The following is a 57,671-nucleotide window of genomic DNA, read 5'->3' on the forward strand; positions in this document are numbered from 1 at the left end:
TTATATACCAAATTCAACTACTATATTTTGTCGATACCTATGTAACTTGTATTTCACCGCGAAAAAACCGTCCCACTACTTATGAAACGGTTTTTTTCTGCTTATATTTAAGTTTTCCATTCAATTGTTGCACTGCGCTTTAAAATAATTTCTAATATATTCATCACATCAGCCATTCATTCTTTATACTCACTTCGTCTTCACAAAATAATATAAAAACCACACTGCATGATTTTGTTCATCGGCAGCTATTCTACGCAGTAACTCTTTCAAATGTGCATCTGATGCTTCATCTGAAATTTCCAAGTAAAAATCTACTGTCTTCTGTTCATCTTGTATTGCAAATTCTAATCCTTGTAAGTACGTATTCGGACATTCTTCTGTAATTTGTGGTTTTGGCTGCTGACCAGTTAAATTTGTATAGATCTGTACAAACTGATGAAAATGCTTTATTTCATCATTACGAATTTCAAGAATTTGATTTCTTTCCGCCACATTTGGAGCCATATTAGCTAATTTCGCATAGCAACTTATAGCACTAAACTCTCCATTAATTGCTTTCTCAATATCACGAATCAACTTATCATTTTGCCTATACCAATCATAATAATTCGAATTATACATCTTATCCCCTCCATTATTTCGCATTACATTTTATGCAATTTGAAATAGTAGGAGCATGTATACAAAAAGCACCGCAAATCCGAACTCTTCTATTCCCCTTAAAATATAGAAAAACCTATCTTGCTTGATTTCTCTATAGGTTAATAAAAATCAAAAAACGCTTCACTCCTAGTGAAACGTTTTTATCCTTTATGCGTGTAATTCTGTTTTATGTTCCTTTATTGCACTACGTTTGAAAGCAGTCGCTAAAATAATAGCCATACTTACCGCACCAATCCAAACGAGCACAGTAACAGGTGTACCCCAGCTTAACCCTTTTCCGAAGAAGAATATTTCTCGAAGTCCCTCAATCATAAATCGCATTGGCAACCATGCGTACACCCAGTCTTGGTAAAATGGTGACAACATTTCAGGTGCTAATGATAATAACGGTGCACCGAAGAATAGTAAGAGAGCGAATACACCGATTCCCTTTAATCCAACTAATGAAAGTACCGCTGATATCATTAAGAAGAAACTAAAGGACGTAATAGATAAAAATAGTGCCGTATCTGTAAAGTTCGAAATATTTAACCCTACCGCACCATCTGCGATCCATGTAAGACCAAACCCAATTACAATTGTCGCAACTGCTCCAGCTACTATTTGTTTTAGTTTTAATACAAAGTTCTCGTTTCTTGTACGAATCGGCATTTTACTTATTGCAATAAAGATAAGTGCTGCGCTCGCTAAACTTGCAATCCATAATGGCTGGAACAATGAAATTGGTGAGTTACCGTTCGCACTATTTTTTCCGACCTCATTCACATTTGTCACTTTCTTCGTAATAGGTGTTACTACATTTGAAACTTGATCTGCTGTTAATGTAGCTCCTTTTGCCTTCACTCCTTCTAATAGTTGTGTACGAGCAGTATTGTTCATATTATCAACTACAGCATTTAACATTTGCCCCGCCATAGTTGATGCCGCTGTATTCATTCCTTGATTTATGAATATTTCTACCTCTGACGAAGATGGCTGTGGTGTTTGTAGTGATGCCTGTTTTGTACTAAAATCTTTCGGAATGACTAATGCCGCGTAATACTCTTGATTATTTAAACCTTTTTGCACGGATTCCTTATTTTTTACTTCTACCCATTTTACCGCAGGTTCTTCGTCTGATTTTGATGTCTTTTTCATATTATCAACAATCGTTTGCCCCATATTCATCTTCGGTTGATTCGGAATTTCCACTCCTTGATCCTCATTTACAATTGCGATTGGCAAATTTTTCGGCTGTGGTTGAACGGTTGGAAATAACGTTAATGAAAAAAGAAAAACAACAAGTAGTGCAATAACCGGTGATAACAATAAAAGTTTATTTTTAAACATTTTCTTTTCTCCTCCTATAATTTGATTTATAATAACCAACAACGTGTTGTTTATTTATATTTTGAATTATATGTTCGAGTTGAACCTTATACAATAATCAAAAATCGTGAATGTGTCGGTTATCATACACATTCTTGAAAAGTGTTGGCTAAAATTAAGGAGGGACATACTTTGCGTGATAATAATTTAGATTTACGTGTTGTTCGTACGAAAACTGCCATACGAAATGCATTGGTGGAATTAATTGAAGAAAAAGGTTTTGACGCCCTTACAGTGAAAGATATTACAACGAAAGCGAACATAAATCGCGGTACTTTCTATGCGCACTATCAAGATAAATTTGATTTAATGACGAAATGTCAAGAACAGATTATGTATGAATTTTCTAGCATTGCAAAACGGAAGTTTCCAGAAGTTATTGCGGATCTTGGATCAAATCCTTCCCCAACAATGCCGTTTATACTTATCACTTCTATTCTTGAATTTCTAAATGAAAATAGTGATTTTATGAAAGCTGTGCTAAGCCCAAAAGGAGATTTATCTTTCCAAACAAAACTGAAAGATTTTATGTGGAAAACACTATTTGAAGATACGAATGGTGCTCTCATTAATAAAGAGAACTTACTTGTCCCAAGCCAATACTTAGCCTCTTACATGGCTTCTGCTCATATTGGTGTCATTCAGCAATGGTTAAATAATGGCCAAAAAGAAACACCTGAGGAAATTGCTCGTATTTTATCAACAATTGCAGTTCATGGCCCTTTTTATGCAGCTGGCTTAAAACAATAAGTCAGCTATATAATAAAGGATCATCCACTATAATAGCGGATGATCTTTTATTTCATTACAACACTTCAATATACCCTTCTGTTCCATGTACCCGAATTCGTTGCCCATCTTTGATTCGTTTCGTAGCATTCTCTACTCCGACGACTGCTGGCAATCCGTATTCACGTGCAATCACTGCCCCGTGCGTCATAAGTCCTCCAACTTCGGTGACTAACCCTTTTATAGACACAAACAATGGTGTCCAGCCAGGATCAGTAAAAGCAGTAATTAATATATCCCCTTCTTCTAAATTCGCTTCTTCCATGTTTAAAATAATGCGAGCTCTTCCCTCAACTACTCCAGAAGAAACAGGCAGACCAACAATCGCATCAGCCGGAAGATTTTCTCGTTTATATTTACCTGTAATGATTTCTCCATCAGACGTCATAACGCGGGGAGGCGTTAGTTTTTCATATAATTTGTACTCATTTTTTTGTTTATGAATAAGCTCGTAATCTAGTTTATTCGTGCGAACAACTTCGTGAAGTTCTTCAAAGGTTAGATAGTATATATCATCGATTTCATGAATGACACCGCTCTGTACAAGTTGCTCAGCTTCTTTCAATAATGCCTGCTTATATATGAAGTAACGATTAATCATGCCGTATTTTGGATATTCACGATAACCGATACAATTACGGATGTTACGAATCATTCGCTTCGTTTCTTCTACTTTTTGTGTACCATCCGGCAAATGTTGCAATCGCTCTAATAACTCTTCTTCTTTGTTCAAAGCTTCCTGCAGCCCTTTTTCAAACTTCCGCTTACTAGCACCAGCTTCAAAGTCTCTTATGTTATTTAAAATCATCGGGATAATGGTTGTTGGTTTTTCACTCCAGCGCGTTTTCGTAATGTCGATTTCTCCGCTGCATCTCATTCCGTATTTATTTAGAAAAGTTCGAATGGCATCTCGAGCTTTTTCTCCGCCTTTACACTGAACTAATTCATCTAAAAAGTTATCATTTTCTACATGTTGTAAATATGCAATAACTTCTGGATATGGTCGAATTACATCTGCAACATCCATTAATGCTAAACCCATTTCTGACGTAATATTGTTTTGTACTGATTGAGAAAGCGTGTCTGCTGCATTCTTTTCGCCTAACCATTGCCCCATCTTTTCATTGATCCATGTTGAAGCATCCATACCTGCCATAATGACAGCCATACTTTGCGGATGAAATAATATTTTCTTTAATTGCTGGATATCTTCCAAAATAAAATCAAGTACATCCACCCCTGATTTCGTTTGCATGTTTCGTTTTAACTCTTCAATTGATGCTTGATTCATTTCTATTAAATCCGTAACGATTGCTGGATTGTTTTCGACTTGTGGTTGCGAACTTGCAGGTGGTCCACTTTTACCAACACTCTTTTCTTTTTCATCATCTCGTAACAATGTAATAAAATCATCTCGCTCGACTACAGTCGTTAATGCATCTTTAATAAGCGGTTCCGAATTCCCTATCATATTTAATAAAAGTTCTCTACTAGTAGGCGAAGCCAATCTTTGTGCAACATCAACAAACAACCTTCCTCCAGCTTGAAACCGCTGTCCAAAGGATGTTAACTGGAATAAAGACATTCCTAATGGTTTCAAAGGATCAGTCATCATTTGCTGGTGACCAACCGATACATACACATGATTTTCCCCATCATTTACTTCTGGTATTGGATATAAAGTCGTGATCGGGCGACTTTGGACAATATAAAATGTATCATCCACTACACACCATTCAATATCTTGCGGACAACCAAAATAAGATTCAATCTGCCTTCCGATCTGTGCTAGTTGTAAAATTTGTTGTTCAGACAACGTTTGAAGCTTTTGCTGAGCCGGATCAATCTGTTTCGTCTCCGTTCCGCCCTCTTTTAAAGCATAAATAGCTAATTTTTTAGTTGCTATCATCTTTCCGGTAATTTTTCCTTCTTTTACTTTATAATTATCGGCAGAGACCAGTCCTGATACTAATGCCTCACCAAGTCCAAAACTGGCATCGATTGATACTACCTTTCGGTTAGAAGTAACCGGATCAGCAGTAAATAAAATGCCCGAAGCCTCAGGGAAAACCATTTTTTGAACGACAACACATATAGAAACTTGATTATGTTCAAAATCATTTTGCATGCGGTACATAACTGCTCGCTCTGTAAATAAAGAAGCCCAGCACCTTCTTACATGCTGCAAAATCGCTTCTTTACCGATAATATTTAAATACGTATCTTGTTGACCAGCGAACGAGGCATATGGTAAATCTTCAGCCGTAGCACTAGAACGCACGGCATACGCATGTTCATTTCCAAAACGTGAGAGATAATGAGCTACCGCTTCCACTACTTCAGAAGGGATTTCTACTGCCATAATGACTTCTCTAATCTTCTTACTAATTCCACCAATTTGAGTTCGGTCTTCACGTTTCAACTTTGTTAGCTGCTGCAACAAAGTTTGAAGCTCGTCATTTTGCTCGATGGCCTTTTCATATCCTACCGTTGTAACACAAAATCCTTCTGGCACTTGTATCCCTTGAACGCTTGATAACTCCCCTAAATTCAATCCTTTTCCACCAACGAGTGCAAGCTGCGTGTTTTCTATTTCCTGAAAATCGAGAACGAAAGAACTCATTTACCATCTCTCCTTACTATGCATGTGTTCTTGATTGTAGCAGTAGTAAATACGAATAAACAGTCTATTTCGAACGTGATTTACATGATATAATTAAGTTAGGAAGAGATAATTTTTTTATTTCTCCCCCTCTAATTCACTTCAATTATATCTCCAAACTTAAACATTCTTTGATTACAAATGACAAAATTTATCCGTTTTCCTTTTTGCCTACTTGCTAAATTCAGCAAGTAAAATGTTTTTAAAAAATTCCGGATTATTAATGTTTAAACTGTTCGAATTGATAGCAAATGTACGTTTGCCTCCAAGTGTTCCACCAGCAAAAGTAGAAAACCCTGGAACGGCACCCCTGTGTCCCCATATCGAGACACCGTTCGGAAGTTTAATTTCAAGAATTCCAAGACCATATCCAGTTCCCTCTCTTTCTGTAGGAACTGTAGTAAGCATTTGTTTTAGTTGCTGTTCCTTCAGTAATTTGCCACTGAGTAAGTAAGAGAAGAATTTGTTTAAGTCGTCAGCAGTAGAAATCATATCTCCATCCGAGCTACCTGGGTTAATATAAGTAACGTCTTTTAGCTCACTTGCTCCGTCTAGTTGCAAATAGCCACGAGCATGCTTGGTGCCTGGAATCACGCTTGAATTGCCAGGTAGGAATGTATTTGACAAATCAAGCGGTTCAATAATCCGATTTTCAACCTCTTCCGCATAGCTGTTTCCTGTTACTTTTTCGATAAGGATCCCTAGTATTACGTATCCTGTGTTTGAATAAGACCAACCCTTCCCTGGAGCAAAGTCTGGAGGAAGAGAAATCCCCATCTTTACAAATTCTTCAGCCGTATACGATTTTTTTATATCCGTAATATCAAAGTCTTTTGAATTTATATAGTCAGCAATACCACTTGTATGATTCAATATTTGCCGGATCGTAATCTGGTTACCATCATATCCGTTTCCTTGAATGACACCAGGCAACCATTTTTCAATGGAGTCATCTAGATTCAAACGGTTCTCTCCAGATAATTGAAGTAGAACTGTTGCAATGAACGTTTTCGTCACACTGCCAATACGAAAGCGAAAATCTGCTTTCATTGGTTTCTTAGTTCTCAGATCTGCTACCCCAGCGGTATAACTCCAAGTTTTACCACCCTTAGAAATTTGAGCGAGTATTCCCGGGTATCCAAGTTGCAGTGTATCCCGCATTGCTTTCTTAACGGAAGTACGATCGCTTTGAGTACTTGTTTGTAACGAACTAAATACATTTTGCGCGGGTTCTGCTTTTACAATTGAGCCTGGTGTTATGTATAACAGGGAACTTCCAGCTATTAAAAGTGCTAGACTTGCACATGTAATTTTACTGCGTGTTTTCATAAAGAATTCCTCTCTTCTATTAAAATTGTATAGATAGTTGATAGCAGTGTCATATACGAACCACACAGCTATCAATTCTCCCAATGATGAAAAGGCAACAATGCATTTGCAATCATTGTACTCATTATTTTCACAAAACACTCTTGTTACTGATTGTTTTATATGTAGGCCGTACTTATTCCCCCCTTTCACGCCTCCTCATATTTTTATCCTACATATTGAAAATCTCTTTTTCCTTACCTATCCCTTACAAATTTCTTACATTCGAAATCGCTTCTATAATAATAGGATTGAAGTAGCATCTGTGCCCGAAAGCGCAAAAAAATAGATTACCTGCACACTAAAAAGTATAGCGCACAGGTAATCTATTTGTTTTTGAGATTAATAAAAAACTAATTTATTCTTTGAATTCTTCCATCAATAACAGACTGAATTGGTTCTTTTGATTTTTTTATATAATCTACTAATGCTTCAAAATCAGTTGGTCCTGTTTCAGCATCTTTACCGTTTTTAAAGGATACAAATCCATCTCCAGCTGAAGCTAGAAATGCGTTAGCAACGACGCTGTAAGTTTTAGAAGGAATGATTTCTTCTCCATTTGTTAAGCGAATACTTGTTACTTTTTCTCCATTAGACTTGTTCGCATCCCAAGTGTATTGGATCCCTGAAATTTGAAGCATTCTTGTTATGTCTTTTTGCCATTGTTGATTTAAAATATCACGAATGTCTTGGCCTGTTAAATTTACTTTTATTAATTGATTTCCGAATGGTTGAATACCATATATCTCTCCCCATGTAATATCACCAGCATCTAAGTCATTACGAATACCACCAGGATTCATAAGTGCAATTTGGGATTGCATTGTTGTACGCTGGGCATCAGCAACTAAATTTCCAAGAGTAGATTCACCAGCCGTATTGAGTTTGCGATCTAGTGGAGCAATAGACTTACCTACAACTTCATTAACAAGAGGTGCGATTTTTGCTTGATATTTCTCCATCTTCTTCTTTATTTTTTTATCAGGCTCCATGCCTTCATGGTAAGTTGTAACAATTTCTGCTTTTTTCTCAACAATATCTTTTGTTTTACGATCAATCTTTACATCAACATCAGCAAAAGCCATACCATAAGAATTTGCTTGTACGACAAGTTTATTATTAACAGTTCCATTTACATAGGTGTGGCTATGCCCACCAAAAATAACATCGACTTCTGGATCAGTCTCATTTGCTAATCGGACGATATCACCATTTGTTACGCCGTTCCCATCTGTTGTACCTCCGTTATGCGCAAGAACAACGATAGATTTAACGCCTAGTTTTTTTAATTGCTTTACTGATTTGTTAATAGCTTCAACTTCATCTGTAATTTCTACATTCTTTAGCATAGTAGGCATAACAAGGTTAGGAACATCCGTTGTTACGACTCCGATAAATCCAACAGGAACTCCTTGTACCTTTTTTATAGTAAATGGTGGTAAAAATAAACGACCGGTGGATTTATTATAGAAATTTGCAGCAACATATGGGAATTTTGCTCCTTTAAAATCCCCTGTTTTCTCATGGTATCCACCATAAATAAGGCGGTTCATTTCCGCAACACCTTCATCAAATTCATGATTTCCTATAGTTCCAACATCGAATTTCAAATCATTTAGAAATTCAATCGTAGGTTCGTCTTGTAATAATGCTGAAACAGGAGTACTTGCTCCAACAACATCGCCAGCATGTACCTTTAATGTATTCGGATTTTGTTTTTCACGATCACGTAAATAAGCCCCTAAGTACTCAATTCCCCCTGCATCTTTATTGTTAATTTTTTTTACAGTGTCTAGTTGCCCATGAAAATCGTTAATACCGAGCATTTGCACATCTATGTAGCGGTTTGGTTCTGTACTTGCTTGGGCTGAAGGCGCAGCAAATACACTAGTAAAAGTAACTGTACTTATTGCTAAAGCAACTGGAATAATTTTTTTCAACATAAAATTTCTCTCCCCTAATTAAAATCAGACATAATACGATGTTATTTTAATATATTAAGAGGATTATTTCTATAAAAATTCAACTAATTATAAAAATTAATAAGATTTTATTTTTTTCTGACAAAACTTTTCTTTGTTTTGAGGATTATTCAAAATATTATCTTGATAGTAATATAACAATCCACCTAAGAGACCTAAAAAAAGCTAATCCATACATTTTAGCTGGTAAGAAGAATATTCAATTCGAAACTAATAGAGGTTTATCAACCTAACATCTCAATATCACCATTTAAAAATGAATAAAAATTTCGTTATGGAAGATTTCGATTCTTTAAATTGATTACAGTGGTGCACTACTCCGCATTTAAAAAGATGCTCCTGGATTTATCCAAGAGCATCTTTTTAAATGCGGGGACATCAAAACTTTAACTTGATGGGGATATGGCACTACCCCCATTAATAAATATTACTAACCTTATATCTAGGTTAATATTTATCATATTTTTTATAAACAGGATTAATTAGATTTAAAAAAAGATTTCTTTTTCTTTACTCGTAATAAATCACCTGTCCATCCTTTAAATCGCATATACATATACATACCTCCCGTTGTAAAAATAATAAATAAGAGAGCAATTAAATAGCTATATTTCCATTCTAGTTCAGGCATGTATTTAAAATTCATCCCCCACAATGCTCCTAAGGCTGTCAAAGGCGTACTCACAGCGGTTAATACAGTAAGAGCTTTCATAATTTCATTCCCACGATGAGAAGAAACAACTTCTTGTAAATGAATCATCGTGTCTAATTCTTCTTGGTACTCTTTAACAAGTTGTAATCCACGCTCTAATTTCAAGTGTGTTTGTTTATAACAAAGAGTTTTTGTTATATTTTCTAACCAAGCTTCCTCCAAGCCTTGTAACACTTCTTGTATTAAGCGAAACACATGTGTGTTCATAAATAATTCATGACGAATATGATAAATTCTTTCTAAAACTGCTATGTTATTATGATGATAAAAATCCCATAATACATTTCTGAAATTGTTTTCAAAATAGTCAACCTCTCGCAAATAGTGAGAAATAAACATTGATAAGATAGTACATACTCCTTCAGCGGAACTATTACAATTTTTTGTACCCACCGGGAAATTATGTATTAATTCTTGAAAATCCTCTTCCTCTTTTTCCTGGACCGTTATCAGTACTTCATGAGCTACGAAATAATGAAGAAATTTTTGAATTTTGGCGTCTTTTTTATCTTGATCATATAAAAAAGAACCATATACACAAGTTTGACTTGGTGATAACGTATAAACATATAAGCCATTTTCACAAGGAGAACTTATTTTCTTTACAAATTGAGAGAAATAAGATATTACATCACGAGGGATTATAGAAGAAAGTTTTTCAAGCTCACTAGTTTTCACATGATACCAATTCCATTTCGGCATTTTTATGCATTCCATATTATTCTTCCTTTCTGAATAGTTTTATGTTTGATCGAATAATATCCGTAATATGAAATTTGTATGTAGGTATTCATGTCTTCGAGGAAAAGTTTTTAAATCACCTAAATTACAAGCTAAATGGCATAGGAGGTCTTCTTCTATTACAAGGAAGACCCCCTATATACTAGTTATTTTTATTCTCAATTTTAAACATTTCCTCTATACAAGCACTTTTCATCTTTTCTTATTTATATGTGGAAAAGAAGCCACATAATTTGGCACGTCTATTCAACGAACTCTATTTCGGTCGTTATTATAATTTAGATTCATATGCAGATTGATTGGTGATGTCCTCAAATACTTGACTTCCAATCATATAGTATCCATGAAGTGCAGCCTCTTTCGAAGCGTCTACCATACGGAAAGAAGAAATTTCACCTTGCATTTTTTCAATTCGTTTTTTGTGGATATCTACTATTCCTCCTGTCCAAATAATAGTTTCATACTGGTCTAACTTAAATTGTTCTTGTAATACACGCATAACGTCTTGGAAGTGTGCATCCAACTCTTTTTGAATCAAAGTATCAACCTGACTTGTCTCATGATTTTCTTCTCGACCTCCATATCCTTTTTCTAATATTTTTGGCATGTCGTTAATATGCAATTGATTACTTTCACCCGCATGATTCTGCAGGATATTCTTAATATTTTTCAAAGGCTTGCTACATCCTAGTTCTGTCTCATAATGATTTAAAATGACATTCTGTTTCATATCTGTCATTTCTAATGTACGAAATCCACCATCAATAATTAAGATACGATCTCGTTCCTGAATGATTCCCTCTTTTAAGAAATAGGCATGTAAAGCGACCGGTTGCTGAAGAATCAAAGCATTTTCCACCGTAATATTAATAAATTTCCCATCAATTTGCACGGAAGTTTCTTTTTTTAATACATTTTGTAATTGCTCATGCTGACTACCAAAACAAGTAACGGGAAGCCCGGTAACAACTAAAGGTAACACGACATTTTTTTTATAATCCTTTGCAATGCAACCAAATATTTGTTGTTTAAACTGTTCGCTTTCATAATAATTTTCTATTTCTTCGTCAAATGGAGGAAGAAATGAAGCGTCAGATTGATGCGCTTCATTTCCCATGTAGTATGCAAAGTCTAAGTCTATAAAACTCACCTTTGTTAAATCTTCACTTTCAGCATGGTTAGGTACAGGGGCTAGTGTGGAAACTTCACTCTTAATCGTCACCTCAGAATCTACATCCTGTCGATATGCCCGCTTGGTAAAGCCAATTCCTACATCAATTGCATACAGAGATTTCATACTTTTTCCTCACTTTCTCTTTTTAGAATTCAATCTAGGCACTCTCTTCTTTCTCTTCTTTCATATATTTCTTTTCATTTTTCGTTTTTTCTCCGTCTATGTCCTTACTATTTTGATTTATTTCGTTATCCTTTTCATCTTTTTTCTTTTTGTTATTTTCGTTTTCTGTTAAATCTTTAATAGTAGAAATGACAACCGGTGTGGCTGTAAGCAGTTGTGGTAATGTTTGTTTTGCAACATTAGCTGCAGTTACAGAGAATTGTTTACTTGTCTCAGTTACTTTCTCTAATGTTTCCTTTATGTTTCCTTCTTGTAGTTTGTCTTTTACTCTTTTTCCTTTTGTTTGTATAGCTTTCCGATTTTCTTTTTTTAACAGGGAGACCATGACTCCGGTCGTAATCCCAATCACAGTATATTTAAATATTGTATGTTTCATTTTTCTCACCCTTCTCTACTTTTATTTTCTTCCATGCTACAACCTAAAATAATTAACTTATCTATTTATCAGATGTTGCAATCTATTAGAGAGAATGATAGTTTTGCGGCTGCCTATCACTTGCCGTTGGTGTTTCAGCTGTTACTAGGAGTAAAATTCTCCCTTGATCTAGTTTTTCTTCATATAAGTTAGCTTCCTCCTTCGACAACCCCATTTCCTCCATTTGATTTCGGAGTTCGTCCCCTTTTTTGGAGAAAAAGTTGATAATACTTGTACCCAATCCTTGTTCTTTTACTCCAATCGTATTTGTGTTTGTATCATCCGCAATCTTTTTTGTTAGATGTTTTTCATGTGTTAAGACGTAAATGTCATCTTGGCGAATCCCTTGCAATTCTAGCTCTTTTACTTTCATAACTACTTCCTGTTCATTTTCATATTCATGAACTACCGGTTTTCTTTCATTCTTATGCATTATATTTTTCCTCCCTTAGATTTTTTATTTTCTTATTTAGTTGTTATGTAATATGTAATACACCTATTTTAAAGATGTTAAACCTAAATTTTCAAAAAACTTCACACAATAGGTTATTAATGTTTTTGAATATCAAAGAAATGTCACGAGAAATTTGCTTTGATAAAAGTGTTACAAATAACGATTTGTTTGGAAGGCAAGCCCCTTATTTTATAGAAAATTTCTATTTAGAAAAAGTTACAAAAGAAGTACAAGATACTTTTTTCGTTAATTAAATCAAAATCAAAAAACACTCCTTTTCAAAGAGTGCTTTTAAAAAACATATAACCTAATAAAAATGTTTCTATTTTGATTACAGAAAGAAAGTCTTTATTAAAACATATGGTTGCTAATTTAATTGCAATCTTCCTTGCATCCAAGCAGCAATATCATTTATAACATACTCAGAGATATTAGCAGAATTATAATATTCATCCGGTTTACTTATTTCTCCATAATCTTCTGTAAATAAGGAATTTAACTTTGGATATAGTCGATAATCAATGTTATGTCGTTCTTTTAATTGTTCTTTCCAAAGAGGGATTTCGATTTTCGATTGAACTTGATAGTCTCTTTCTCCTTGAATAATAAAAAGCGGTGTCTTTTGTTCTTTTGACATTTCCACCGCTTTAATTTTACGGATAGAATCCTTACTTCACAGGATTTCTTTGCTGTTTTCACTATATCCTTACTATACAAATGAAAATATACAAACTTTGCATAAAAAAATGATTTTATAGTATCTTTTTAATATCCATGTCCACTTTGCCAACCACCGTGTCCACACCACCATGTCCGCCTTGCCAGCCACCATGTCCACCTTGCCAACCACCGTGTCCACCTTGCCAACCACCACCACGCCCGCCCCGCCAACCGCCGTGTCCACCTTGCCAACCACCGTGTCCGCCTTGCCAACCACCATGTCCATCTTGCCAACCACCGTGTCCACCCGGCCAACCACCGTGTCCGCCTTGCCACCAGCCTGCATAGCCTTGTCTCTGTGAGTTCATTCCTTCGCATCCCTTCTTATTAAAAATTCAAATACTGTAACTGGGTATTCTCTAAATATAATTATGTATCCCAAAAATAAATGTATCCGCAAACATCTCGATTATTGGTAAAGTAATTATCTAATGAAAAAACATTTATCATTGCAAATCTAAGCTCATAACACGATTTGCACAAGAGAATAACCATACAATGTTATCCCTCCTTTAAAAACCTATTTAAGAAAAACTTAAGAAATTCACTTCTAAATTCATAAGAATTTTTTTCTATACTGAATCATGTAAATGAACAAAAGGAGAAACAATTATGAAGAAATTTATACTTTGCATAATAGGAATAGGCCTTCTTATATACTTACTCCCATTCATGTTACGCGGGGATCTAGACATATTAAATCCACTTGCTGAAGAGAAAAATGTATATGCCGTTGCGGAAAGATATGGTGTTCCCGATTATCATACGAACGGTAGAGCTATATACTCGTTAAAAGGCATTGATGAATCTGGAAATGAAGAAGAGTATACAGTAGGAACGAATACTCCTAATGATTTTATAAGAAAAACTTACTTAAAAATCCATGTAAAAGGTAAGTATGTCTATTCTTACGAAGTTATTTCTGAAAAAGACATTCCGGAGAAAATAAGAAAACTAGTAGAAGATAGTATATAAACAAAGAGCCCACTCTTATGAGTTGGCTCTTTGTTTCCAGTTTTTCTCTCCCTTACCTACTCTACCGTTGGGCTATCGCTTGAGGAAGGAGAATTCTTTCGATCAATTTATTACATTCGCTATCACTGTTTTAATAGCCATTCTTCCATTACCTTTACTGTTTCATCTCGTTGTGCTTTTGGCGTAATTAAGCTTGCATTATCACCTTTTTGCTCACCATACATGCCAAAATGAGCATGGTTTCCGCCTTTTATCATGTGCATAGTTGTATTCTTTGACATTAACTTTTTATTGTTCTCTATTTTTTCTACAGTTGCTAAAGCATCTACTTCCCCATAAATTGATAACATCGGAATCGATTTTGTAGAGAAGTCATCTGCAGGATACGAACCTAAGAAAATGATCCCGTCTACCTTGTCTTCATGTTGAAAGGCATACTTAGAAATCATAGCTCCCCCCATTGAATGCCCTGCGACATACCATTTTTGAACTGCAGGATACTGTTCCATTACACTGTCTACCGCATTGATTCCAAATATCGCTAAATTTAATGGTAACTTAGGCATTACTACAAAATGCCCATCTTTTGCAAGAGCTTCCCCTAAGTAACTATAAGCCTCAGCTTCTACTTTAGCACCTTGATAAAAAATAACCCCTACTTTAGCACCTTTCTCTCCAAAAACTATATGATCTTCATCATTTTTACCATCTACTAACGACAAAGCCTCTTTCGTCGGTTTATAAGTAAACTGTGACCAAGTCAAAAACGTAATACTTCCTATAAGTAAAATACCTAGTAAAGAGTACAGAATAATTTTTATCCATTTCTTCAAAAAGATGACCTCCCTAAGATGTATATATTCTATATTTTAGATTACCATTAATAAACATAAAAACTCGAGCATTTTTATTATGCTCAAGTTTTTATTTACGTCTTTAATTTATACTATAAATTATCCAAGATAAATATGTAGCAAATGCGGACCATAAAAAATATGGAATTAGCAACCATGTCGATACTTTAGATAATTTGGAAGAAACCGCTATGAGAAGTAACGTAGTAATAGCGACTAGTAAACAATCTACTGTTGCTAAAAATAAATTTTTTTGACTGAATTGAAAGTAGCTGAACGCTTGATTACACATATAATTTAAAAGGAATACAAACCAAAATGTTTTTGGCTTACATCCATATTTGTTGTAAATAATTGCAACTGATAATGCAATAAGTCCATATAATACAGCCCAAATTATTCCGATTGTCATACCAGAAGGTGTCCAAGACGGCTTTTCTAGCACATCGTACCAAGTGCGATCAATAGGAAATAAAATACTAGAAACATAAAACAAACCATATGTTAGTAAAAATACTAGAATACTAGACTTTTTCATAAACATTCTCCTTTTTACTAGAAGATTATAGAAACTTTATATGATTAGTATGTCCTTGTAATGGATAAAATTCTAATATTTAAATTTCAAATACATATTGTTTAATCTATTTTATACGAACTCTTTCATACTTTTATATGCACAAAGGGCTCTCTCCCGTGCGGCCTTATGATCAACAACTGGCAAAGGATATGTATGACCAAGCTTTATATTGGCCTTTTGTAAAATATGCTCAGGTGCTTCCCAAGGTTTATGTATATATTTATTCGGCATATCTTTTAATTCTGGTACCCATTTTCTTATATACTCTCCATTTTTATCAAACTTTTCTCCTTGTGTGATGGGGTTAAAAATACGAAAGTACGGTGATGCATCTGCTCCACTTCCAGCAACCCATTGCCACCCCATTGTATTATTTGCAATATCAGCATCTAGTAATGTATCCAAAAACCATTTTGCTCCTTCTTGCCACGGAATTAACAAATGCTTTACAAGAAAAGAGGCTACAGCCATTCTTGCTCGATTATGCATAAAACCTGTTTGCCATAGTTCCCGCATTCCCGCATCAATAAACGGATAACCAGTTTCACCCTTCTGCCATACTGTTAATAACTCCTCTTCATTATTCCATGGAAAATGTTCAAAGCTCTTATTAAGAGGTTTATATACTGTAAATGGATAATGATATAGTAAATAATAAGAAAACTCTCGCCAAATGAATTGACGTATAAAACTATTCACTTGTTTTTCAAAAAGACTACATTGTCTTTCGGTACTTTTATTGATTAAGTAATGATACATCCACCTCACTGATATTTGGCCAAATGAAAGATATGGTGCCAACATCGAATGAGCATTTTGATTTGGAAAGTCTCTTCCTTCACTATAAGAGGCTAATTTGCTAGAGAAAAATTTCTTACATGCTTTGTATGCCCCTTCTTCTGTAGGCTCCCATATTGATTCAATATGGGATGTCCACGGTATAGTCGGCAGCAAATGTAATTCTGAAACAGATAAGCTTGCTGGTAAAGAGCTTCCTCCCTTTATACGCTGCACTTTACTAATAGGCTTAGGTATTTCCTGCTTTTGAAATGCATTGTAAAAAGGCGTAAACACCTTATATTCAGTGTTATCTTTCTTTTTAATAATCCACGGTTCTAATAATAAATGCGAATTAAATTCCTTACAAATAATACCTTTCTCTTCTAACATCATTTTCATTTTTTGATTACATTGTAATCTATCTGGATCATAACAAATATTCCAATATACAGCCGTTATACCTAATTGTTCTATGAGAGAAAGTATTTCTTCCAGCGTATTTCCTTTGCGAATTATTAAAGTAGATCCCAATGCCTCAAGTTGCTTTTTGACATCTATTATAGCATGGTGTAACCACCACTTTGATGCACTTCCTATTGAAAAAGTTTCATCTTGTACATATACCGGAAGAACCTCACCAGACTGAACAGCCTCAAATAAAGCTGGGTTATCATATAAACGAAAATCTTTTTGAAACATAACGATAATTTTATTTTGCATAACTATCCCTTCTAATTCTTAAAACATATTAAATTTCATTATATAACAGTAATTTATACATAAGAATTTATTTGTCTTTAATAGTTTAATTGACTTTTTCAACTATTTTATTAGTAGGAATTTTAACAACCATTTCTTTTTCACCTGTTCTATCAATCATGAAACCATGAACTTTAATATCAGAAGGTATTAACGGATGATGACGAATCATATCTATACTCTTCTCAATATTTTCACTAACATTTTCTTGTCCACTTAGCCATGCATTAAGGCTACCACTTGAAAATTCAGGCATGCAATTTTTAAAGAGATATTCTATTTCTCTGTTATTTTTTATGAAGTCACGTTGAATTTGTAGATTAACTACATCAGTTTCTTTATCCTCTATTCCTACAACAAAAATCTCTTCAACATTTTCTTGATAAATAGCAATAATAACAGATCTCATTATATCTCCATAAGGATGTACAATTACAGAATCATAGCTGTGTATAGTCAACATGTTTTCTTGTTGAATGTTGGTTACTTGTTGGATAATAGGCTCTATTCCGTGTTCAATGTCCGTTAATAATAATACTTTTTTATTCTTTGAATTCATATGGAGCACTCCTTCTTCACGATTGTATTTATGGAACTTTTAAACTAGTAATGATAGTTGATTATTTATGACATGATTGTTACCAATTTTTCCATTGTCCTTCTGGATCAACACTTGCCAGTCTAACCCATCCATTTTGAACTTTTTCTCGAAATGTGAGATTGGCATTTAACAAACGCTCTATATATTCAATAGGTGCTTGAATTACAATTAGTAAACGCAGTGGTGAATGATATGTCTCACTATCTGACTGCATAACGGATTGCCAAGGTAAGCCTGGCAACAAGTCACTTCCATTTCCTTGCATAACACCGAGACCTGCCGTTACAGTTTGGGTTGTTTTGTTTCCACTACCATAATAATGAGGAGCTACAGTTGAAGCGTAATATTGTAAATTTATCCACTGAGCTACTGTTCCTGGTCCCGCAATGATGTTAGCTAATATATCGCCACTTTCATCCTGTTTCCAATCATAATTATGAAGGAAAGCCCTACCTTCTAAGTCGCAATCCTGAGTTAATTCACGCTGTCCGATAATAAAAGATGCATTACGGGCTAATCCCCATTCTGGACGTATTTCACTCCAATCTTCTGCAAATCGCTGTGCTTCTTTACCTGGATTTTTTATTTTCTTTTTAAAATTAGGTAATTGCGTTAAGCGCTCTCTATTTGCATCTTGGCTCACATTTGGCATAACCGACTCAATACAATCAAATGCTTCTTGCGCAGTTTCCGAAAGTTCTGGGACATAAATCCATTCCAATTCATCCACTGTTGTCTTATGTTCAGCTGCCGCAAAAATGGTATCCTCAGGAATTTTAATGCCTTCAGCAGACAACGCCTCTCTTACTTCTGGAAGATTACATAAAGTAGCGAAAACTCTTGCATTGAATCCCCCTGCTGCTCCGCCACAAGCACCACACTCAAGCGCTGCTGCATAAGGGTTGTTCGTACTTTGACTACTATGTCCGCACATTACAACTAAAGGCGCGAATTTTTCTGTCAATCCCACCATCTTTAAAGCTTGACGCACATAGTTCACTTTTTCTTCTTTCGTAAAACCGATAGGTATCTCACATTTTGTATTATGAACATGATTAAGTGAGAATGTTGTATCAGGCTTTTGTAACATCGTTTTACGGAGATTACGAATGAAACCACCTACTCTTCTTGGCACAAAACTCCTTGTCACCATTTGTAAACCAAGTAAAGGACCACTTACTTCAGGTAGCAACATACTTGTCAATACGTTCTGTTTCATCGTTTTAAATGTATAACGTAACGAACTGCCTACCATCTTACGTTGTTCATAAGATTTACATTCATTTTCATCCGTGAGCTCTTTTATTTGATGTTTCGGTTTTAATATAACTGGCAAAGAAGGATGACTGTCATTACTACCTAGTTCACTAGTCGCAATTGGTAACCCAAAGAAACCGGCTATTCCAAACGTTTCGAACGGACCTAATTTTTCTAGGTGGCGACGAAACGGTTCTGAACGTACATCAATACAAAATGCTAATTGAGCTAATACACGTTTTTTATCATTAGTTGCACGTTGCTTAGAAACAATCTTTTCCCTTAATTGCTCTGCATGCGTCTGTTCCCAAGCTTCTAACCAAAGTTTCCTGCGAATATTTTCATCAAAACGATAGGCAAATGCTAATAATTCGCTTTGTTCAGCTGCAGACATTTGTGACCATTCCAGAGTTGAAATATTCCCCCAATAGATCCAAGAAGCTATAAGTGGGACAATCGAAACTTTTTTCTCAACCTTTTGATTTTTTAAAGGTAAATAAGGTTTTACAATGGCCAGTTCCATAGAAATTCGAACTGCTAAATATTCAATCATAAGTTCCTGTTCCTGAGTTGATTGTTGGGAACGCCATAGTATCATTCCTGCCCATCCAGGCAAAGCAAGCAAGTGCCCTTCAAGGTATGCTTGCATGTTAGATTCAGAAATTCCTAATTCAGATAAAGCTTTTGTTAAAGCTATCTGGGCATCCTCTGGCCAATCTTTTAACACTCTACGCTCATTTTTACTGAGCGCTGAATCAAATTTAATAAGGTGATGCCATGCGCGATACAAACCTTTCTCTCGATTTGGCATCGTCCAACTTGACCCGGAGTCATCCAAATATAATTTACACCATTTAATAATATGATAATTAAGAATATCAGATAGATTTTCACTATTTTCATTCTCTATAAGCGAACCTATTGATTGCATAGAAGAGTCTTTCATATTTCCTGTATTTATATAACTCATTTCTTCTGCCAGTTTATTTAATTGTGGCGATGATAATAAACTAAAAGGTAATTCCTCTAATTTTAAAGCTGCTTGGCAAAACTGCTCCGCTTTTTTTCGCGGGATATGAAAAGATTGTGAATCAAGCCAACGAGACAAGCCACTTTGTAAAAATGATTCCTCAATTTCACCTTTCGCCTTTGCCGAATGAATCATAGAATCACTAGGATATATATCCACATTACGAATTTCTTTTAACCAATCTGCAACTTGTTCAAATGATTGTTTTTCAAGTCCCATCCAAGGGTGATGAGCTGCAAATGTAGCAATCGGCCAAAGTGGTGCAATCACTCGGCTAGCAGATTCAACTAAATCATTTATATTCTTTTCTTGTATTTCAATGTTTGTATCTTTCTTTTTTAAAGTCTCTTTCGTTACGATTGACGATATGCTCATCACTGATTACCTCCCTTTGATACATAATGTTTAAGATAGCTTGGATGACTTTCTACTGACTTTTGTCTCGCCTCACCTACTCGAACGAACCAAAGATACATTACAGCAAATATAGTAGAAGATTGATTACGAGTAACGAGAGTACTAATAGCACTACCAAATAATAAGAGACATATAACAAAAATAACGGCTGGAGCTGAAGGTTGAACATTTTGATACATGTCAGTATGCAACCATTTATAAAGAGAATTATGAACGGTAAAGTAAATGAGAGAAAATCCAACTAAAATAAATACGCCAACAATTCGTCCCATTCTTCCCTCTCCAAAAACAACAAGTTGTTTCCATGAAAAGTATAATGACCACCCTAAGATGAACGCACTAACTAATTCATACCCTTCTCCAGAAGTCGTAAACCAAAAAGCAATCGCTATAAATAATCCGAAAACACGTCCGACCATAATCCATAAATTAGATATTTTTTCATTAGACTGCTTCACTGCCCCAAAACGTTGTACGGAAGAACCAGCTTGTAAAAACAATGTAGCTTTAAACAAACCATGTAAAATTAAATGAATAACAGCCGCCAAATAAGCTCCTAATGCGCATTGAATAAGCATAAACCCCATTTGTGCAATAGTTGACCCCACTAGCTGACGTTTATAATCAACCTGAACTAGGCTAATTCCTGTTCCTATTAAGACAGAAATACTAGAGAAAATTAGTAAAATGATTTGTGCAATATCATCATGAAAAAGAGGTGAAAATCTAGTTAACATAATACCGCCAGCATTTACTAACCCCGCATGCATAATAGCAGAAACAGGAGTTGGAGCAACAGCAGACTCAATTAACCATGTTTGAAAAGGCCATTGTGCTGCTGGAATCATCACAGCTAATATAATGAATAAGTTAATTCCTGTTTTCTCCAATGTTCCAAATTGAGCTACATTTTCATTCGTTAAAACTGATGTTAACTGCCACTGTCCAGTGACTTGAAAAAGCCAAATGATAGCTGCTAGTAAGGCAATCCAGCTTATTGTAAATAAATAACTAGAAATTTTTGTTGCTTCACTAACTACTTTCCACCCTTTATTTAGCCCTATGAGTAGAACCAATCCTATAAAAGTTGCTCCCCAACAAATAATCATGAAACGAAGATCATCACTTAACCATGCAACCGAAGATACACCTGTAGTAAATGTAAAAAGTGCAAAGTATTTTCGATATGAGCGATCTCCCAGTAAGTAACGTATAGAAAAACGCTGAATGATTAAACCGATTGTAAGAACAAAGAAAGCCATGAACCAAGCTAAAGTATCTAGATGCCAAGGCCCCACAACTCTATCTCCATTGTGATTAACAAGTGCGAGTAAAGAAACCAATGAAGGCAAAGCAGCGATACCAATGTGGATATGAACAAAACGCAAAGGCATCCTTGCATGTAAAAACAATAATCCACTTAGCCAAGAAGCACTAAGCGCCATAAAAAATAATGTTAACAGTGTTGATGAACTCAGCGAAATTAACATGTATAATACTCCCTTCTAAACGAAAATAACCTATAAAAATTCCTTTTAAGTAAGATAGTTTTTTAATTTCAATTTTCATTCACTCTTTTTCGTACATCGTTTTTTCCCATAAAAAAAACCGACAACTTCCATAATTCAATGATTTTATATCATCATTGAATTATGGAGATTGTCGGTTTCACTTCAACTAACTTCAATAAAGTTTTTTGAAGAGCTCCCATTTTATAGAGGATAATAATGTATGTATTACTCCTGTTAAAAAGAAAAGTATATTTCTGATCTCCTAGATTATGCAATCAATATATCAATTTATGTTATGTGCTATCTTTCAATTAAGAAACTTTTTCATTTAATCAATATTACATATTAAAAAAATGCTAAAGCCTTAATTATAGCAAACTGTTAAAATGAGCATCTATCAATTTTTTAAAACAATTATAAGATAAACCATATTAAGCAGTTTGTCAATTTCTTTATCAGTTTTTTCGAGTGTTATTTCAATGGAAATTCATTATACGTAAATAATTTTAAGTTTACTTCCTTTTTACTTATTACCATGTTAATAAGATGAAATAAAGTACACAACTTGTAGATTTCTTAATTATCTCACTGCATTTTTAGTGTATCACCCTACGGTGGTTTTAATTTTTAAAATTTCTCTTCAAGATTATGAAGCAATTTAAAAATCATTACTCGTTCACCTGTACGGGAGCTTATATCCGTATGAAAACTTTTCACTTTCTCTCCAGTTAATTCTAATATAATCTCTTTTAGATCTTCAATTCCAGATTCAACTAACTCTGAACGATTTTTCTTTATCGTTAGCATACCGTCTTTTGTTTCGCAAACAGTATATTCAGCTGGTGTTAAAATACCTTGTAAATTTACGATAATCATATCCCGTAATATATCTGTCTTAACGGATATAGACCCGCGTCCTAGATAGTCCTTTTCCCAATGAGTAATTGCTTTGCTTATCTCTGATTCAATAGAGCCTTTTGAGCTTTTCATCAATGTATCCTCCTTCAATAAAATAAATTTACAATAACAATATAATAATCTGGATTGATTTTATTTTCAATTATTGAGAAGAATTTATTGGAATTGTTGTAAGGTATCCTTTCATATCATAGTGATTTTTTATATTACAATATAGAATTTTTGATCATTCCCAACAAGATACTCTTACTATAAAGGCTCTGTTGCATAGATTGCTAAAAAGGTCATTGTGGGGCGAGTTGTGTTTTCTTAGCTTGATAGCGATGGGGCAGGACCCCTGTACGTTAAGAGATTAGGTTGTATATTTGAGGAGATGTACGAGACAGGTGTGAATTTAGGGTAATCTAATATTTTCCATTCAAATATGATAGAATAGAAGTATATCCAAAACGGAGGAATAACAAATGAACTCAAACACAAAACAGTTTATTTATGATATCCAGCAACGAAAGAACAATTATATAGAAAATGCTTTAATAGCAATACAACACCCTAAAAAAGAGCAATCTGAACAGGTCATTCAAAATATAGTAGAGAAAATGGATATGATGATTAGTCTAGTTACTACGTACATGAGGATTGAATCTGGATCTACGAAAGAATTAAAAGAACTTCAGAAAGAAATTATCCATGCTCAAGCATATATCCAAAAACGAAAATTTGAAGAAACACAGAGATAAAACCCTGTGTTTTTATTTGATGTTCTATGACGCTAATCTGTTATAAATCAAATTACATGTAATTTGATTATTGTTTTGGCATAATCCATACAATTTGTTGAATGCGTACAATATATGGCACCGTATCTTCAATGAGCAAATGATCGGGTTTCAGATCCTTTAATTTACCTCTTATATTTCCTCTTACAGTTTCAATAACCACTTGTTTACCAATTACTGATTGTAATGTCTGATATACATAGGGATTAGGCACACTTACCATATTTTGTTTACTAAAGTCATTTCCCTCCAAATAACTCATTCTATAAGACTCCTTTCTAACTCGCATTCTTTCTCCTAATATATGATGTAAATCTTATAAATATGCTAGAAGGATAATTCATTATATGAACGGAAATAACATTTTAATAAGATACGGTTTCTATTCCTAAATTGCTAAAAAATGATTTATATAAAGTTACTTTTACTAGTTAATAGGTGATGATATAGGGATATTTTGAATGTACATCTAGGTTGTTCCTTTCAGGATATGTATCATTTTAAATACGCCCTTTGTTAGAATAGTACTCATACTTTTTTTGAGATTCTTTCGTAATACGTGCGTTAAGTAAAATTGCTAACAATAAAAACACTCCATATTTTCCCCCTGTAGCTCCTATGATAATCACACTACTACAAACAAGTACAATTAATAGGATAAACGAAACTAAATAAATACGATCATAATTCTTTGACATCTTCTCGTATTTTATGCGTTCTTTCCTTGCATCCATCTAAATTCCTCCTTTAAATAATCCATTTCACTCTCAAATAAATCTAGCCCTTAAAAAGGAAACAATCTATCGTTTCAAATAATTAGTTTGTTTTTTATCAACTAATTTATATAACGTAAAAAGAAATCCTACCAATATTAAGCTCTCCACCATGATAATCCCGACCATCTCCTTCCTTTTAATCCCAACAAATCAGATAAAATTTATGTATATCCCATATTAGCTGCAACAAGCAAAAAGGATCCCCCTTCTCTTAAAGGCCGATCCTTTTCTCCTTGTATGCAACTATTTTTACCTATTCTTGATTAATTAGAATAATAGCTGGTCCATCTACACGAATTCCACCAACTTCGATTTTTTCATAAGACTCAACTGTAATAGAGATGATCCCTTCTCGCTTCTTTAATTCATTACTTAATTCTTTTGTTAACATTTTTTTCATGTGTGTACTCCTTCTTACTGCTTAATTTACTATTGGTATGTAAATAAAATTTAAATTGGTTTCCTGGTCTGGAAACCAATTTTTTGTAGTTGACCATATGGTGTTACCAGTTCGTTTATCAATTTTACGTAAAGAAGATAAACAATTACTATTCACCGTCTCAGTAGATATAAGGCACTCTTACAGATAGTGGTGAGATTGATTGTTTTTTCTTCTAGAAATAATGACTTAGATAGTATATTACCTAAAACAATGAAAGCCCTACCTCTCTTTCATCCTTACGGCTCCTTGTCCGTGCCAGTGTGAATCAGGATTGTAAAAATCAAGTGACTATTTAATTGAGTTATTTGATGAAACTTCAAACGTTCGTAAAAGAAATTTAAAAATAAAAATGGATTAGATTGAAGTAGTAACAAAAGAGGTATCTACTCTAAAAGTGAGTTGAAGAAATTGAATATCTTTGAAATACTTTCCTTTTAATAATCAACATACATCCAGAAAATTCAGGATATTTCCGAGAGATGTCATACAGTATTTATAATAAATCTCAACAGAAACTTTTTATTTGTTTTTCAGTGATTCCTTTAATTAATTCTAGCTCACTGACCAAAAATTTATATGCATCATCCAACAATTTTTTTTCGCTTGTATTCAGTGCTTTTTCCTTCTTTATACGGATTAAATCACGTATAACTTCAGCACCTTCTTGTATTTCACCCGTTTTTATTTTATCTGTGTTTACTTTATACCTTTGTTTCCAAGGCATTAATTCGCCTGATTCTCCATGCTGAAAAATGTGTATAATGCGCGTTAATGTAAGTATATCAATAACTGGGCGTATATTCGAACTCAATATTTTGCCCTTAGGAATCATGATTTGCATATTACTAATGGACATTTTTATGACATAATAAAGTTGCTTTTTCCCTGAGAACTCTTTTTCTTCTATGGCTTCAATTATACCTGCTCCGTGCATTGGATAAACAATGTTATCGCCAATTTGAAACATATAACCCACCTCCATATGTGGTAACCTTCTCAAGCTTAACACATACGTTATTTTTTATCAAATATTTAATAATATCATGAGTTTATTTTTGGTGTCAACTACTTTTTATTCAGAAGTTAAATTAAGGAAAACAGCCGCAAAATAATAGAGAGCGTTCTAGATTTCAAATAAAAGAAAAGGGCATTCCCACGCGTATATTCTGAAATCTCTACTCATTAACGTAGATCAGTTTTTCCTTGAAAACGGCCAAATCGATCCCGTATTTTTTTCAATCTTATATGATACTCCAAAATCTCAATTCTTGCTTTTTCTGCTAGAGGGGCAATTGGTCGTAAGTCTTTTAACCCCCAATACTCAACCACTACATCAAGTACTTGATCAAAATATTGTAGTGGCCCATAGTTTGCTTCTTTTGCAATCACAGCCATTCTATTTTCAAAATCAGGCATGACGGCACCTGGCATTTTAAAATTCCTAATCACATTGGCAATATAGTAGCAATAATTTGGTTCCAATTCTAAATGTGTTCGAATAACGTCTCGATAAAACGCATAATGAAGTGTTTCATCTTTTGCAAGACGGCGTAATAATGTAGCAAGATCTGGATCATGCTTACTTGCCACCTTAGCTACATTATTGTAAAACACCATTGTTGCAAGTTCTTGTAGCGTCGTATACGTCATGGCTTCGATTGGTGTATGAAAATCAGGCTCAAATCCACACTCAACGACTGATTTTCTTAATTCATGTATACGTTTAGGGTTTACACTTCGAGTGAGTAGTAAATATGTCTCTAATAAATTCGAATGTTGATCCTCTTCTGAGGTCCAAGTATGAATAAAGTCTGTAATAACAGAAAGGGAACCTTTAAAAGTCGCAGATAAATACGTTGTAAACCATGGTAAATTCACTTCTGTTAATAAAGCTGTTTCAATGGCCGTAATTACACCAGAAGGGAGAGTAACTTGACTTTCATCCCAAGGAACTCTTTTAAAGTCCATTCCCTTATCCCATGGTAAAAACTCATGATAACCCCAGTCTATCTTCTGTGCTCTTATTTTATGTTGTTCATACAGTTCTTTTAAACGTGGTTCTAATCGGAAATCTAAATCATTTGTTAGCATATAAGCGCCCCCTTTTCTTACCATGAATATTCAGCTTATTTTTATCCTTAAAAATTTTCTACAAATAAATATTACTTTCCTTTTTTTAAATCAAACATAACAAACTTGTAACAAAACTCTTTAAGAGCGCTATATTTTCATAGGATTTTTTTATCAAAAGAGGGACCGTTACATCTATTTTCTTTTTTATAAAATAGATATTGAGGCAAACAATATGTTAGTTAGTCAAAATAAAAAACTAACCTCAGTAAATACAGAATAACATTCATGGATAAAGATACTCGTCATGTTGTAAATTTTGGTGAGTGTAAAAAGGTGCATGCCTATAAAGAATCGTTTTATAATAAAGATTGATAGTGTTTTATATACACTATCAACTTATTTGGACGTAAGATTATAATCCGATATATTAGATTAAGCGCTTGAAAAAAATACAGTTGATGAGATAGCCTTAAACGACAATTCCCAACAAGCTTAATGCACATTGGCTATGATGAGTTAGACCAATTTTTGTAAAACAGTATACAACAAAAAGGGACGAGGCGATAAACATGCAGTCAACGGAAGCGCATATGAAGGAAAAACAACGTAGAGAAAAAATAGAAATTATATTTAGTCACAGGGTAAAAGGAGAGAATTTTTTTCACGGTTCTTCCTATCAATGGAAAAACATTGTATATCAAAATTATAATAGGATACAACAAAAAGAGTTGGAAATTGAACAACTCATTTCGAAAATGGAAAAAGAAGGGATCCGTTTTACGCAGCACCGTTCACTCATACACTATCCCGTCATTGATTTCGTAAAATATATAGCTAAGATTTATAAAGAGCCCCTCGAAATAAAATAATCATATTTATAAAAGGTTTATTTCCGGGGATTTTTTTAACTTAAAACCAGGAGGACTGCCCCATTTCCATCAAGATAAAGTTTTATAACACCCCCAAAACGAAATTTTTAGGTTTTATTGTGAAAAAAGCCTATTTATCGTTTTGGGGGTGACCTGTTTTCTTAGGTTGATGGCGATGGGGTACCGCCACATACCCATCAAGCTAAAGATGTATATTCCATGCACTTCCGTTCTTGATGCTCACATGCTTGATATTTTTATTTGTTTTTAAAGTTGCTTTTGATTAAAAGGGAAAATACACGCTATAAAAATAAAACCCCAATATCTCTATATTAAAATCGAGAAATCGGGGTTTAGTCACGAAACAATAGTTTTTATTTAAAACAAATAACTAATTAATAATCCTGCTGATAATAAGAAACCAAAAATCGTATTTGTCATCGCTGTTGATTTCATTGCGATGCGCATATACCCTGGATCCTTTGCACCTTTTTGGAAACTTTGAATGGCAGAGATTGGCTTTCTCAAACCTAGGAACATAACTAATGCCCAAGGGCTTATATAACCCATCAATACAATCACCGCGATCCATAAATAAGCAATGAAAAAGGCTACAGCTAGTGTTACTATTGCTTTTTCTCTCCCAAGGAGGATTACTAATGTCTTTCTTCCACCTTTAATATCTTCTTCGATATCTCGGATGTTATTCGACATGTTGATTGCACCTACTAAAATTCCAATTGGAATAGAAATCAATACACTTTCAATTGTTATCGTATTCGTTTGAATAAAGAAAGCGATGAGTACAAAACATGTCCCCATTAACAATCCAGAAACTAATTCTCCAAATGGAGTGTACGCAATTGGTAATGGACCACCTGTATATAAATAGCCAACCGCCATCCCAATTAAACCGATAACGACTAACCACCAGCTACTATTCATACAAATATAAACTCCAATAATTGCTGCTAGTACATACAATAAAAGTGCAACTGTTAAAACATTTTTTGGTTTCAATCCATGACGAACAATTCCACCACCAATTCCAACAGAATCAGCAGTATCTAATCCACGTTTGAAATCATAGTACTCATTAAATAAGTTCGTTGCGATTTGCAATGCTAAACATGCAACCATCATCGCAATAAATAAAAGCCAATCAATTTTGGCAACATAAAGTGATGCCACTGTTCCTAAAATTACAGGAGAAAACGTCGCCGTTAACGTATGCGGGCGCGTCATCTTCCATATTAATTTAGCGGAACTAATTTCTTTTTCTGTCCCCATAACTCTGTTCAATCTCCGATACGATAAACTTAACTAAATCTATACAATTCAATCAAATTTATCTCGTTCAACAAAGGGCGCAATTCCTTAGCCAGTTCTCTTATGAACTTCTCATATTTTCACATGAGCGCAGACTATATGTTTATCTCTTTAGAGATAGAGGATTTTTCCACCACCATAGGCTTGTGATGTACTCTCGTCAGTTATGCGAGATAGTCGTTGAACGTTCATCTTATCCATTTTGACTTAGATGATTCGATGCGGAAGACCCATTATTCTAGTGTTTAGGATTTAACCTTACACCATCTGATTGATTTTTTCTGCTTTCGCAACATTCACGCTCGCCATTTCTAGCCACGTTGTAGTTCAATCAGCTTTAGGGATTACCCGCAGTTAACCCTCACTACTAGCCAATCACTTGACTAGCAGGGCTTACTGATATATTTAATTAACTTTCGTTATAATTGGTTAAATAAATCGTAACAGTTAGTTACCCTACATTTAAGTATAAATTACTAGCAGTATCTTTCTATCTATTTCCTGCTTCACATCTATTATATCAAAAAAAGAATTGGTGGTAGAACTGTAATGCTCTTGCTTGCACGATAACTTTGCATCAAAATACCGTTTCTTCTAATATGGGGTGGTACCCCATCGCCATCAAGCTAAAATTTTATAGTACCCCCAGAACAAAATTTTGTTCTAACTTGTAACAAAAAAGCTCATTTTTCGTTTTGGGGTAATTCTGAATTCTTAAGTTGATGGGCATGTATGGTGCCCCCTATTAAAAGGCGAGTTCGTTCTATGTTAGGATTAAAGTCGTTTAAAACAGCAATCTCTATATTGAGTGGTGTTGAAGCCATGCATATGATGAAAAAAGGGCAACTTGTTTTACTGAACAAGTCTGTCCAAAACCAGAAAGAATGTATTCATAAATTGTTTTACTTAGCTTCATAAGATAGAAATGAAGAGGAAATTGCTATTCTATGTTCCTAACTAACATTTTTGCACCAGAACCCTAAATTTCCCCTTTTCCTAAATTCTAATTTATTACCAACAAACTATGATATACTAAATATGTAATTTATTGGATTTTTCAAAGGGGCTGATAAAATGGAAACAATACTTGTAAATATAGGGATAAGTGTACTCACAGGAGTAATTTTCATCTGTGCTGGATTGGCATTACTCTACAAACCGCCAAAAGAAATTAATGGGATATATGGTTACCGTACGAGTCGTTCAATGAAGAACTCGTTTCTTTGGAAAAAAGGTAATGCATATAGTGGGAAATTGCTAATTATATGTGGCCTTTTAATAGGGGTATTAGGTAGCATTTTAAGTTTTATTATTACAAGATTTGAGTATGCACTCTTTACTATTTTAGGATTAATGTTTGTACTAATTTTCCTCCTAATATTGAAGGTTGAAAAGAAACTAAAATCCCTAGATAAATAACCCCATGCCTATCAAGCTAAGAAATTAGTTGTTCTTCAAAACGAAAAAATTAACTAAATCCCTAAAAATAACTATAGGAAGATAAAAACTCTGTAGCTTTCGAATAAAGTTTGATCAAAATTATGTAGTTGTTTGGTGATAATAAAATTGTTTCATTTATAATAAAATCATTTAAAAAATTAATAAAGTTATTCAATTTATTCTGACGGTAATAATAAAATAATTAAAAAGTGAAAATATTTATTTGGAAAATACGGTTACTCATTTGCGATATTTACGTACCATGAAACAACTAATTACACTGTCTACAACTGAAATTTTCTTTGATTTCGAATGCCTTACAAACAAAAAATTAGCACGAACGTTCGTATGAAGGTATAATTATAAATATCTTAAAATCAAAGGAGGTCTTGCCTTATGAGTCAAAGAATTTCCTACTATGATGTTGCACCTGATGGCATGAAAATTATGATGGATATGGAGAAGTACACTAAGAAGTCTACAATTAATCGAATTACTAGAGAACTTATAAAGATTAGAGTCTCTCAAATTAACGGTTGTGCTTTCTGCATGGATATGCATACATCCGATGCTCGTAAGATAGGTGAAACCGAACAACGAATTTATTGCTTGAATGCTTGGAATGAATGCGATTTTTATACACCTGAAGAGAAAGTTGCTTTTGAACTATCTGAGCATATTACTCTAATTCCCACTAAAAGAGTTCCTGAAGACCTATATAAGCGAGTACGTGAACACTATGACGAGAAACAATATGTTGACCTTGTTCTGGTAATTAATCAAATCAACAGTTGGAATAGAATTTCTATTGCAATGGGAAATACAGCAACTAAAAAATAGTTGCTCTCAACGAACGTTAAATAAGAATAAAATTAAAGGTGTTTAAAAATCACAATACAATTGTTTCATTTTTCTTTATTACGCATTGATCATAAATTGTGACATAACCAAATTTTTGAAATTTATTGTTTCATCCTTTATAGCTTTTATAATAATATTATCTTGGAACACGAAGGGACTGAACTATGCGCAGATATCAATATCTTGACCCCAAAATAAAAACATAATGGAGGTAAAAATATTGATTACAGAACTACAAACCGAAAGATTAGTTTTAAGAAAAATGAAAGCATCAGACGCAGCTAGCATGTTTACAATTTGGTCTGATCCAGAAGTTACAAAATTTATGAATATCAATAGTTTCACTGATGAAAGCCAAGCGGTAGATATGATTGAAATGCTTGATAAGTTATCTCGGGAAAACAGAGCTATTCGTTATTCAATAATTGAATTAGAATCAAATGAAATTATCGGTTCTTGTGGTTATAATTCATTTGATTTCAAAAACGCCAAAGCAGAAATTGGTTACGATATTAGTAAAGCTTTTTGGGGTAAGGGATATGCGCCAGAAGCCATTCTCTCTTTAATGGATTATGCGTTTAGTACTTTAGAATTCAATAGAATAGAAGCAAAAGTTGAATCGGAAAACATCAATTCAATAAAAGTATTACAAAAGTTAAACTTTACATTCGAAGGGACAATGAGAATGTGTGAAAAATCTAATGAAAAGTTTATTGATCTAAGTATTTATTCAAAATTAATAACAGATTAACTTATATTTAATATCCTCAAAATGAAAAAAATACGTTATTCTTTCTGTAGAATCATAGGAAAGGATGGCGTTTTTTTATGTCTGTTTCTGTGTCTGACGAATTACAATTATTTGCTCAAGAGATTCAAAGTTTTTTATCTCCAAATACCTTACAAAATCTTGCTAGAGATGTTGGTTTTGTACAACGAACCAGTAAGTACCAAGCAAAAGATTTAGTAGCTTTATGTGTATGGGTGAGCCAAAATGTAGCTATGACTTCTTTAACTCAGTTATCTAGCTGTTTAGAAGCATCAACAGCAGTACTCATCAGTCCTGAGGGACTGAATCAACGATTTAATAAGGCGGCCGTCCAACTTTTACAACACCTACTAGCCGAACTACTAAGCAAAAAATTGGCCGCATCTATGCCGATTTCTTCTCCATACACTTCTGTTTTCAAGCGTATTCGTATTTTAGATTCAACTGCATTTCAACTCCCGGATGTATTTTCATCGGTTTATCCAGGTGCAGGAGGATGCAGCCATACAGCGGGGGTAAAGATTCAGCTTGAGTATGATCTATTAAGTGGACAGTTCCTTCATATTCATACAGGTCCAGGTAAACAACATGATCGAACCTACGGTACTCTGTGTGTTCCAACTGTGGCAGCGAATGATTTATGTATCCGAGATTTAGGGTATTTTCATTTGAAAGATCTTCAACATATACAAGACAATAAGGCCTACTATATCTCTCGTATCAAGTCGAATACACGTATGTATCAAAAAAATCCTAACCCTAATTATTTTCAAGACGGAAGAGTTAAGAAAGGTACAGAGTATATACAGATAGATATGGAGACGTTAATGAACTCCCTTCAACCAGGACAAACATGTGAAATAGCTGATGCTTATGTAGGAATGATTGATAAAGTGCCAGCTCGTGTAATTGTTCATCGATTAACAAAACAACAGCAACAAAAACGATTACAAGATCAAGCTGTAAGAGAAAAAAAGAAAGGAATGAAGTATTCTCCTCGTAGTAAACGACTCAGTGGTATCAATGTATATATGACAAACACCTCTACAGATATTGTCCCGATGGGACAGGTACATGACTGGTATTCTTTGCGTTGGCAAATCGAAATTTTATTTAAAACGTGGAAGTCATTCTTTCAAATTCATCATTGTAAAAAGATAAAACCAGAACGATTGGAGTGCCATTTATATGGTCAATTGATTGCCATTCTACTCTGTTCTTCTGTCATGTTTCAAATGCGCCAATTGCTCCTCATAAAGAAAAAACGAGAGCTAAGTGAGTATAAAGCCATATATATGATTAAAGACTATTTTCTTCTTCTATTCCAAACTATACAAAAAAACATCCAAGAGCTATCAAAGGTGTTACTTCGCCTGTTCAATCTCCTACAGCAAAACGGGCGGAAGTCTCATCGATATGAGAAAAAAACGGTCTTTGATATATTAGGTGTCGTTTACAATTGTACCCTGTCTGATAATCAAGCCGCTTAATTCAAAAAAGTGAAACCCGTTAGGGTTTATTTCGTATGCAAATCTTTTAATCACCTACACTTGCTCTTTAGAAAAAAGAAACAATCTCGCCTAAAATTGACATTGCATAATCTTAGCTTGATAGCGATGGGGTGGTACCCCTAATACCCCATATTAGAAAAAGAAGAGTTTGAATCCTTTAACGTACAGGGCGTTCCATATATCATTGTAAAGGATCATGAAAATAACATTCAAAAATTAATTCTTGGATTCAGCACTCAATCATTAGAAAAGGCTATTTTATAATAATCATCCAAAAAAAAGAAACGAACATATATTGTTCTTTTCTTTTTTTGGTGTTTAATGCTCAAGAAAACTTATAACCGCATAAGTATATAGAACGACTAGAGCAAAGGCACATATTCCCATAATTATAATCGCTAGTGCGCTTTTCTCTTGTCTAAACCCTATAATTCCAAGAATAAATGCACTCAACATTGTTACCTTAAGCATTGTAGAAAGGTTGGGAATTGAATATCCACTCAACCAGGTAGAGAAACTTACAATTACAGAAAAAGAGAACAACGTTAGAACAATAGATAATATATTAATGTGCTTCCCATACTTCAGTTGCATTTCGCTAGCCTCTTTTCATTATTGAATAATAGGTAGGTGACTATATTTTTATTTTATTCTAAATTTTCTTGAAAATATACAACAAAAAGAAGAGGTTGTCCCAAAAAGTCGCTGAATAGTTACTTTTTGGCACCTCTTTTCTTTATTTTTTACTTTCCTCTAGTTTAGAGATACTTGTTTCTTTTTCAGGTAACGTATCAAGAAAATCCGTTGCTCAAATTCGAACAACGGACCTTCTTTATTTGAACCAATTTAAAACATCCTCAGCAATCTCTTCCGGTCTATCCCAATGCATTAAATGCCCTGTATCTGTGTAAAGCTTAGTCGTAATATCAATACGCTTCTTAAATTCTGCAATCTGCAATTCTCTTATTTCTAAATAATTATGTGGCAGGTCACAATACAATAGTAAAATATCATTTTTAATTTTATGCAATTTCAACGTTTTATACACCGTATATTGGAACTTAATTACACCTCTAGCGGTATCGCCAGTAGCATGCCATTTCACTTTATTATCTTCTCGCATTAAATCATAAACCGCACGTTCTATTAATGGTGACCATCTGCTGTAAACCATTTTTTCTGATTGGATGAATGCTTCTTTACTGTCAAAAATATATTCATCAAAATCTTTTTCGTAATGGGTGATTTCTTCTTCTAATAATCGCGGTGGGCACTCTCCTTCTTTTGCACCTTTATATAGCTCCGCAAAATAATTTGCATTCATTTCACCATGATGATAACCACCATCTAGCAAAACCATTTTATTCACTTTTTCTGTACATTCTGCTGCATAGTGAAGCGCAACGCTTGCTCCCCATGAATGCGCTAATATATGAAATGTTTCTTTTCCTATCTGTTCAAGTAATGCTACTACCCAATTTGTTAAATGGGATGCACCGTAATCTTCATCCTTCTCAAAACTTGGTGTTTTCCCATGTCCAGGTAGATCAAACGATACAATATGATAGTTATCTTTTAAAAGTTCCGCTATTTCTATAAAACTTAATTTTGTACTTCCTAAACCATGAAAACAAATGATTTGAGGATTACTTTTATCTCCCCATTCACAAACACTTGCTTCATATTCGCCAAATTCTACAAAAAAGTGATTCATTTTAATCTCCTCTAATTATCAGATATAAATTAGTTTGAATGCGAAATTGTTTTTTCAGAATAAATGAATTCGACAAAATTATCCAAATCCCTTTTCGTAAATGTTTTTTATAGAATGCGAGAGTTAACTCTCGTTGAAAGCACGAAACGCTTATCATTTAAATTAATGGTTAAACTACATCTTCACCCCTATAAAATTAATATAGTTTAATAATTGTATTATACGTCTATCATATGTGTGATTTTTCAAAGTCCTATCCAGCCCATTTTTTGCTATTTGTTTTCTTTCTTGTACATGCTCCAAATAATACTCCGCTTTTTGTATAAACTCTGGTGCACTATTAAACCTTTCTATTTCAACACCTGGTATGTAATGCTTTGCTACATCTGGACGTATATCCGTTAATTGAAAAGAACCTACGGCATTAATTTCAAACGTCCTATTATTTACTGAATATGCTTGGATATTTGCAGAATTACAATTCAATTCCTTATCACTTGGTGAACGATGTAAATTTATATTGATTTTAGTAGAGGCGTAAAATTGTAACGCATCTTCATACTTTGCAAGTGGCAAGAGTTGTATTTTATCCTTTAATCTTTCATAATTCTTTAACTTCTCCCAACCAAATCCCACAATTTTTGTATTTTTTTCTGCTAAATACTCTGAAATAGAATCAACAAAGGTAAGTCTATTTTCAAATGCTGTACCTATAAAACTAAGATCATATTTATATGTATCTTCTTCCTGAGAAGGTTTAAACACATCTTGATTTGCTGCTAACGGAAGATGAAATACATTCTTACATCCTAATCCTCTATAAAACTTGATACAATTTAAATCTTGCGTAAATATGTAATCATAGTACGGCACAAGATGTTGTGTTACATCCGTATAATACGGATCATCTGTCAGCCAAAGTCCAGTAGTAAAACCTGCACTCTTTAGTACTGGCATGACACTAATAATTCCCTCGTTTAAACCACCAAGTACCAAAATAAAATCCGGTTTCATTTTTAATACGGTTTCTATCGCTCGTTCTGGGTTCACCATAATTGTATTACTGTTTACCTTTTGTAAACTATTCAAAATTGCTTCTTCGATCATTGGATAATAAAAAGGAATGCCTGATTGAATAAATAAAATTTTCTTAGGCGTATTGTCTTTCATGTCATCTCCCCTATTTCTACATAATCAAAGTACACAAAAATTAGCAGTCTTTATTCATTTTATGACATCTTCCTTTACATGTATAAGCAACGTTTATGTCCATTATGTTGCACTTCCCTCTTTTCACAGGCTAACGACCATACTTCTTTTATTCATATCCCTATCATGATATATCTATCATTTTTTATTACTTATACAACTTCATAAAAGAAAAACAAAATTATTTTCTCCTTTTATTATCAGTTACACCATTTCGTAATACAAAGTTGCGCTTTTTACTCATGCTTCTATATATATCAAAAGATACACTTTATATATAAATAGATGAAAAGGAGTAAATAAAATGAATGCATTAGTATCTGCAAGGAATGTAACAAAGATTTATAACAAAAACCAATTACCTGGACTTAATAAAGTGTCATTTGATATTAAAGCGGGCGAATTTGTAGGTATCATGGGGGCCTCTGGATCTGGAAAAACGACTTTATTAAATATTTTATCCACTATCGACACACCTACAGATGGCGATGTTTTTATAAACGGGGTCAACATCGAAACGCTTAACAATAATAAATCTGCTGATTTTAGGAAGGATTATTTAGGTTTTATTTTTCAGGAGTATTTTTTACTTAATAGCTTAACAGTAAAGGAAAATATTGCGGTTCCCCTTACTCTGTTAAAAAAATCACCAAAGGAAATTGAATCAACAATAGAAAGTTTAGCACGGCGTTTTGGAATATTTGAGCAATTAGGCAAGTATCCTAGTCAGCTGTCGGGTGGACAAAAACAAAGAGTTGCAGCTGCAAGAGCCCTTGCGAAGCAGCCTAGTATTTTATTTGCAGATGAGCCAACAGGCGCATTAGATTCAAATTCTGCAACAGAACTACTTCAAAAATTAAAAGAAGTAAACGAGGAACTTCAAACTACAATTTTAATGGTAACTCATGATGCCTATGCAGCTAGTTTTTCTAGTAGAATTTTAATATTCAAAGACGGGAACATTATAAAAGAATTAAAGAAAAATAAGCAAAATAGAAAAGAATTTTTTGAAGAAATATTAAAAGAAATCTCTAAAATTGATGAAAATCGATATAACTAGAAATATGAAAGGAAGATTGAACTATGGGATTATTTACAATTGCAAAAAAGAATTTAAAAAATAACTTCTCCTTCTATTTATTCTATTTTATTTCAGTAGCTTTTGTACTGATGGTATTTTTCTCCTTTATCTCTTTTTCCATGAACGACATTGTTATGGAAAAGATTTCGTCTGACGGTAGAGTAGAAACAATGTCAAAAACAGTGGCGATCTTTGTTATGGCATTTGTACTATTCTATATGTCATACTCTAATACATTTTTTATGAAAAAAAGAATGAACGAGCTCGGCATTTACTCCCTTTTAGGATATAGAAAATCAACGATTCTAAAACTGTTAACTTTTGAAAATATAATAATTTGCTTTGCTGCCTTACTTGTAGGAATTATTTTTGGTGCTATTGCTCATAAAGGGATTGTAGGAGCGATAATTAAAATATTAAAATTACAAATAGATACTTCTAAAGTACCATTTATTAACCTTGATGCAGTACTATTCACCTTTTCTTTTATCTTTGCTGTTATTTTTGTTTTATCTTTATCAAATTGGATTATCCTTCGAAAAAGTTCCTTACTAACTTTAGTACGTATGGAACAAAAGGAAGAAAATAAGGTGAAAATTAATACAGCTTTTTCACTACTAGGATTATTTTTAATTTTAATTGGCTATTTCTTAGCTATCGATATTACACGAGGCATGAAATCCTTGTGGAAAACAATTGGCTTTTCACCAATTGCTCTCTTAACAATGTTCAATGTAATATTAGGAACAATCTTCTTTATTCATTCTTTTTTACCATATGCTATTCAAAAGCTGAAGAAAAATAAAATATGGTTTTATAAAGAATCCAATATTATCGTCATCCCAAACTTTATATTTAAAATCCGTTCAAAAGCAAAAACATTAATTTTGTTAACCTTATTAACCGCTGGAACTTTAGCTATTTTCAGTTCTACTCTACTGACACTTTACTATCCAGTTGCCGCTACAGAACGTATCGTACCTTCAGCTATTGAATTCCCATTAGAAGATAAAGAAGTAGCCAATAAAGCACTACAAACTGTACAAAACACTGTCGATAAAGAAAGTATGAACTATACAGAAACAACCATAATTAACGGAAAATCTAATTCTGAGAGTTTGCCAAAAGAATATAGTATAAAAAAGGAACACGGATTTGATCTTATCTCTGAGTCCGATTACAGAGAGTTAATACATGTTCAGGATAAAAATGTAGAATTTAATCATTTAGCTAAAAATGAAAGCATCCTAGTAAAATATCGACCTGAAAAAGAAAACCCAGATAAAGGGAAAATATATACTTTAAACGTAACCGCTACAACTAATATAGACGTTAAAGTGAAAGACACTACATTACTTAATCCCATTGGATTTGCAAATAGTGTAGGAACGCTTATTATCTCGGATCAACTGTATAAAGAAATAAAAACTTTAAAGCTACCACAAAAAACGATAGTGAGTTTTAATGGGAAAGATATGAGGACTAATAAAGCTGTTTATGAAAACTTAGCCCCACTATTTAAAAATAATATGTATTTTACAAGCAGTTACCAAAAAAATGATTATATTATTCAGCAAAATAGCTCAACGTTCTTGCTTATTAGTTTTATTACTATCATCTTCTTTATTGCAACAGGCAGTATTCTCTATTTCCATAACCTTTCAAGTGTGATGGCAAATAAAAACGAATTTATTATTTTAAATAGAATGGGTTATAACAAAAAGAAGATAAAAAGAATAATAGGTAAAGAAATTTTCACCTTGTTTAGCATTCCATACATATTAGGATTAGCACATAGCATTTTTGCATTAGTTGCCTATAAAACCGCGTTAATGGATGACCTATTAGGGAAAAGCAGTGCCTTTATATTACCTATTCTTTTTGCAGTAATTATTTTTACTGTTGTATATATCGTTTATTATTTGTTAACAAAAAGAGCATGTTATAAAATTATATTTAACAATAAAAAATAAAGCTGATGATAAATAAAAAACATCAGCTTTATCTATATGTAATCTAGCAAAGGTTCGTGATTTTATGAAAAACTACTATGAGCAAAAACAAATTTTAATTTTAATTAACCAACTTTGTATGATTATTTTTTTATGCTATGAATTTTCAATGAACAATATTATAGGAACCGCAAAATTACTCCCTTTACTGTTTATAACGATCATGTCCATTTATGGATCATATATTAGTTTTATCAATTTAAAAAACAATACTCTATTATCACAGTTTTCGAGTTTACTACTTTTTACTTCTTGGCAGTTTTTACTTACACTAAATGATGAACAGATTTTTCGTACATTCAGTACACTACTGAGTGTCTTGATTCTATATAAAATCGTGCAATTTATACTCCTATTCTTTTTCCAAGATTCTATTTATAGTTATAAAAAAGAAAAGGATTGGATTTTACAAGTTACATGTTTACTAACATTAAGCGCATATTTAATAAACGATAGAATATTTTCCATTCTATTTTCATTTCAATGGCTTATTAGTGTTAGTTGTATTATTTTTCTGTTCCTGCAACATTACAAACGAATACAATTTGTTTGTAAAAGTGAAAAAAAGCATTTACTTAAATCTACTGCAATTCTTATCGTTCCTTTTATCGTATATGTTACGTTCTTTGGAAAGAGTCCCGAATACGTAAATAATTTAGGATGGTACATAATAATTTTGTTTCCCCTATTTAGTATTCATGCAATAGCTTTTAAAAATCATATGTCTATAAAACAATATTTCCCCTTAAAAAAAGGCGCAATCACTTTTATGTTTTTATGCATTTTTATTTTTATAAGTGTACTCGGGGTACTATTTCAATTTAATATGGTAACTTATTTCATTTTTATACATACAATTATTTGGTTCGTTCAGCTTTATTTCACATTATTATTTCAAGACACAAAAAACACTATCTCAAATTTGAATACAAAAGAATTAAAAACTTTGCCAGACAGTTCTTATGTTCATAACTTAGTACAAATAGTGAAAGAAGAACAATTAAAAAGTGGATTTTCTAATTATTTACACGATGAAATACTACAAGACATATTGGCTGTAAAAAATATGATGAACAAATCTAACAAAAAAGAAATTCATGACATGATTGTAGCCACACTGGACAACTTAAGTCATACAATACGCATTGAAATGCAAGAGTATCATCCAACTCTATTAAAAACACTTACATTAAAAGAAAATTATCTTAATTTACTCAAAATGATACAAAAAAAATATGAAATGAAACATGTTAATATATCCTTTAAGTGTAATGACGACTTGTTTTTAGTAGAACCCTATCAGCTTGTCGTATATCGAATTTTAAAAGAACTAGTAACGAATGCATTCAAACATTCAAATTGTTCACAGATACATTTACATTTAACACAACAAAATGGTGAAATACAACTTATTGTGAAAGATGATGGTATAGGTTTAACAACTACCGACGCAGACATACTAAATGGTCATAAAGGATTGAATTCAATTAACGAACAGCTACTTTTATTAAATGGTGAAATGACCATTTCAAATAGCACTCCTTCTGGTTTATGCATTACTATTTTTATTCCGATGAAAGGAGACGATTCCTATAAACATTTTATTAATAGATGATCACGCTTTGTTTGCAAAAAGCTTGGAAATAGCCTTAGAAGATTATCCTGAAATAGATGCCTTTCACTCATTACAAAATATCGAAAATGTCATTACAATTATCAATCAGTTTAAACCAGATATTATCTTACTAGATATTAATTTGAGCAATATCAGTAGTGAAGATGGTTTGGAAGTAGCTAAAATGATTTTGGATAGTAAATGTAATACAAAAATAGTTATATTAACAGGTTATGATTTACCTGTTTACCAGTATGAAGCTCAAAAACTAGGTGTGAGTGGTTTTATTAATAAAAATATTTTACCTGAAGTATTGGTTCAAATATTAAGTGACATTAATAAAGGCGCATCTCATTTTCCAACCTCTACAGAAATAATTGAAGAATTAACTCATAGTGAGAAACAAATTTTACAATTACTATGTGATGGCTATAAGCGCAAAGAAATTGCTTCCATGCTATACGCTAGCGAACGTACAATTTCCAATCACATTCAACACGTATTTGATAAATTAAACGTTTCCTCTTCTTTAGAAGCTGTCACGAAGGGAATAAAATTAGGTTATATTCAGCCAAATTATTAAACATAGAAAATGAATACATAAAAGAAAGAGCCGGCTCGTATGAGTTAGCTCTTTCTCTTTTACAATATCTAATACACTCTATAGCAAAAAAACTATGATTACAGTCAAATCACTTCCAAACGACACCTCGCCGCTCATATTCCATTCTATATTCAACAGCAGCTGCAATTTTAGGACTTGCGAACCTTTCCGTGATCCAAAGTCCTAAATCAACTCCTGAAGTAACTCCTCTTGCGGTAATAACATTCCCTTGATCCACAATTCTGTAAGGAAGAAATTCTGCTCCATATTCACTCATTTCATTCTGCGCCAAATGATGCATTGTTGCCTTTTTATCATTCAATATACCGGATGTAGCTAGTAACATACCTCCAGTACAAACTCCCGCCACAATCGTTCCTTCATTGTGCATCTCTTTAATCATTTCGGTCAAAGTACCAAGCTCTGCTTGCTTGCGTGCCCCGTGCTTTGCTTTATGATTCCAGCCACCACCAGGTACAATTAACAAATCTGGACGATTATCCATTCGTAAAAAATCATGTAATTTAACCGTAACTCCAAACGAAGTAGTAATTTCTTGTTTCGGTTCACTTGATACGAGTTCAATCTTAAATGGAGCACCTTCTTCTATCGCTCTTTTTAGTACTTCAAAAGGTGCAAAGGAGACAAGTTCTCCGAAACCGTCAAACAATACAATTTGTATTTTCATTTTTAGAACACCTCATATGGTTTCTTTTTTGAATCCTAAATTTGTAGAATACATGTTATGTACAAATTAACAATGAAGATAGTCTTTCTCCTCTTACTCTGTAAACTTCCAAATGTTCTTCTAATTGCCTTTCATCACTTATTACACTTAGCGTTTTCTTCACAAAATTCCAATTCAAACTACCGGATAGCCATAGTAATGAAGACAGTCTTTTATAATCATTTGAAGTTACAATATTACTAGCCTTATATCCTTCTAAAAATGAACTAGCAACACTTGAACATACTTCATGAGACTGTATTCCTTCTGTTCGCGAGTACCATTTTATTAAAAAGGCTAGTCCTTCAATGCGGTCTACATATCCAATTGATTCAAAATCTACAATTCCTTTTATCTGTTGATTTGAGTCCCATAAAACATTCAAAGGATTTAAGTCTGTTTGTACGATAAACTCTAATTCACTCGTATATGCGCACTCTATATGATATTTAGCTAGATTTATATACTCCCGTACGTCTTTACATGCGCTAGCCTTACTTTCTAACATACTTATAAACTGGGCATACCCATCCAAATGAGATTTCTTTCGAAAAATCGAGCTTTGAAATGTACTAGAAATATCATGTATCTTTCTTGCCTTCTTTCCAAACGATTCTGCAATAGGTTCTGTACAGTGTGTAAGATGCTCTCCTTCAATCCAATTAGACAATACAAATCGGTACTGTTCATCATTCCAAGTGACTAATGTAAATGACTCCCCTGACCTATTCTTGTTAATTTTCATAAAAGGAATTCCATGCTCATGTAAATAATATGTAAAGCGTACTTGCTCTTTCAATTGTTCGTTTGATAACGCTCCAAAAGCTGGATTGATTATTCGATTGCTATTTATAAACCGTGCGGAATATCGATTTCCATTTACCATGATTTTATAGTGTAAATCTGTATGCCAGCTATTTATATGTAATTCTTCTTCTATTACTAATGAACGGATTTCTGTAAAATAATTCATTACTACATTTCTTATTATGTGTTTCACCCCGTTCTCTCCTTTCATACAAAAAATTAGCGTACATGTAATTCATTGCGCTCCCCATAACAAAATGTATTTCACTTCATTAAGCATAGCTAGGATATTTCAAATAGGAAATAGAATTATAGAAAATAGTAGATGGGGGGCCTATTATTGAAGAGATTAACATTCGGTATAATTGGAGCATTAAGTATCACCTTATTCATTGGATGTACAAGTAATTCAAATGAAACGAAAGCTTCCAATAAAGAAGCATCCACAACAGTGAAAGAAAAAGAAATTGCATCTGAAAACGTTATGTTTGAACAAAAAGAAGTGAGAACACTTGAGATTAGTCCTGTAAATTCAAAAAGTAGTAAATAAAGAAAATATGAAAACAATTTTTACAAGTATGGAAAGCGCAGAGAAAAAAACACTCCTTCTAGATCAAGATGCCAAAAACTATATGCATTCAAAAATGAAGGTTACTTATGAAGATAATTCTATTCAAGAATTCTTTGTTTGGATAGAATCTGACGATGGCATCGTAATAGCAAAGGCAAGTGATGAAACGCACGTTGAAGGATATGATTTACGTGAGGATAATTCTCAAAAAATCATTCAGCTTTTCAAAAAATAACTTTTATTTTTCTTTTGAATAGATTAAACCATCATTTTTTCTAAACTGACTGATTTAGTATTTGTTATCAGTAACGCCTCACCATTCTTCAAAATTTCTTATCTTAACTTTGTCATTTTACAAAATATTATCTCTTTTTCAACTAATCCCCAATAGTAAATATGTGTAGTAAAAAAAGAGCCAATCTCCAACAAAATAGTAGATTGGCTCTTCCCTTTATTTACTCCCCTGTTTCAGAAAATCGTTTTATACGTTCCCCAATTTCATCGCGAACACGTTGAAATTCAGACCATTCTTTTCCTGCCGGATCATCAAATCCCCAGTGAACACGATTTACGTGCGAAGGTGTCGAAGGACAAACAGAATCCGCATGACTACAAAGGGTAACGACTAAATCAGCGTTATTTAAAATATTTGCATCAATTATATCTGATGTTTGATTCGTTATGTCGATATTTACTTCATTCATTGCTTTAATAGCATTTGGATTTACTCCGTGCGCTTCGATTCCTGCAGAATATACATTCCACTTATCGCCTAAATATTGTTTGCCCCATGCTTCTGCCATTTGGCTTCGGCATGAATTTCCTGTGCATAAGAAATAGATTGTCTTTTTGTTTTTCATGTTGTTTTCCGCCTTTATTTTTAAATTATACTGGTTGATCATTAAAATATTTACGCTTAAACCAAAAAGCAACGTTTACAAGTGCAATCATTACAGGTACTTCAACTAACGGCCCGATAACAGCTGCAAATGCTGCACCCGAATGAATACCAAACACACCAACTGCTACAGCAATTGCTAATTCAAAGTTATTACTACCTGCTGTAAATGCTAACGTTGTAGTCACTGGATAGTTTGCACCAATTTTTCTTCCCATAAAGAAAGAAACAAAAAACATTACAATAAAATAGATTAATAATGGAATCGCTATTCTTACTACATCTAATGGTACGCTAACAATCATTTCCCCTTTTAAAGAGAACATAACGATGATTGTAAATAATAATGCAAGTAATGTCAGTGGACTAATCTTCGGTATAAATACCTTTTCATACCACTGTCTTCCTTTTAACTTAACGAGTACAAAGCGTGTTAACATACCTGCTATAAAAGGAATTCCCAAATAGATAAATACTGATTTCGCTACTTCTATCATTGTAATATCGACAATAGCCCCTTCAATCCCTAACCATTCTGGAATGACTGTTACAAACACGTATGCATAAACGGAGAAGAATAACATTTGGAATACTGAGTTAAAAGCTACTAAACCTGCTGCATACTCTTTATCCCCATCTGCAAGATCGTTCCAAACAATTACCATTGCAATACAACGTGCTAAACCAATCATAATGAGCCCGACCATGTATTCTGGCTTATCTGGAAGAAAAATAATTGCTAAAACAAACATAAGTACAGGACCAATAATCCAGTTTTGTACTAAAGATAAAACCAATACTTTTACGTCTTTAAATACTCGGCCCATTTCCTCGTAACGAACTTTCGCTAATGGTGGATACATCATGACAATTAAACCAACAGCGAGCGGGATGGACGTCGTTCCAACTTGTAATGTATTCAGTCCGTCTACTACACTAGGAAACACAAACCCTAAACCAATCCCAACAGCCATAGCTAGAAAAATCCATAGTGTTAAATATCGATCTAGAAAAGATAAACGTTTCATTTTATTTTCCATCTCCTATTAACAACAAGAATTTTGTTCTACTACGTTAGAAGTCGTGCAACAAGATGCCTCTTCTATTTTATGAACATCACTATGTGCTTTTGTATAAAAGAATTCCCACTCGTTCCCATCAGGATCTGTTACCCAAAACTTATCTTGAACCGCATAGCAACAAGTCGTATCCATCTCATCACGTGCAAAGAAACCTTCTTTTTCTAATCGTTCTTTATGTAATGTAATTTCTTCAGCTGTATCCACTTGGAAACCAAAATGATTTACCTGATTTCCATTCACTTTATCTCGTACGTTCAGCGTAAAGTTAAGTCCTGGCGTCTCTAATAAAAATTTTGCATAATCCACTTTCACCTTAACTGGTGACACACCAAATACCTTTTCGTAGAATTCGATAGACTTCTCTAAATCCGTAACATTTATACCAACATGAACATATCTCATAGCTTATTCCTCCTCTTTATATGTTATTAATCAAGTTTTTTTGATTAATAGTGCAAAATTTTAACAACAGCTACCTTTTCCTGTTTTTCTAAAGATACAACATAATTCTTCTGATAATAAATTATTTACTTCCGCATCATTTAAATCATAATAACTCCACGTACCTTTTGTTTCTTTTACAATTAAACCTGCATCTAATAAAATCTTTAAATGATATGACAACTTAGATTGCGTCATTTCAAAAATCTCTGTTAAATCACATACACAAGTCTGGCCTCGCTGGCAAAGTTCATACATGATTTCTAGACGCTTCTGATCCGCCAACGCTTTAAACTTTTTCTCATAGAGCTGAAAATCTTGTGCCACTGTAGTTCACTCTCCCTTCATCAATTTTTTTTGATATTTATAGTATATACGCAGATGAGTTCTATATGCAACTAGTTCATCAAGTTTTTTTGATTTATCAAAAAAACTTCCTCGCATCCTATCTTTGCTACAACTAAAAAAGCCCATAGCCTTTTCAAAAATGAAAAACTATGGTTCTTTTTACAACTTAATAGTTACAATATTTCGGAGGAATGGAGTCTCTATAACTGTTTTAAATTTTAATTTGATCATTATAGAGTAGTGCCCCGTCACCCTCAATCTAAGAAAAATAAATACCCCAAAATGAGAAAAATCGATATAACTCTTGTTTTTGGTGCATATTCATAAAAAGCACGTCACCCTTTCTCATTAACATAAGAGAATAGTAACGTGCTTTTTATTTCAAAAATAGTCTAAATCCTTAAGTTGATGGTTGTGGGGCGGGACCCTAATAAGAACGGTATCTAAGGTTGTATGAGTGGTGTTAGTTCCATTCCAAAGGCCTCAGCCGACGATTAACTCAAGTACCGGTTTCGGATGACCCCCATGTGATGAAGTTCGTGTCCTGCGATGCCGTACGCGAGGGCGCGCGCCGTAATGCTTAGGTTGTTGGCTGTGCCCTTGCGGGTCCATGCCTCCGCCGGTAGTCCGCGCAGCAATGTGATCGTTGATTGCCGTACGGCCCGGTAGTCTTCGGCCAATTGCTCGGTTGTCCAACTTCCGAAAGGAGGCATGAACAATTCCTGATCAAAACCAGTCAGAGACGTCTGGTCCCCTCTTGCGAACCGGAGCAGGCGGTAGGTCATGACGCGTTCCGAGTCTGCAATGTGGCCCACGACTTCTTTCAGCGTCCATTTTCCTTCCGCATACCGATACGCGTACTGGCTTTCGGTCAACGATGCCAGGAGCTCGGTCATTTGCTTTTCCTGGGCGAGCAGAATATCGATGATGTTACCGTCCGGCACCAAACGGATATATTCGCCGGAGTTCCCGGCGTATTCTTCTTCTGACGGTCTTTGATTCATGCGTAGTCACCTCTTATATGTAGATATAGAAAATTATAGCACTCGTCTATGTCTAATAAATTCTCGAAATGATAGAACTTTCCTTCTAATAATTGAGGATAAGCAACTATTTAGTTTGTCGGTCGCCACACTATCCTGATTCGTTAGCACAATAAGCAATGCTAATCAATAATGCATAAAAATTATCTGTTATACAATATTTCGAAGTTATTAATATATAAAGGTAACACCTTCTTTTTTAATTTAAAGATGGATTTTCAGTTATATTTTGAAATGAACCGGAGTAAAACACACTAGTCTAACTACTTTTTTATAAACATCGTAACATTATTCCCCCCCCATATTGCCATCAATTTGAGAAATGTATTCTTCTCAAAAATGAAAATCGACCTAAGATCCTATGGACAACTATGAAAGGATAAAATTTTCGTTTTGGGGATATTTCAGAAGTATAGCTTGATAGGTATGGGCAGGGACCCCAAACAGTACGATTTTATTTCAAAGACACAACGATTTTACTACACACTTTTTATTTATCTCACACTCTCATCTGCTAGTATTACTATTTTTTATTACTAATGTTGCCGTTTCACTCGGATGGCTAAGAGGAAAATGATGGCCATATGGAACAAAATCAACCTTACCAAGATGCGATGGAGCAGAATAGCCTCTGTCATAATCCCCCCAAATAATGTGAAGATTATACTTTGTTACTTCATTGAAATCACCTTGATCGTTTTTCAGTAGTAAACTGTTAAGCTGAACCGTAGTATTTAAAATTCTAGGAGAAGTAAAACTGTTACTTATTTTTTCAATATAATGTTCAGGGATGCTCTCCGTACTTTCAAACAAACCATTACTTAATAAATAACGCCCTATCAGATTAGTAGTTGCCAATTTTAATGTCCATTTGTTCATAAATTGAGGAACATTTAGCGATTTAGCATTTTTTTTAGCAACAGGTGGCTGAAGTAAAGTGATTGAATACTTCTTATCTATGTACTCTTGTACCAATGCTTCCAGAAGAATAAACGCACCGAATGAATGGCCAATTAGATGTGCACCATTAGTAGCTTTCTCCAATAACTTTTTCACTACATTCAAATAGATATCTAGAAGATTTTTCTCTCGTTTAAAAGGAGAACGTCCCAAACCTGGAAGATCCAAGATCCATACAGGTTGACCAGTTTTTTCATGAAGTTCTTGTGCTAAAGGAAATAAATCCTCTCCATCACTCAATAAACCATGTAATAAAATAAACGGTTTACCCTCTCCTTGTAATTGGTAAAGGGTAGTGTTATCGCATAATGTTCGTTTAAATAAATGATTATGCTGGCCATTTTGATACATCATTCGATAATCCAGATCAGCTACTACGGCAGGGAAAAATTTCATTACACTCGTCTTCTTAAACCAATCTCCTCCCATAATTTTTTTCGCTGAAACATTTGAAAATTTTCGTTTTGTAATAAAATTCAGTCCATCAGAAGGAATTTTTGTTATTTTACTTACTCCACTATTCATAATTGCTTTCATAAGTGGCATTGGGACAGAGAGTTTTGGTGCCCTCATATTCATACTTTCCGACATAATACTTAATAATTCAGCAATGTTCGGATCGTGCTGTTTGTCTTCAACAAGTGTATATGTTTGAATAGTCGGTTGCTCCAATTTGAAAACCTGCACAATAAACTTCGCAAGCTCATCGTTTGAAATAAGTGGTAACCTATATCCCTTACCTCCAGGAATCACTGGCATGAGCCCTCTTCGCATACTCATCACAAGCAAACCTAATCCTGCTATCTGCTCTGTACTCCCTGTTTTACTACTACCGACTACAGTTGGCGGATTAATTACAGAAAGCGGATAACCTACTGCTGATGCCTGGTGACGGATATAAAGATCTGCTAAAAATTTTGTTCTCTCATATGGATTTTTTATTTTCAAATAATTGTTTCCTTCTTGAAACACATCAATTGCAATCTTACTATTTTTATCATCAAAGGGACTCATATAACCTACAACATGAATAAATTGTTGCAAGCCCTTCAATTGATGAATACTTTTAGCTAATTCACTAATATGTTTGGCACCATTTAAAAATACGGAAGCTGCCTCTTTACTTGTCGCTTGAATATCCATGGGGCCTCCTGCGTGAATAATCACATCCGTTTTCAATACCCTCTCCTTATCTTCAGCACTTAGACCTAAATCTATTTTCGTCAAATCACCTTCAATAAAGTGCATAACTTCCTTTTTTAAGATGCCTCTTTCTTGAAAAATGCTTGTTGCTTTACTTTTCGACCTTACTAAAAGAAGAATTTTAACATCCTCTTTGGCTAATTCTTTCACTAATTGCTTTCCAATAAAGCCTGTTCCACCAGTTAAAAATACTGTTCTCATATAAAATCTCCTTTTTAGTACTACTTAGTACTAATTTGATGTAAAAAAAATGCTTCTTTTATCGAAGCAATTTTAAAAAATGATTAGCTGTTTTCGTGATTACAGTTGCATCCTTCAATGTTTCTGAAATAAATAACGCTCCTTCAAGATTTGTAATAAAAAGTGATGCTACCTCATCAATATTAATCGTATTTCTGAATTCTCCATTCTCTACCCCTTGTTTAAGTAATAGAGAAACTTTCTTTTGTAATCCTGTAAAAAAAAGACCTATTTTTTCTTTTATTTGCGTGGCCTGTGTAGGACTTTGAATATAAAGAGTAATAAATGGACAGCTCCCCTTATACTCTCTCGACTGAACTCCTTGTGATAATTGCTTTAAAAACAGTTGGATACGATCTTCAACTAAAAATTGGTTCTGAGAAAGTACGTCATCAATTGCAGATTGATACATTTCAATCCAATAATCAACGACCCCTTCTAATAATACTTCCTTATTAGAAAAATGATAATACACATTAGACTTTGAAACTTTGCTTACACGTACTAATTCATCCATACTTGTATAAGCAAACCCTTTTTCTAAAAATAATGTTGCAGCTACTTCAATCACACGTTTTTGATTCATTAATTTTACCTTTGTCATAACTAGAACTATATAGTACTAATTTAAATATTGCAAGTATTTATGTTCATTTAGAAAAAAGTTTGATTAAAAAAGTTCCACTAACATTGATTTTACTGCAAAAAAATCTTATTTTGAATAAAGTTGAACTGAACCCCGAAATTGTTAATTCACTATCGTCTAATAGAGGTCACCATACATGCCCATCAACTTAAGAAAAAGAAATGCCCCCAAAACGAAAAAATGAGCGGCTTCTCAGAATAGCTATCTGTAGAGAAAGAAAATTTTAATTTAGGGGGATATGAAAGTATTAGCTTGATGGTGATGGGGTGCTCCCCCATCGCTATCAAGCTAATATTCTGAAGTACGCCCAAAATGGGAATTTTATATTTCTATGGTTAATTAGATCTTAGTTATTTTAGGATTCCTAAATTTCCTCAGTCCAATTTAGAAGTTCTTTTCAAAAAATAGGGTTCTTAAATCCGATAAGCATCTTAAGAACCCTTTTTTTTGAAATAGCATTCTAAGTATAAGCATCTTAAGAACCCTATTTTTTGATTTAGCATGGAAAGTATAATCTTTTCTAATTCAGCTTTATTTAAAACATCCTCAATAATTACAACTTGATAGGCATTGTCCTTTCCTTTTGCAGGAACAATTATTTTCATCCCCTTTATATTCCTTCCAGTTCATAATTCTCTATCTTGTCATTGTCATTAATCATAAATAAAATGGATCTTCTCCTGGTTCTATAGTGATGGTTTTTTCCTTGTTCTAAAATAGCGAATTGATAAATGAATTTTCTTAAAATTAAAGAAATTGAGCGCGAAAGCAATGAAAATAAACTATTCTTTTCATAGAAATATATAGAAAGTTCGACAATCCTAATTATAAAAATTCACTCCTTTATAATTGACGGAAAATTCAAATTCATTATATAATTTTGGTATTACCAATGTCTTCAACATGTATTACCATAAAATAAAGGAGACGATGACTTGAAAGAAAAGGAACGCACCTCAGATAAAATTGTGAACGAATTAATTAAATCCATATTGGCCGGTGTTTATTCTATAGGAAGCACTTTACCGCCAGAAAGAGAGCTTGCGAAAGAATTTGGTGTTGGTCGCCCAACTATTCGTGAGGCGCTTCAACGTTTAGGAAGAAGTGGATGGATAACAGGGAGAAAAGGAATGCCATCGATTATTAATGATTATTGGAGCAATGGTAATCTAACGACACTTATTAATATTGTTGAGAATCATCATACCATTACAGATGAATTTATTATGTATTTATTAGAATTTAGAAGTTCGTTGACTCCGACTTATATTCGTAATGCTGTTACGTTTAATCAACCTAAAGTGGTTGCTCTCCTTGCTAATCTTGAGCAACTTGAAGATAGTGCAGAAAGCTATGCAGCATTTGATTGGGATTTGCAAAAAAGGTGTGCTGGGCTTGCTGCCAATCCAATCTTTCTACTCATTTTAAATAGCTTTGATTCCATTTATGTAGATATGGCAAAAAGGTATTTTTCTGTAAAAGATCATCGTGAGTTATCCTTCCACTATTATCACGATTTATTAAAAGCTGCATTAAAGGGAGATGCGATTGAAGCAGAAAGATTGTGTAAGACAACATTGGAGAAAAGCTTGGCTCTTTGGAAAGATAGAAAAAAATAAAGAAAGCTGGAGGCGTGAAAAATGAAACTAAAATATTTTAAAGAATATTTTTCCTATCCTGATATTTTGATTATGAGCTGTCTTTTCCTCACTAGCTTTGGATTTATGATTTTACATTTAACCTCTATCGGAATTTGGGGTGCTTTTATTTTGGGAATGATTATGTATTCCTTAGCTGAGTACGCTACTCACAGGTTTATTTTTCATCTAAAGCCACCAAAGAATGCATTTTTATTAAAAACGCTTAAGCGCCTACATTATGACCATCATACAAATCCGAATGAATTACATTTATTATTTTTACCCTTATGGTATAGTGTGCCAAACATTGCAATTTCAGGAGCGATTTTTTATTTTCTTTCATCCAGCTTTGTCATGACAAACGCATTTATTGCAGGTATTATGCTCTTTTTATTATTTTATGAGTGGAAGCATTATATCGCGCATCGCCCCCTTCAACCAATATCACCATGGGGGCGATGGATGAAAAAAGTTCATTTATGGCATCACTTCAAAAATGAAAATTACTGGTATGGTGTTACGAATCCAGCCTATGATTTTCTCATGGGAACCTTTAAAGACCAAAAAGATGTTGCCCAAAGTAAAACTGCTAAAGACCTAGAGAAACGTGGTGACCAGAAAATAGAATTATAAAAATAATCCATTGTCATCATCCTGGAAATGTTGAATGAATTTTGCAGATTCGACATTTCCCAGGGAGTGGCAGGCATTTTTTCCCATTGAGTAGTACGCATGGTAATAGATTGCGTAAGGATCTTTTGAAAGTTTGTTCTGATCATTTACGAATTTATGTTCTTTTTAGAGGTATTTGTTGGAATGTCTATTGATCAATGAAAGATGAATGTGAAAATAAAAAAGAACTCTTTCATCTGTTGAGGAGTTCTTTTCATATAAATTACGATTGGGGTACCGTCACATCACCATCAAGCTAAGAAATGCAAATACCCCCAAAACGAAAAATAAGCTGCCTTCTGTCAAAAATACACGAAATTTTTAGCTTGAGGTGTTATAAAATTTTTAAGTTGATAGGTAGGGGCAATACCCCATCGCCATCACCTTAAGAATTCAGAATTACCCCAAGACGAAAAAATGAGCGTTTTTGTTACAAGTTAACACAAAATTTCGTTCTGGGGGTACTATAAAATTTAAGGTTCATAGCGATGTGACGGTACTCCTATTAAAGACATTTCTCCTTCTAAAGTAGACAGTACTTGCAATCTTAGTACGAATCACAGTTGAATTCATGTTACTTAATCGTACCCATTCCGGAAATTTTAATGTTAACCTTGACGTTGACATCGCCTTTTGCTAATTCGTTATTCCATTTATTTTGGACTTTTTTCCATTCTGGATATGTGTAAGTTCTTGCATATCTCCCAAGCCCAATAGGATCAATATTGGCAGTTTGTATTTTCTTTATTAATTGTTTGAAATCAGCTTCCAGCTTAGTTTCGATCGCCTTTTGTAATTTTGCTGCATCCTTTCTTGTATGGAACGAAAAAAGCCGTTCTGTAATGCCGACCCTCATCTTTATATCTGTATTAAATATAAACTTATTATCATATCTTACCTTTGTCTTTACTTTAATATTATATGCAGTAAAACTTATCCAATCTTTATCCTGGCTATTCGACTTTAGTTTAATTGCAATTGTAAATGGAAAATCGCCTGTAGTTCTTTGTTGCAGAATGCGTAATAATTTATTTTCATCGTATTTTAGTGTTAGTTTATACCGTCCTTTTTCATCTAGCAAAGCTGTACCTGTCACAAATATTTTTTTCATTTTTTTCATCTCAGTCATATTTGCTGTTAACCCTTTGTCTGCTATTTGTTCATGTAGTTCTTGAAGATTTGTTTTTACTGTTATATTTCTTAAAGAGGCGGTATCAACTAGTTTTGTTAAATATAGAGGAAGACGCGGCTTATCATTTGGATTATAATAGATGACGTCTGAAACAGGTCCATCTACAGCAACAACCCTTGTGGTAACTGTATTTTTGGGATCTCGGTAAAATGGATCGAGATATTTCATCCAATTTTTTTGTTTCAGTAACCGTTTTCCAACTAAAATAACCTGTGTTTTGCTTCCCGAGGTAAGTGCCATAACAGTAGCATCAAATTGGTCTCTAGATTTTCGAACCGTAGCAGATTTTACAACAGTAGTTTCTTCTTTTACTTTTGCTTCTTTATTAAAAACAGGGCTTGATATATACACTAATAAATTATCATTACGATCTAAATCAATACCAAGAACAAGAGTAAGAGAAACGTCTTCAACATTTGTTTGATCAAAGCATCCAGTCATCATGAATACCGATAACAAAATACAACACAGTACTTTTCTTTTCAATGTATCCTCCCCTGGCGAAACTTCTCATATAGACAGCAGTACAGCCATAAAATGATAGGTAATATATAGGTTAATCCTAATCCAGCATTCGATAATACCTGTTGCCAAATTTCGGCTTCATTCCAACTAGGATGAGTCCAAAATATGAATCCGATAATGAGCAATAAGAGAATTACTACATGAGAGCTATGGTCTTGTTTTCCAAGTAATTGGCTTGAACAAAATACAGCGCAATATATGGTGGGAATCCATGCTGTGGAAACAACGGGTAAGTAAAGAGCCAATAAAATCATGTCAAAACGTTCTAAAAAACGAAACTCAATTACTTTAAGTAAATTTAGTACTGGTTGGTTAAATTGCGTAATGCTATCAGGGCTAAAATAGGCAAAGCAAACAAAAGTAGCAAATAAATAAAATAACATCGTTAAAGTATTTGCAATAACCATTCCATGGACTGCATACTGTTTTTTTTGTAAAAAGGGATATAAAAAGAACGCAATATCAAATCCTAAATAAGCAAAAATAGTGGTCGGTACAGCTGTAAATATAGGTTTCCACCCATCTTTTAAGAGCGGAAAGAATGGCATCCAACTTCCGTTCTCTTTAAGAGGTATCAAGAAAAATAACGGAATCCAAAGCATCGTATAAAAAGTAAGTTCGGAGTACCGCCCTATAATACGAGGGCCGTTACGTGCGACAAGAAAGGTAGGAATCGAAAACAAAAAGATAACGAGATAGTCAGGCGTTTTTGGAAGAAGCCATCCCTTAAGATAAAGCATAGCGTTCACAAGAACTACACAAGAATAAAAAGAGAAGTACATCATGTAAATAACAACGAATGCTCTCCCTACTATTTTTCCAAACAATCGTATAAGAATGTCATAAATCGTGTCCTCGGGATATCTTGCAGCAGTTTTGACTATAAATACACCTGATATTGTGGAGAATATCCAACCAATCAATATAGCTATCCATCCATCTGTTCCGGCTTTTTCTGCAAGCACACGGGGAAGCGATAAAACGCCAGTGGCCACCTGCATTCCATTGATTAAAACAATATACTGCATAAGAGAGATTTCATTATAAGCATACTTTTTCATAATTTCACCTTTTATTACGATTCTTTCCTTGTCGAATAGATTGAATGGTTCCATTCCCCTTAGGACGCCTTCTTATTGTCCATAAAGGAAAGCGTACAAAAGCATCTTTCATATCTGCAAAACGAAAGGGTGCTAATGGTGTTCCGTAAGAAGTACCTAGCGATTTAAGACTACTTAGATGCCCAATTAAAGTCATCCACCCGATAACAAGTCCTACAATTCCAAATAAGGCAGCTGCTAGCATCATTGGAAAACGTAAAAGTCTTACTGCCGCTCCCATATCATAGTTAGGAATAACAAAAGAAGAGATGGCGGTAACAGCGACAACAATAATCATAATATTGCTTACAATTCCCGCCTGAACAGCCGCCTGACCAATGACAATACCACCTACAATTCCAACTGTCTGACCAATCGGAGTAGGTATCCGTAAAGCCCCTTCTCTCATCGTTTCCAATGTTATTTCCATAAGTAATGCTTCCATAACTGGAGAAAAGGGTACACGCGTTCTTGATTCAGCAATAGATAAATATAGCTCTACAGGAATAACTTCAAAATTAAAGGAAATAAACGCAACATAACTCGCCGGCAGAAATAAAGCAACCATAAAGGCGATAAAACGAAGCAACCGAATAGACGAAGCAACTAACCACCTTGTACCGTAATCATCAACTCCTTGAAAAAAGGAAATAAAATTTGTTGGAGTAATTAATACATTAGGTGAATGATCCATTACAGTTACAAATCTGCCCTGTAAAATGTGAGATACAGCCAAATCAGGTCTTTCAGTTAATATAAATTGCGGAAACGGCGAGTAAGGGTGATCTTCAATGAATTCTATAAGTTCGCCATTACTAGTCACAGCGTCGATTGTAATATTTTGAATTCGTGTTTCTAATTCCTTCAGCACATCTTCAGAAGCTACATCTTTCAAATATAAAATAGAAATTTTGGTTTTGCTTCGTACACCAATTACTATTTCTTTTATCGCTAATTCACGATGAGGAATATATCTTCGAATCATTGCGATATTTTGACTTCCAGTTTCTATGAATGCTTGATGTGTACCCTTTAGAGCTATTTCGTTATGTGCATCTTCAACACTTCTTTGTGGCCATCCTTTTGTATCCAATTGATGTGCTGTTGTTCGACTGTGGATTAATAAAACACTATCTCCCCCATAAATAGCATTTTCAATCTGACTCAATGTATTAATAATTTTAATTTGTCCTAATGGAATTGGAAGTTCTGTATTGGTATCAAAATCACTATTCATCAAAGGACTTAGGACATGATTCTGAATCAATTCTTTATCTGTTAATCCAGACAAATATACTAAAGCTGCTTCTAATCCATCTACTGTTATTTGAAACCGCCGAATTACTAAATCAGGCGCTTGACGAAATATATTCTGAATATCAGCTATGTTTTTGGTTAAATCAGCGTCTAAGAGGGCATCTTCAATATTTTTTTCCTGAAAATGAGTATTGTCTAGTATTGGAAATGACTTAGGATTATCTCTATATTTTAAACGCCTCAAAAATTTAGCCATGATTCTCTCACTTTCTATGTACTTTTTATAGTATGTTTAGTATGCATATATTAAGAAAAAATA

The 57,671-nt window shown here is 33.7% G+C and carries 53 protein-coding genes and 3 pseudogenes; 17 read left to right on the plus strand and 39 right to left on the minus strand.

Features of this window, described 5'->3' with window-relative positions; all coding sequences use genetic code 11:
* Positions 1 to 189: 189 nt before the first annotated feature.
* Positions 190 to 624, minus strand: a complete 435-nt coding sequence (locus DN392_RS24830) for a ferritin-like domain-containing protein (RefSeq protein ID WP_048566121.1) — start codon at positions 622 to 624, stop codon at positions 190 to 192.
* Between the two features lie 189 nt (positions 625 to 813).
* The gene (locus DN392_RS24835) at positions 814 to 1,995 is read right to left on the minus strand and encodes a YhgE/Pip domain-containing protein (protein WP_088091609.1); all 1,182 of its coding nucleotides are present in this window, start codon (positions 1,993 to 1,995) and stop codon (positions 814 to 816) included.
* Between the two features lie 171 nt (positions 1,996 to 2,166).
* On the opposite strand from DN392_RS24835, the gene DN392_RS24840 reads away from it, so the two are divergent.
* Positions 2,167 to 2,784, plus strand: coding sequence for a TetR/AcrR family transcriptional regulator (locus DN392_RS24840; RefSeq protein WP_064449318.1), 618 nt, complete (start codon positions 2,167 to 2,169; stop codon positions 2,782 to 2,784).
* A gap of 55 nt (positions 2,785 to 2,839) precedes the next feature.
* Here the strand turns inward: DN392_RS24840 and ppsA are convergent, their stop codons facing one another.
* The 7 genes from ppsA to DN392_RS24880 all read right to left on the minus strand — a co-directional run bounded on the left by ppsA (position 2,840) and on the right by DN392_RS24880 (position 12,493).
* Complete coding sequence (gene ppsA, locus DN392_RS24845; protein WP_064057516.1) at positions 2,840 to 5,446, minus strand: phosphoenolpyruvate synthase; 2,607 nt, start codon at positions 5,444 to 5,446, stop codon at positions 2,840 to 2,842.
* Positions 5,447 to 5,656: 210 nt separating this feature from the next.
* Positions 5,657 to 6,814 carry a serine hydrolase domain-containing protein gene (locus tag DN392_RS24850; protein ID WP_064057552.1) on the minus strand — a complete coding sequence of 386 codons (1,158 nt, stop codon included), beginning with the start codon at positions 6,812 to 6,814 and terminating at the stop codon, positions 5,657 to 5,659.
* 392 nt (positions 6,815 to 7,206) lie between these two features.
* Positions 7,207 to 8,796, minus strand: a complete 1,590-nt coding sequence (locus tag DN392_RS24860; RefSeq protein ID WP_064449320.1) for a bifunctional metallophosphatase/5'-nucleotidase — start codon at positions 8,794 to 8,796, stop codon at positions 7,207 to 7,209.
* Positions 8,797 to 9,313: 517 nt separating this feature from the next.
* Complete coding sequence (locus tag DN392_RS24865) at positions 9,314 to 10,264, minus strand: magnesium transporter CorA family protein (RefSeq protein ID WP_064057515.1); 951 nt, start codon at positions 10,262 to 10,264, stop codon at positions 9,314 to 9,316.
* A 295-nt stretch (positions 10,265 to 10,559) separates the two neighbouring features.
* Entirely contained in the window at positions 10,560 to 11,585 is a 1,026-nt protein-coding gene (locus tag DN392_RS24870; protein WP_064057514.1) for a ParM/StbA family protein, read from the minus strand.
* 34 nt (positions 11,586 to 11,619) lie between these two features.
* Positions 11,620 to 12,021 carry a peptidase U61 gene (locus DN392_RS24875; protein ID WP_088091610.1) on the minus strand — a complete coding sequence of 134 codons (402 nt, stop codon included), beginning with the start codon at positions 12,019 to 12,021 and terminating at the stop codon, positions 11,620 to 11,622.
* Positions 12,022 to 12,106: 85 nt separating this feature from the next.
* On the minus strand, positions 12,107 to 12,493 hold the full coding sequence (locus DN392_RS24880) for a YflT domain-containing protein (RefSeq protein ID WP_048566116.1): 387 nt from the start codon (positions 12,491 to 12,493) through the stop codon (positions 12,107 to 12,109).
* Between the two features lie 119 nt (positions 12,494 to 12,612).
* On the opposite strand from DN392_RS24880, the gene DN392_RS30965 reads away from it, so the two are divergent.
* Positions 12,613 to 12,768 carry a hypothetical protein gene (locus DN392_RS30965; protein WP_064473419.1) on the plus strand — a complete coding sequence of 52 codons (156 nt, stop codon included), beginning with the start codon at positions 12,613 to 12,615 and terminating at the stop codon, positions 12,766 to 12,768.
* Between the two features lie 113 nt (positions 12,769 to 12,881).
* Here DN392_RS30965 and DN392_RS24890 read toward each other — a convergent pair.
* Together DN392_RS24890 and DN392_RS24895 are read right to left on the minus strand one after the other, a co-directional pair.
* Positions 12,882 to 13,181: pseudogene (locus DN392_RS24890) on the minus strand (alpha/beta hydrolase); the annotation flags it as partial.
* Positions 13,182 to 13,266: 85 nt separating this feature from the next.
* Positions 13,267 to 13,542 carry a hypothetical protein gene (locus DN392_RS24895; RefSeq protein WP_149238110.1) on the minus strand — a complete coding sequence of 92 codons (276 nt, stop codon included), beginning with the start codon at positions 13,540 to 13,542 and terminating at the stop codon, positions 13,267 to 13,269.
* 304 nt (positions 13,543 to 13,846) lie between these two features.
* On the opposite strand from DN392_RS24895, the gene DN392_RS24900 reads away from it, so the two are divergent.
* Entirely contained in the window at positions 13,847 to 14,209 is a 363-nt protein-coding gene (locus DN392_RS24900; RefSeq protein ID WP_088321627.1) for a YxeA family protein, read from the plus strand.
* A 122-nt stretch (positions 14,210 to 14,331) separates the two neighbouring features.
* On the opposite strand, the gene DN392_RS24905 is transcribed toward DN392_RS24900, so the two are convergent.
* From DN392_RS24905 to DN392_RS24935, 7 genes are all read right to left on the minus strand, one after another.
* The gene (locus tag DN392_RS24905) at positions 14,332 to 15,042 is read right to left on the minus strand and encodes an alpha/beta hydrolase (RefSeq protein ID WP_000758808.1); all 711 of its coding nucleotides are present in this window, start codon (positions 15,040 to 15,042) and stop codon (positions 14,332 to 14,334) included.
* Positions 15,043 to 15,145: 103 nt separating this feature from the next.
* Positions 15,146 to 15,601 carry a TspO/MBR family protein gene (locus DN392_RS24910; RefSeq protein WP_142292485.1) on the minus strand — a complete coding sequence of 152 codons (456 nt, stop codon included), beginning with the start codon at positions 15,599 to 15,601 and terminating at the stop codon, positions 15,146 to 15,148.
* A 111-nt stretch (positions 15,602 to 15,712) separates the two neighbouring features.
* Positions 15,713 to 17,143: a cryptochrome/photolyase family protein gene (locus tag DN392_RS24915; protein ID WP_048566112.1), complete on the minus strand. Its 1,431-nt coding sequence runs from the start codon at positions 17,141 to 17,143 to the stop codon at positions 15,713 to 15,715.
* An 85-nt stretch (positions 17,144 to 17,228) separates the two neighbouring features.
* The gene (locus DN392_RS24920; protein ID WP_064057511.1) at positions 17,229 to 17,741 is read right to left on the minus strand and encodes a carbonic anhydrase; all 513 of its coding nucleotides are present in this window, start codon (positions 17,739 to 17,741) and stop codon (positions 17,229 to 17,231) included.
* A 79-nt stretch (positions 17,742 to 17,820) separates the two neighbouring features.
* Positions 17,821 to 20,445 carry a DUF2309 domain-containing protein gene (locus DN392_RS24925; protein WP_088321625.1) on the minus strand — a complete coding sequence of 875 codons (2,625 nt, stop codon included), beginning with the start codon at positions 20,443 to 20,445 and terminating at the stop codon, positions 17,821 to 17,823.
* Entirely contained in the window at positions 20,445 to 21,977 is a 1,533-nt protein-coding gene (locus DN392_RS24930) for an NADH dehydrogenase subunit 5 (RefSeq protein WP_000908930.1), read from the minus strand. Before DN392_RS24930 ends, DN392_RS24925 begins: the two co-directional genes overlap by 1 nt.
* Before the next feature lie 648 nt (positions 21,978 to 22,625).
* Positions 22,626 to 22,988, minus strand: coding sequence for a Na-translocating system protein MpsC family protein (locus DN392_RS24935; protein WP_025118617.1), 363 nt, complete (start codon positions 22,986 to 22,988; stop codon positions 22,626 to 22,628).
* A 392-nt stretch (positions 22,989 to 23,380) separates the two neighbouring features.
* Here DN392_RS24935 and DN392_RS24940 point away from each other — a divergent pair, with 392 nt between their 5' ends.
* Positions 23,381 to 23,656, plus strand: a complete 276-nt coding sequence (locus tag DN392_RS24940; RefSeq protein ID WP_001087713.1) for a hypothetical protein — start codon at positions 23,381 to 23,383, stop codon at positions 23,654 to 23,656.
* Positions 23,657 to 23,723: 67 nt separating this feature from the next.
* Here DN392_RS24940 and DN392_RS24945 read toward each other — a convergent pair whose 3' ends face one another.
* The 5 genes from DN392_RS24945 to DN392_RS24965 all read right to left on the minus strand — a co-directional run bounded on the left by DN392_RS24945 (position 23,724) and on the right by DN392_RS24965 (position 27,004).
* Positions 23,724 to 23,957: a YuzF family protein gene (locus DN392_RS24945; RefSeq protein WP_048566108.1), complete on the minus strand. Its 234-nt coding sequence runs from the start codon at positions 23,955 to 23,957 to the stop codon at positions 23,724 to 23,726.
* A 238-nt stretch (positions 23,958 to 24,195) separates the two neighbouring features.
* Positions 24,196 to 24,429, minus strand: a complete 234-nt coding sequence (locus tag DN392_RS24950) for a hypothetical protein (RefSeq protein WP_000340034.1) — start codon at positions 24,427 to 24,429, stop codon at positions 24,196 to 24,198.
* 295 nt (positions 24,430 to 24,724) lie between these two features.
* Positions 24,725 to 24,871, minus strand: coding sequence for a BC1881 family protein (locus DN392_RS24955; RefSeq protein ID WP_000738548.1), 147 nt, complete (start codon positions 24,869 to 24,871; stop codon positions 24,725 to 24,727).
* A gap of 547 nt (positions 24,872 to 25,418) precedes the next feature.
* Positions 25,419 to 25,880 carry a CarD family transcriptional regulator gene (locus tag DN392_RS24960; RefSeq protein ID WP_000486298.1) on the minus strand — a complete coding sequence of 154 codons (462 nt, stop codon included), beginning with the start codon at positions 25,878 to 25,880 and terminating at the stop codon, positions 25,419 to 25,421.
* A gap of 215 nt (positions 25,881 to 26,095) precedes the next feature.
* Positions 26,096 to 27,004, minus strand: coding sequence for an acyl-ACP desaturase (locus tag DN392_RS24965; RefSeq protein WP_000957102.1), 909 nt, complete (start codon positions 27,002 to 27,004; stop codon positions 26,096 to 26,098).
* A 551-nt stretch (positions 27,005 to 27,555) separates the two neighbouring features.
* Between DN392_RS24965 and DN392_RS24970 the strand changes: the two genes are divergently transcribed.
* Positions 27,556 to 27,855, plus strand: a complete 300-nt coding sequence (locus tag DN392_RS24970) for a hypothetical protein (RefSeq protein WP_001191994.1) — start codon at positions 27,556 to 27,558, stop codon at positions 27,853 to 27,855.
* 378 nt (positions 27,856 to 28,233) lie between these two features.
* Here DN392_RS24970 and menA read toward each other — a convergent pair whose 3' ends face one another.
* Positions 28,234 to 29,145 (minus strand): 1,4-dihydroxy-2-naphthoate polyprenyltransferase, encoded by a 912-nt coding sequence (gene menA, locus DN392_RS24975; RefSeq protein ID WP_000536371.1) that lies wholly within the window; start codon positions 29,143 to 29,145, stop codon positions 28,234 to 28,236.
* Between the two features lie 783 nt (positions 29,146 to 29,928).
* Here menA and DN392_RS24980 point away from each other — a divergent pair.
* The 5 genes and pseudogenes from DN392_RS24980 to DN392_RS25000 all read left to right on the plus strand — a co-directional run.
* Positions 29,929 to 30,102, plus strand: a pseudogene (locus tag DN392_RS24980) (IS6 family transposase); the annotation flags it as partial.
* Positions 30,103 to 30,258: 156 nt separating this feature from the next.
* On the plus strand, positions 30,259 to 30,603 hold the full coding sequence (locus DN392_RS24985; protein ID WP_064471157.1) for an SdpI family protein: 345 nt from the start codon (positions 30,259 to 30,261) through the stop codon (positions 30,601 to 30,603).
* Between the two features lie 417 nt (positions 30,604 to 31,020).
* Complete coding sequence (locus DN392_RS24990) at positions 31,021 to 31,464, plus strand: carboxymuconolactone decarboxylase family protein (protein ID WP_064471156.1); 444 nt, start codon at positions 31,021 to 31,023, stop codon at positions 31,462 to 31,464.
* A 241-nt stretch (positions 31,465 to 31,705) separates the two neighbouring features.
* A complete protein-coding gene (locus DN392_RS24995; protein WP_088321624.1) occupies positions 31,706 to 32,236 on the plus strand; it encodes a GNAT family N-acetyltransferase in 531 nt (176 codons plus the stop codon).
* A gap of 77 nt (positions 32,237 to 32,313) precedes the next feature.
* Positions 32,314 to 33,744, plus strand: coding sequence for an IS4 family transposase (locus DN392_RS25000; RefSeq protein ID WP_149238111.1), 1,431 nt, complete (start codon positions 32,314 to 32,316; stop codon positions 33,742 to 33,744).
* A gap of 339 nt (positions 33,745 to 34,083) precedes the next feature.
* Here DN392_RS25000 and DN392_RS25005 read toward each other — a convergent pair whose 3' ends face one another.
* The 3 genes from DN392_RS25005 to DN392_RS25015 all read right to left on the minus strand — a co-directional run bounded on the left by DN392_RS25005 (position 34,084) and on the right by DN392_RS25015 (position 36,649).
* Positions 34,084 to 34,359: a hypothetical protein gene (locus tag DN392_RS25005; protein ID WP_001176332.1), complete on the minus strand. Its 276-nt coding sequence runs from the start codon at positions 34,357 to 34,359 to the stop codon at positions 34,084 to 34,086.
* 238 nt (positions 34,360 to 34,597) lie between these two features.
* Entirely contained in the window at positions 34,598 to 35,479 is an 882-nt protein-coding gene (locus DN392_RS25010; protein WP_048566106.1) for an alpha/beta fold hydrolase, read from the minus strand.
* 174 nt (positions 35,480 to 35,653) lie between these two features.
* Positions 35,654 to 36,649 (minus strand): CgeB family protein, encoded by a 996-nt coding sequence (locus DN392_RS25015; RefSeq protein ID WP_071742274.1) that lies wholly within the window; start codon positions 36,647 to 36,649, stop codon positions 35,654 to 35,656.
* Positions 36,650 to 36,992: 343 nt separating this feature from the next.
* On the opposite strand from DN392_RS25015, the gene DN392_RS25020 reads away from it, so the two are divergent.
* The 4 genes from DN392_RS25020 to DN392_RS25035 all read left to right on the plus strand — a co-directional run bounded on the left by DN392_RS25020 (position 36,993) and on the right by DN392_RS25035 (position 41,979).
* On the plus strand, positions 36,993 to 37,748 hold the full coding sequence (locus DN392_RS25020; protein WP_048559867.1) for an ABC transporter ATP-binding protein: 756 nt from the start codon (positions 36,993 to 36,995) through the stop codon (positions 37,746 to 37,748).
* A 23-nt stretch (positions 37,749 to 37,771) separates the two neighbouring features.
* The gene (locus DN392_RS25025) at positions 37,772 to 39,742 is read left to right on the plus strand and encodes an FtsX-like permease family protein (protein ID WP_048566104.1); all 1,971 of its coding nucleotides are present in this window, start codon (positions 37,772 to 37,774) and stop codon (positions 39,740 to 39,742) included.
* A 64-nt stretch (positions 39,743 to 39,806) separates the two neighbouring features.
* Positions 39,807 to 41,396 carry an ATP-binding protein gene (locus DN392_RS25030; RefSeq protein WP_048566103.1) on the plus strand — a complete coding sequence of 530 codons (1,590 nt, stop codon included), beginning with the start codon at positions 39,807 to 39,809 and terminating at the stop codon, positions 41,394 to 41,396.
* A complete protein-coding gene (locus tag DN392_RS25035) occupies positions 41,374 to 41,979 on the plus strand; it encodes a response regulator transcription factor (RefSeq protein ID WP_116891148.1) in 606 nt (201 codons plus the stop codon). The genes DN392_RS25030 and DN392_RS25035 overlap by 23 nt, the downstream gene beginning before the upstream one ends.
* 109 nt (positions 41,980 to 42,088) lie before the next feature.
* Here DN392_RS25035 and DN392_RS25040 read toward each other — a convergent pair whose 3' ends face one another.
* Both DN392_RS25040 and DN392_RS25045 read right to left on the minus strand, forming a co-directional pair.
* Positions 42,089 to 42,688: a DJ-1/PfpI family protein gene (locus DN392_RS25040; RefSeq protein ID WP_048566101.1), complete on the minus strand. Its 600-nt coding sequence runs from the start codon at positions 42,686 to 42,688 to the stop codon at positions 42,089 to 42,091.
* Positions 42,689 to 42,743: 55 nt separating this feature from the next.
* Positions 42,744 to 43,727: a phosphotransferase enzyme family protein gene (locus tag DN392_RS25045; RefSeq protein ID WP_142286988.1), complete on the minus strand. Its 984-nt coding sequence runs from the start codon at positions 43,725 to 43,727 to the stop codon at positions 42,744 to 42,746.
* A gap of 147 nt (positions 43,728 to 43,874) precedes the next feature.
* Here DN392_RS25045 and DN392_RS25050 point away from each other — a divergent pair.
* A pseudogene (locus tag DN392_RS25050) lies at positions 43,875 to 44,340 on the plus strand (hypothetical protein).
* A 220-nt stretch (positions 44,341 to 44,560) separates the two neighbouring features.
* On the opposite strand, the gene arsC reads toward DN392_RS25050, so the two are convergent.
* The 7 genes from arsC to DN392_RS25085 all read right to left on the minus strand — a co-directional run bounded on the left by arsC (position 44,561) and on the right by DN392_RS25085 (position 50,906).
* Complete coding sequence (gene arsC, locus DN392_RS25055; RefSeq protein WP_064057504.1) at positions 44,561 to 44,965, minus strand: arsenate reductase (thioredoxin); 405 nt, start codon at positions 44,963 to 44,965, stop codon at positions 44,561 to 44,563.
* 25 nt (positions 44,966 to 44,990) lie between these two features.
* On the minus strand, positions 44,991 to 46,031 hold the full coding sequence (arsB, locus tag DN392_RS25060) for an ACR3 family arsenite efflux transporter (RefSeq protein WP_000826571.1): 1,041 nt from the start codon (positions 46,029 to 46,031) through the stop codon (positions 44,991 to 44,993).
* Positions 46,032 to 46,049: 18 nt separating this feature from the next.
* The gene (locus DN392_RS25065) at positions 46,050 to 46,487 is read right to left on the minus strand and encodes an ArsI/CadI family heavy metal resistance metalloenzyme (RefSeq protein WP_048566099.1); all 438 of its coding nucleotides are present in this window, start codon (positions 46,485 to 46,487) and stop codon (positions 46,050 to 46,052) included.
* A gap of 60 nt (positions 46,488 to 46,547) precedes the next feature.
* A complete protein-coding gene (arsR, locus tag DN392_RS25070) occupies positions 46,548 to 46,853 on the minus strand; it encodes an arsenical resistance operon transcriptional regulator ArsR (RefSeq protein ID WP_000046014.1) in 306 nt (101 codons plus the stop codon).
* Between the two features lie 515 nt (positions 46,854 to 47,368).
* Positions 47,369 to 47,878 (minus strand): DinB family protein, encoded by a 510-nt coding sequence (locus DN392_RS25075; protein WP_001076301.1) that lies wholly within the window; start codon positions 47,876 to 47,878, stop codon positions 47,369 to 47,371.
* A 546-nt stretch (positions 47,879 to 48,424) separates the two neighbouring features.
* Positions 48,425 to 50,281 carry an alpha/beta fold hydrolase gene (locus DN392_RS25080; RefSeq protein ID WP_064057503.1) on the minus strand — a complete coding sequence of 619 codons (1,857 nt, stop codon included), beginning with the start codon at positions 50,279 to 50,281 and terminating at the stop codon, positions 48,425 to 48,427.
* Positions 50,282 to 50,339: 58 nt separating this feature from the next.
* Positions 50,340 to 50,906 carry a TetR/AcrR family transcriptional regulator gene (locus tag DN392_RS25085; protein ID WP_048566096.1) on the minus strand — a complete coding sequence of 189 codons (567 nt, stop codon included), beginning with the start codon at positions 50,904 to 50,906 and terminating at the stop codon, positions 50,340 to 50,342.
* A 995-nt stretch (positions 50,907 to 51,901) separates the two neighbouring features.
* Here DN392_RS25085 and DN392_RS25090 point away from each other — a divergent pair.
* Together DN392_RS25090 and DN392_RS25095 are read left to right on the plus strand one after the other, a co-directional pair.
* Positions 51,902 to 52,585: a GntR family transcriptional regulator gene (locus tag DN392_RS25090; RefSeq protein ID WP_000659654.1), complete on the plus strand. Its 684-nt coding sequence runs from the start codon at positions 51,902 to 51,904 to the stop codon at positions 52,583 to 52,585.
* 21 nt (positions 52,586 to 52,606) lie between these two features.
* A complete protein-coding gene (locus tag DN392_RS25095; protein WP_000770119.1) occupies positions 52,607 to 53,239 on the plus strand; it encodes a sterol desaturase family protein in 633 nt (210 codons plus the stop codon).
* 613 nt (positions 53,240 to 53,852) lie between these two features.
* On the opposite strand, the gene DN392_RS25100 is transcribed toward DN392_RS25095, so the two are convergent.
* Genes DN392_RS25100 through DN392_RS25110 form a run of 3 tightly spaced genes read right to left on the minus strand, consistent with a single transcriptional unit; the run spans position 53,853 to position 57,608 of the window.
* Positions 53,853 to 54,956 (minus strand): Ger(x)C family spore germination protein, encoded by a 1,104-nt coding sequence (locus tag DN392_RS25100; RefSeq protein ID WP_088091621.1) that lies wholly within the window; start codon positions 54,954 to 54,956, stop codon positions 53,853 to 53,855.
* Positions 54,953 to 56,056, minus strand: a complete 1,104-nt coding sequence (locus DN392_RS25105) for a GerAB/ArcD/ProY family transporter (RefSeq protein ID WP_033659858.1) — start codon at positions 56,054 to 56,056, stop codon at positions 54,953 to 54,955. The genes DN392_RS25100 and DN392_RS25105 overlap by 4 nt, the downstream gene beginning before the upstream one ends.
* Before the next feature lie 4 nt (positions 56,057 to 56,060).
* Complete coding sequence (locus DN392_RS25110) at positions 56,061 to 57,608, minus strand: spore germination protein (RefSeq protein ID WP_001051402.1); 1,548 nt, start codon at positions 57,606 to 57,608, stop codon at positions 56,061 to 56,063.
* Between the last annotated feature and the right edge of the window lie 63 nt (positions 57,609 to 57,671).

This window comes from Bacillus sp. BB51/4 (genome assembly GCF_008368845.1).
Classification (GTDB): domain Bacteria; phylum Bacillota; class Bacilli; order Bacillales; family Bacillaceae_G; genus Bacillus_A; species Bacillus_A wiedmannii.

Coding starts and splice junctions, on each gene's coding strand:
- DN392_RS24895 (WP_149238110.1), bottom strand. CDS start 13,542: ATGAACTCACAGAGACAAGGCTATGCAGGCTGGTGGCAAGGCGGACAC.
- DN392_RS24920 (WP_064057511.1), bottom strand. CDS start 17,741: ATGAATTCAAAGAATAAAAAAGTATTATTATTAACGGACATTGAACAC.
- DN392_RS25010 (WP_048566106.1), bottom strand. CDS start 35,479: ATGAATCACTTTTTTGTAGAATTTGGCGAATATGAAGCAAGTGTTTGT.
- DN392_RS25000 (WP_149238111.1), top strand. CDS start 32,314: ATGTCTGTTTCTGTGTCTGACGAATTACAATTATTTGCTCAAGAGATT.
- DN392_RS24935 (WP_025118617.1), bottom strand. CDS start 22,988: ATGAAAAGCTCAAAAGGCTCTATTGAATCAGAGATAAGCAAAGCAATT.
- DN392_RS24955 (WP_000738548.1), bottom strand. CDS start 24,871: ATGAAAAAAATGTTAACAAAAGAATTAAGTAATGAATTAAAGAAGCGA.
- DN392_RS25085 (WP_048566096.1), bottom strand. CDS start 50,906: ATGAATCAAAAACGTGTGATTGAAGTAGCTGCAACATTATTTTTAGAA.
- DN392_RS24985 (WP_064471157.1), top strand. CDS start 30,259: ATGGAAACAATACTTGTAAATATAGGGATAAGTGTACTCACAGGAGTA.
- DN392_RS24945 (WP_048566108.1), bottom strand. CDS start 23,957: ATGAGTTATTTGGAGGGAAATGACTTTAGTAAACAAAATATGGTAAGT.
- DN392_RS24970 (WP_001191994.1), top strand. CDS start 27,556: ATGCAGTCAACGGAAGCGCATATGAAGGAAAAACAACGTAGAGAAAAA.
- DN392_RS24900 (WP_088321627.1), top strand. CDS start 13,847: ATGAAGAAATTTATACTTTGCATAATAGGAATAGGCCTTCTTATATAC.
- DN392_RS25025 (WP_048566104.1), top strand. CDS start 37,772: ATGGGATTATTTACAATTGCAAAAAAGAATTTAAAAAATAACTTCTCC.
- DN392_RS24870 (WP_064057514.1), bottom strand. CDS start 11,585: ATGAAATCTCTGTATGCAATTGATGTAGGAATTGGCTTTACCAAGCGG.
- DN392_RS24915 (WP_048566112.1), bottom strand. CDS start 17,143: ATGCAAAATAAAATTATCGTTATGTTTCAAAAAGATTTTCGTTTATAT.
- DN392_RS30965 (WP_064473419.1), top strand. CDS start 12,613: ATGTTTTTGAATATCAAAGAAATGTCACGAGAAATTTGCTTTGATAAA.
- arsC (WP_064057504.1), bottom strand. CDS start 44,965: ATGAAAAACAAAAAGACAATCTATTTCTTATGCACAGGAAATTCATGC.
- DN392_RS24960 (WP_000486298.1), bottom strand. CDS start 25,880: ATGTTTCAAATTGGCGATAACATTGTTTATCCAATGCACGGAGCAGGT.
- DN392_RS24875 (WP_088091610.1), bottom strand. CDS start 12,021: ATGAAACATACAATATTTAAATATACTGTGATTGGGATTACGACCGGA.
- DN392_RS25075 (WP_001076301.1), bottom strand. CDS start 47,878: ATGAATCAAAGACCGTCAGAAGAAGAATACGCCGGGAACTCCGGCGAA.
- DN392_RS25110 (WP_001051402.1), bottom strand. CDS start 57,608: ATGGCTAAATTTTTGAGGCGTTTAAAATATAGAGATAATCCTAAGTCA.
- DN392_RS25105 (WP_033659858.1), bottom strand. CDS start 56,056: ATGAAAAAGTATGCTTATAATGAAATCTCTCTTATGCAGTATATTGTT.
- DN392_RS24830 (WP_048566121.1), bottom strand. CDS start 624: ATGTATAATTCGAATTATTATGATTGGTATAGGCAAAATGATAAGTTG.
- DN392_RS24850 (WP_064057552.1), bottom strand. CDS start 6,814: ATGAAAACACGCAGTAAAATTACATGTGCAAGTCTAGCACTTTTAATA.
- arsB (WP_000826571.1), bottom strand. CDS start 46,031: ATGAAACGTTTATCTTTTCTAGATCGATATTTAACACTATGGATTTTT.
- DN392_RS24910 (WP_142292485.1), bottom strand. CDS start 15,601: ATGAAAAAGTCTAGTATTCTAGTATTTTTACTAACATATGGTTTGTTT.
- DN392_RS24965 (WP_000957102.1), bottom strand. CDS start 27,004: ATGCTAACAAATGATTTAGATTTCCGATTAGAACCACGTTTAAAAGAA.
- ppsA (WP_064057516.1), bottom strand. CDS start 5,446: ATGAGTTCTTTCGTTCTCGATTTTCAGGAAATAGAAAACACGCAGCTT.
- DN392_RS24865 (WP_064057515.1), bottom strand. CDS start 10,264: ATGGAATGCATAAAAATGCCGAAATGGAATTGGTATCATGTGAAAACT.
- menA (WP_000536371.1), bottom strand. CDS start 29,145: ATGGGGACAGAAAAAGAAATTAGTTCCGCTAAATTAATATGGAAGATG.
- DN392_RS24950 (WP_000340034.1), bottom strand. CDS start 24,429: ATGGATGCAAGGAAAGAACGCATAAAATACGAGAAGATGTCAAAGAAT.
- DN392_RS25095 (WP_000770119.1), top strand. CDS start 52,607: ATGAAACTAAAATATTTTAAAGAATATTTTTCCTATCCTGATATTTTG.
- DN392_RS25080 (WP_064057503.1), bottom strand. CDS start 50,281: ATGAGAACAGTATTTTTAACTGGTGGAACAGGCTTTATTGGAAAGCAA.
- DN392_RS25015 (WP_071742274.1), bottom strand. CDS start 36,649: ATGAAAGACAATACGCCTAAGAAAATTTTATTTATTCAATCAGGCATT.
- DN392_RS24925 (WP_088321625.1), bottom strand. CDS start 20,445: ATGAGCATATCGTCAATCGTAACGAAAGAGACTTTAAAAAAGAAAGAT.
- DN392_RS24860 (WP_064449320.1), bottom strand. CDS start 8,796: ATGTTGAAAAAAATTATTCCAGTTGCTTTAGCAATAAGTACAGTTACT.
- DN392_RS24940 (WP_001087713.1), top strand. CDS start 23,381: ATGAACTCAAACACAAAACAGTTTATTTATGATATCCAGCAACGAAAG.
- DN392_RS24835 (WP_088091609.1), bottom strand. CDS start 1,995: ATGTTTAAAAATAAACTTTTATTGTTATCACCGGTTATTGCACTACTT.
- DN392_RS25020 (WP_048559867.1), top strand. CDS start 36,993: ATGAATGCATTAGTATCTGCAAGGAATGTAACAAAGATTTATAACAAA.
- DN392_RS24880 (WP_048566116.1), bottom strand. CDS start 12,493: ATGCATAAGAATGAAAGAAAACCGGTAGTTCATGAATATGAAAATGAA.
- DN392_RS25005 (WP_001176332.1), bottom strand. CDS start 34,359: ATGCAACTGAAGTATGGGAAGCACATTAATATATTATCTATTGTTCTA.
- DN392_RS25030 (WP_048566103.1), top strand. CDS start 39,807: ATGAAAAACTACTATGAGCAAAAACAAATTTTAATTTTAATTAACCAA.
- DN392_RS24990 (WP_064471156.1), top strand. CDS start 31,021: ATGAGTCAAAGAATTTCCTACTATGATGTTGCACCTGATGGCATGAAA.
- DN392_RS25065 (WP_048566099.1), bottom strand. CDS start 46,487: ATGAGATATGTTCATGTTGGTATAAATGTTACGGATTTAGAGAAGTCT.
- DN392_RS24930 (WP_000908930.1), bottom strand. CDS start 21,977: ATGTTAATTTCGCTGAGTTCATCAACACTGTTAACATTATTTTTTATG.
- DN392_RS25040 (WP_048566101.1), bottom strand. CDS start 42,688: ATGAAAATACAAATTGTATTGTTTGACGGTTTCGGAGAACTTGTCTCC.